Below are 56591 nucleotides of genomic sequence, written 5' to 3'. Positions count from 1 at the left end.
AGTTACTAAATGAAATGAATCAGTTAGGATTACTTTCAAAAGAAGGAAATGTTCTTGAAATTCCTAATCAACTATATAATGATAAGGAGGAAGAATAATGCCAAGAAAAAAGAGTAAACAATCAGCTAGTGGTGACTTTGACTCAGCTTTTGACGACGATTTAGATGACATTCAGACCCCTGTAGATAGTCTTGGTGAAGACTTTATAGAGCCTAGTACTAATGTCCCTGCAGAAAAACCATTAAATATTTCTACAAAAAATGACATTTCTAACAAATTTGGTTTAAAAAAAAATAGCAACCTTTCTGGTACTGAACTAGTCCCAAGAACATATAAAGTTGAAAGAACAACAGTAGATAGATTAGAAAGCCTTGTATATAAAGATTCAAGAAGAAATAAAAAAATTCCTGGAACTAAAGGATTTATCTCAGATTTTATTGAGAATGCGATTTGGCAACATCTTTTCCAATTAGGTTTAGCTACTGAAGATGAGGTCAATTCACACCTTAAAGATTACAGTAAATATCCTTTAAATTTGAATTTAGAAGATGAACAAGACTAAGAATTTAATTATTCTTAGTTTTTTTAATCTTCTATTAAACACTATTACTTGCATATTACTTTAAAGTAATCCGCAAGTAATATCCAATTCTAATATCATCGATTGCTCGCATCATATATTACCTTTGTATTTCTTTTAGTCATATTATATATTACTATATTCAAAACCTTGGTATAGCTTACTTTCGAAAAAAATATATTAGCCATATAATGTATTACCTATATATTACTTTTAGCAATATATTATATTGTATGTATGTTAAATAAATTTTATTTAGTCATACAATATATTACCTATATATTTCTTTCTACGTATAAAAAATCTTACTAATGGTAATAATTAATTTAGAAACAAGATATTCCACTTATTAAGGCAATTTTATAGATAATAAGAATCTAAAAATCCACACCCATTGCCTAAAACAAGTGGTTATACTCCAAGCCATTTTCATTCTTAAAATTACTTAGTACTTTATTTCTAAGACCAGTTCCTTATCATTAGCTATACCTAAGCTGTTTGTTTATTACATAAGTCATACTCGCATTCCTAATCATCATTAAAATACGTCTTAATATTTTTTTGTTCTAATACCACTATCCATAATCCAACTTTTCTTAATAGTAATTCTAGTGTATGCTTCTATTTATTAATAGACGTTTGACAAATAGAAAGTCACCCTAACTTTATTAGCATTAAAGCAGATTTACTTTCTATTATCTTAAGTCATATTATCTATTACTTTTATATTACTATCTTAAACTGCGTTGGTACTACTTTCTTACAAAGATAATATAGTAGAAATATAATATATTACCTTTATATTTCTTTTAGTCATGTACTAGATTTATATGTATTTTAAATCTATTTTCTTTAGTGGTATAATCTATTACTTTTATATTACTATATTAAAATTCATTGGTATTACTTGCTTACAAAGGTGATATAGTAGAAATATAATATATTATCTTTATATTTCTTTTAGTCATACACTAAGTTTATGTGTATTTTAAATCTATTTTCTTTAGTGGTATAATATATTACTATATTAAAATGCGTTGGTATTAATTGCTTACAAAGGTGGTATAGTAGAAATATAATATATTACCTTTATATTTCTTTTAGTCATACACTAGATTTATATGTATTTTAAATCTATTTTCTTTAGTCATGCTATCTATTACTTTTATATTACTATCCTAAAATATAATGTTATCACTTACTTCTGATGATAAGCTATTAGCCATAAAATATATTATCTTTGCACTTCTTTTAATTAAATGACGTATGGTAACATTTAAAAGAGAAAATATTATTATTCAACTTGATATTTATGTATTAGTGGAGGGGGAACAATGTTCAAAATCCCTTCCTGAAGACCCAATAAAGTCAGGAAAGGATTAACTTCAAATTTACTTAAATCTCACCTAACTACTAAAATCATACACTAGAAATTAAGTAATTAACATTTAGCAAAAGGACAGCAATTGTTATTCAATACTATTCATACTATCTCGCTGCTCATCGTCAATAATGTGTATATATAAGGCTGTTGCTGAAAGAGAACTTTGTCCTAACTGATTACTAACTGTCATTTGATTTTTTGTTACCTGGTAAAGCTTAGTAGCAAGAGTATGTCGCATTTTATGAGGTGTAACACGAGTTTTAAATTTAGTTGAATATTTAGCTACCATTTTTTCTATTGTATCTGTCTCAATTCGTTTAGCAGTTTTTTTGTAAGTAGTTAAAAATAATGCTTTCTCATTTTTTTCTGGAGCATATCTCTGTGTACGTACAGTTAAATAATTATCTAAATAGACCATAGCAAATGGTGCAATAATTACTGAATCTTTTTTTCCACCTTTTCGAATAACAGAAACTGTATTAGTGGCCAAATTTAAATCATTGATATTGATGTTTGCTGCTTCAGAAACTCGTAATCCAGTACCTAAAATAAGAGCATTAATCGCTAAGTCACGTTCAAGTGATTTTTTGTAGTAGGGGAGTTGCTTAAGGCTAATGGATTTAGGATAATCATATTCAATAAAGTTTAAATAGCCCATAGATTCATCACCCAGAAATAGTTTCTCTTTAATAGCCGCAGCTCTGCTAGAAAATGTCTCATTTGTCTTTACTGATTTAACTTTTAACATTACATTACGATCAAAATAAGAATTTCCATCTTCTTTTTCTGTTTCTGTAGTTAAATAGTTGAAAAGAGAGGAGAGGCTGGCCATCGTTCTTTTTACAGTATTGTAAGAAAGAGCTTCATTAGTATCAGAACTATTTAATTTTTGTCTAGAGAGAAGAGAAGACTTAAATAATTCAACATCTTCTTTTTTTAAATTCTCTAAAGCAGAGAGAGGGACTAAAGAAATTTTTTCTTCTTTAACAATAGCTTCCGATAGAAGCCAATTAAAAAATCTACGATACTCTTTTAAATATTCATATAATGTTGCTAAAGAGTAGGGGACACTTAGCTTTGCATAATAATATTCCTCAACATACCAGGGGAGGGTGACAAGCTCATTATTTATTAGTTCTTGTAATTTTTCTTTTCTCAATACGATTACCTCCAATTTATAGGGAAGGGAACTGATGTTCCTAATTAGATAATAGCATATAAAGCTATTTTTATCAACAAAAAATCGTTTATAACTATTTTTTTGATTGTAATTCTATATCATGACTATTGACGGCTTGGATCCTACTAATTTTAAAATACATGTTACTGTAAGTAAATTAAACCATATAAATTAGAAATGAAAACAATTGAAATGTTATCCATTTAGACGTACAATGGACACACAAGTAGAAGGGGAGGGTTTATAATGACCGCAATTAAAGAAAAATCTAGAATCTTTATTCGTGCAGAAACTAAATTAAAAGACAAGGCCACTAAAGAGCTCTCTAGTAAGCAGTTAGATTTAACCACAACTTTTGATTTATTTTTAGACAAAGTTGTCAAACAAAATAAATTCCCTTTTGAAATTACAAATGAAACTGCAGAAGAAAAAAATCTAGCAAATATTCGTTTAAATGTCATTGAAGGTTTGTCAGATGCAGAGGCGAACAGAGGTATCGGCGCAAGCACGTACCTGCAACAACTACAAACTAAAAAAGCCGAATTAATAAATAAGTAAGTATACAATCATCCTCACCAAATAAATACGAAACTTAATTGAATATAACTCTATTATATTATTTGGTATTTCCGAAATGGAAAAAATGTTAATGTTTTAACTATCTACAACAGATTAAAAAATACTACAGAAGTTTAATTGCAGAATAAAGTAGACAGTTTTTTGATATCATAATTCAATAAGATGCCTGAAAATAAAAACCCTTAATTTAACGTTTTATACGTATAATATACTTCCAATGTGTATTAATTAGTGGTAAAATAAAGTTAGATAAAAATAAGAGAGGATGAACGATACTATGACCACACTAGAAAAAAAACCAATTAATGTTAAAGTAAATAGCGAACTTAAAACTGAAGCAGAAAAGCTATTTAATGAATTAGGTTTGACAATGACAAGTGCTATTACTGTATTTTTACAACAGTCAGTATCAAACCAAGCAATCCCTTTTCAAATAAAAAAACCTAATGCGGAAACCCTTAAAGCTATTAAAGATATTGAAGATGGAAATTTAGAGGGTGGATTTAGCTCTGTGAAAGATTTGTTGGAGGATTTAAATGCTTGATATCTATTACACATCAAAATTTAAAAAAGACTATAAAAAAATAATTAAGCAAGGGAAAAAAACTTCAGAGTTAGAAAAAGTTTTAGATTACTTGCAACAACAAAAGAAATTACCAGAAAAATACAAGGATCACTTGTTAACTGGAAATTACACGGGTTTACGAGAATGTCATATTAATCCTGATTGGTTACTAATATATAAAATCGATCAAGAGAAATTAATCCTAGCTTTAGCTAGGACAGGATCTCATAGCGAGTTGTTTTAATTAAGATCAAAAATTTTATGAGTAGATAAAGTCATTTGTTCAGATATCTCAACTTTTCGCTTTATTTTTCCGAATAAATTTTTAATCTTAAAGTCTAAATAAAAAAAGAAATGCTGAGTTAGAAGCATTTCCTTTTTTATTGTAGAGCATACCGTAACTTTGGGTGAATGCGCTGTGTTGCAATGTATTATGTTCAACTTTCAGGAAAACTAATATTTTTATGAAAGTTGAATAAGGCTAACAACTGAATAGCTGTTAGCCTCTTTTAATTTGTATATTCAACAGAATACTCTATCATTTTCTAATTACCCCATCTATAATTTCCAAATTCTTTTACCATTTCTTTTTCAGTTACAACATTGCCTTCCTCGAAATCTTTAAAACTTTCTTCAATTAGATTTCTATCATGTAATTTTTGTGTTTCTGATAAGTCTAATTGAATGATGCTTCCATTTTCTTTATACGTTAATGATTCGTCAACTGTTATTCCGTTATCTTTAGGTAAAATGACTCCAAGAGAATTCCCGATACGTATAACTTTTGTTTTTTTATGAATTCCACCTCATTTCCATTTAAAACTTTACTCTAAATAATAAAAAAATTGACATTGGACTCAAACTCATTTAATTACATATCTTCATTATATTATTTATCTCTTAACTCAATAAGTTTATTTACATTGCTAACTATTAACTCAAAGTATTCTTTTTGATGATCAGTAAACTCAGGTGATTTTCTACTTTGATAGATCAGAATTTCTTCACTATCATTGAAAACTCCGTAAGGACGATTTTCTTTTAATATTGCCTTTTCAAAAAAACTTTTTCTTTTTGGAAACTGTGTATACTCAATAATTCTGTTTAAACTCAAAGTATCATTTTCTAATTCTAAAATATTACTAATCTCATTCAACAATTTTTCCCGTTTTTGCATAATTTATTCAACCTCTCAACAGTTATTTTTCTAACTTAATTATACCTTTTTCTTTCAACAAGTTAAAGGAAGTAAATAATGCCATAACACTTGATTAAGTTCTTATTTTTTTATTACTACTCTAATACAACTTCTTTATATAGAAGCCAAGTTATCTAAATTGATAATATTAAGATTTTGCGATAACTCCCTAATTGCAAATCCATTATGCTTAAAATATGATTAACTCATAATTTTTATCTCATTTTAAATAAAAAATAAAAGAATCAACTTATGTGCCGACATAGGTTGATTCTTTTATTTGTTTCTATCGTTATATATTTGTACTTATAAGATTAACATGATATCTTAATAATTACAATACCACAGAATTAAAGGTCTTCTGTATTGTATTCCGTATATCCTTCATAATAGTAACTAACATCGATACCTTTCATATATATTTCTCGGTTATCAATAAATTTAGTCAGGGCATTAGTCAGAAGATATCGTATTTCCAAATCGTTAACCGGACTACGCTCCATAGCTGATAAATAATATTCTTTATTGATTAAATTCCAATCAATAACTTTTTTCACTTCTTTTTTTAAAATTAAATCTAACCATATTCTAGTGCTGCGTCCATTACCTTCTCTAAAAGGATGCGCTACATTCATTTCCACATATTTTGCTACAATCTCTTCAATTGTTTGTTGCGGCATCTGATCAATAAACTTTAATGAAGCCTCTAAGTACATAACTGGAGCAAATCTAAAATTACCTTTAGAAATATTAACGGTTCGAATTTCACCTGCAAAATCATAAATATCTGAAAATAGGTATCTATGAATATCAGATAAACCTTTATACGTACCAACCTCTAATGTATGAATATCGCCTGAATCATATAATTTCTTAGCATTAGCTTTACTAATTTTTTCTTCAGCCCTTGCTAACTTTACTTGATCAGTAATCCCTAGTTTATTATTTAGCATATTTCCCCTCCGTAATACTTACCTAAGCAGCAAAGCAAAAAAATGAAATATAGGCCAGGTTGTAAAATCAAAAAAGTATATAAACTACTCATTTACTTTTTTTGTCAATTCATGTATAGTATTTAAAACCGTATCAAGAATGTCATTTGGTATTTTCTCAAGATACTTTAAAGGCCTTACTCTATAATCAATCGTCATTAATTGTTCTACAAATAGTTGACCACTAGTTTTTGTTCGATCATCCAATACTACATGAGTAGGATAATTCCATTTTCCATTACTAATAGGAACAACCCAAGTAAAAGGAGATGTTTTTGATAGTAAATTTGCACTAACAACTAATGCAGGGCGTTGATCTTTTTGTTCGTGTCCTAATGAGGGGTCAAAATTTACTAGAATAATATCTCCTTGCTTAGGTATATATTTTCCTACCATTCTTCTCCAACTCTCCCCATACTTAACCAAGCACTGTCTTCTACAGTTGGTTCATAAAATCCACCATCATAATTTTCAAACATCTCTTCTAAAGTTTTAGTTTGTCTTCTTTTTTTTATAATAATTTGATCCGCATCTGCTACAATTTCAATTTCTTCAGAATCATGAAATCCAGCAACTGCTAAAAGTTCTTTTGATAGACGAACAGCACTACCATTCCCCCATGTTTTAACACTAGCATCAACAACATAGCTCATAAGAACACCTTCCTTCTAAAATAAGTATACACGAAAGTAGATACATTGTAAAGTAGATACTTTCGTGTATACTTATACTTAATAATTATTTATGACTAAATTTTAGAAACGTATTTTGATGCATTTATGACCAATAATCCATATGAATAGTTTCAAATGACCTTAAAAAGCTCCTCACAACATTCAACTATCACTATATTTTAAAATTATCTTTGATTTCTCCTTGAACAATGAACTTATTAACTTCTGATGTATTCATTAAAGACTGATAATATTGGATTTAAAAGCCTAATTTAAAATCAGCCAAACTTTCACCAATTTCTTGATCTGTGATACCTAAATATCGTTTTGTAATCTTTTCGCTAGAATGATTAAAAATAATCATTAAGGTTCCAATATCTTTTGTCTTCATATAATAATTATAACCAAATGTTTTTCTCATCGTATGTGTGGCCAAGTCTGATCTCTCTAATTGGATACCTACATTTTGAAATACACGGTATAATCCATTTACAGTTAAGTGACTATTCCCCACATGTGAAGGAAACAAATAATCCTCTTCAGTTAAATTCATTTCTTCAATATACGTTTTAATTAATGGCTGTAAATTTTCTAAATGTAGTGTTTGAGTTTTCCCCGTTTTTTTCTCAATAATTTTTGGTGTAAGTGAATATGAAATATCTTTCACTTTTCGACAAACAATATCTGAAGCACGTAATCCAACATTGATTCCAAATAAAAAGAGAAAAACATTTCTTTTAGAATATTTTGTTCGTCTAAGAACAAAAAGTACATCGTCAATATCTGATTTTGTTCGAAGTGGTTGCACATTATAAGACAAAAAATCATTCCCTTCCGGAATTTTTAACTGCACTATTTCCTTTCTATTGTACCATATTCATGCGGTTAGTTATACAAAATTCAGAAACCCTTTATTTGAAACAAAGTAACCGCACTATTTTATCTAAAATAGTGCCCTTGTTTTATTTTTAATTTTCTCCTCAGTTTCATGTTGTTATTTATAAAACATGAAATTATCTTTGCAACACATAGTTTTTTATACTATAATAAATAAAAGGAGTGTTTAAAATGTTGCTAACAAAATCAAGAATGCAAGGTAGTTCTGTAGTGATAACACTACCACCTCATAATGGTAAAAAACCAGAGTCAAATAAAGAATATTTAGTTGTCTATTCTTCAGACGGCACTATTCTTTTAGTTCCTAAATTATCTGACCCTTTTGAAGGCGGAGATGAAGGAGAGTTTTATGAATTGGATGATTGGGAAGATATTTCACCTGAAGGGAGAGAATTAATCTAATGTCAGAAAAAGAAAAATATATTCCTAACAAAGGAGATATTGTTTGGGTTGATTTTGATTCCTCATCAGAACAAAAAAATCAAAAACGTCGATCTGGTTTGGTTGTTTCTCGTTATGATTTTAACAGAAAGACACGATTTGTAATTATTTGTCCGATTACCTCTACAATAAAAGACCTACCCACTAGATACACACTCCCAACTGAAATGGATATTAATGGACAGGTCCTCATTTCTCAATTAAAATCACTGGATTTCAATTCTCGGAATTTAGTACTTGCGGATTATTTACCATTACAAGATATGGCAAAAATAGATCAAATTATTGACTATATATTTTAGTTTTTCTATTCTTAATAACTAGCATCTATCCTGAATAATTCATAGATCTAATTTTTTTGGGAAAATAACGTTTATACATCGATTTGAGTTGAATTTTCTTTTTTCAACCGGTTTGTACTTGCGAAAACAGATTTCCTTTTGTTTTTTTAACGAAGATAGGGAATCTGGAGCTGTTTTTGGGCGCACGAATCCCTTAGTGATTCCATGTCTTTTTAAAAGCTGATTGCTATTTTACGCTTGCCAACTGAGTTGCTGGATTTTATCCAGTAACTGATAAAACAAGTCTTGATAGACATGATAGGAGCTCATCCGTAAAAGCAATCTTCGGCCACTGTGGACTAATTTACCCGACACCTTGAACAGGCGGAGCCGCAATGTGTCGACTTGGAATGTCGCTTCCTTTTCAGGTAGACAGATGGTCTTCATGAAGTTGACCAGGTTGTAAGCCAACAGGCTTACCATCATCCGCGCATGATTTTCCAAGAAGCTTGAGCTATCCGTCTTGTCGAAATAGAACCCATTTTTCGCTTCCTTGATGAAGTTCTCCATGGTGCCACGTTTATGGTAAATCTGGAAGATGGTTTTCGCGGATAATTCCTCGTGAAAATTAGTGACCACGTACTCGTGACTGAACACCAGCTGATTCGCTTCCCGAGTCGATTTGATACAGATTCGACGTTTTTGGGGCCAGCTATTGGCTTGATAGAACGCGGAATAGTGGTGGACTTCCCTTTCATCCCAGGAATGGTTGTCCCCAACCAGGACATAGGATTCCGCTAGTTTTTCCACGACTTTATTTGATTTCAGGCGGATGACATAGAAACTTCCGTTGGATTCACATGTATCATAGACCTCGGGCGTCGCAAAGCCGCTGTCTCCCCGGACCAAAATATCAGTGCAGGGAAGGACTTGACAGTAATGTGCGAGCATCGGTGCCAGAAAATCTTTTACACCTTTTGACGTATACACATTGCCAGAACGAAGTTCTGCTTTCAGAAAGTCTCCCGTGAGGCCATCGAAGGCCACCAACGGATGATAGCCCTGTGTGCCGTAATGGGCATTGTACTCAGTCTTTTCTTGGTTCCCGAACGTATCCGAATGTGTGGAATCTAAATCGATGATCATTTGGGTATTGTTCCGTTCCATGCGGACCTTGTCCAGCATGGCTTGGTTCAGTTCCTGAAACTGTGCAATGTTCTCCTCGCTGATCCGGTCCCAGAAGCGGGATAGTGAGGCCTGGGAGGCGATGGCTTCCTTATCCAAAACCAACCGAAAAATGGGATCTTCCTTCAAGAGATTGGCGGATGAATCCGCGGAATATCCGGCAATCAACTGGAAGAGCAGCTGTTCGAGCAGGGAGATGTTGTCATGAGTCCAATAAATACGGTCCTCATTGAAGTGGAGGAATTGCTTCGCGAACGAATAAAATCCAAGCGAATCCATGAATTCCTTCACCAAGATGAGACCGGCATCCGACGAAAGATTACCACCGGTGTTTGACACCACCATTTTAGAGTTGAATTTTACGTGTTTTTCCTGTAATGTAGCCATTGAGAGAACCCCTTTCTTGGTTTAGTTTAGTCACTTTAACCATAGCAGATTGGGGTTCTTTTTGTACACCCAAAGGGTGCGGAAAAAGAAAAGAAGAACCGCGCGTTAATAGGCTTTTAATAGAGTATCAGAAATTCTATGAATTATTCAGGTTCTAATTGATTCTATAAGCACTTTACTTAGCGATACATAAAAATTGTGCTATAATACAGTTGTAGTCTTAAAGGATATTATGGTCACTAAGTTACACATATAAATTTTTATGGAGGTGTTGTAATATGGCAAATTTTTACGGAAATGATCCTTTTTTCAACAATGATATGGATGATGTTTTCAATCAATTATTTCGGCGCATGGATAATCAAAATTCGGAGCGTGCACGGTATTTAGTTAATGGACAATCGTTGACACCGGATGAGTTTACTCAATACCGAGCAACTGGTAAGCTACCCCAAAATAATAAAACAATAGAAGTATCTAAAGATGGTAAACAGGCTGTTAAAAAAGGAGGGATTTTAGAAAAGTTAGGGACTAATTTGACGGAACAGGCTCGTGATGGATTACTAGATCCAGTGATTGGACGTGAGAAGGAGATTCAAGAAACTGCAGAAATTTTGTGTCGTAGAACGAAAAATAATGCAATCTTAGTTGGTGATGCCGGTGTAGGTAAAACTGCAGTCGTCGAAGGTCTGGCACAAGCAATTGTGGCTGGTAAAGTTCCAGAAACGATTCAAGATAAAGAAATCTATTCGATTGATTTATCGTCTTTGGAAGCAGGAACTCAATATCGCGGTTCTTTTGAAGAAAATATTAAACAGCTGGTAGAGGAAGTTAAAGCAGCTGGTAATATTATTCTATTCTTCGATGAAATTCATCAGATTCTCGGCACGGGTGCCACTGGTGGTGAAGATGGTGGCAAAGGATTGGCTGATATCATTAAACCTGCTTTGTCACGTGGCGAGTTGAGTGTAATCGGGGCTACGACTCAAGATGAATATCGCAATACTATTTTGAAAAATGCGGCTTTGGCACGGCGATTCAATGATGTTGTGATTAATGAACCGACGGCCGCTGACACTTTACGTATATTACAAGGTATTAAAGAGCTGTACGAAAAACATCATCATGTTGTATTACCAGATGATGTTTTGAAGGCGGCTGTGGATTATTCAATCCAATATATACCACAACGCACTTTGCCAGATAAAGCTATCGATTTGATCGACATGACTGCGGCTCATTTAGCGGCTAAAAATTCGCAAACTGATGTTGAGACATTGGATCAACGCCTTAAAAAATTAGAGGCAGCTAAGGAGGCCGCCATTAAATCGGAGGACTTTACAAAAGCCGCTGATATCAAGAAGTCGATCGAGGAAACCAAGCAAAAAATTAAAGAAACGGATCAAAAAGAAAAAATCACTGCCACGATTGATGATGTGGCACAATCGGTTGAACGTTTAACTGGTATACCAGTTTCTGATATGGGCGCTAATGATATTGAGCGCTTGAAAAATCTTGATAAGCGTCTGAAAAGTAAGGTAATCGGTCAAGATGAAGCGGTTGAAATGGTAGCAAAAGCAATTCGGCGTAACCGTGCGGGCTTTTCAGAGGGTGATCAGCCGATTGGAAGTTTTCTGTTTGTGGGCCCAACTGGCGTAGGAAAGACTGAATTAGCTAAGCAATTAGCCTTAGATATGTTTGGAAATGAAAATGCGATTATTCGGCTAGATATGAGTGAATATGCTGATCGTACAGCTGTGTCGAAATTAATTGGTACCTCGGCTGGATACGTAGGCTATGATGATAATGCTAATACTCTAACTGAACAGGTTCGGCGTAATCCATATTCCATTGTATTATTAGATGAAATCGAAAAGGCTCATCCACAAGTATTAACGTTACTGTTACAAGTGATGGATGATGGGCGCTTAACGGATGGACAAGGCAATGTCATTAATTTCAAAAATACGATTATTATTGCTACTTCTAATGCTGGCTTTGGTAATGAAGCATTAAGTGGTGACAAGCAACGAGATCAGTCATTAATGGATAAGTTAGCACCATTTTTCCGCCCAGAATTTCTGAACCGTTTTAATGGAATCGTGGAATTTTCACATCTGACTAAGCAAGACTTAAGTCAAATTGTCGATTTGATGTTGGCGGATGTACAAAAAACTTTAGCCAAAAAATCCATCAAACTTGAGGTAACTAAAGCGGCCAAAGATTGGCTGATGGAACAAGGCTATGATGAAGCAATGGGTGCGCGGCCGTTACGGCGAGTAATTGAACAACAAATTCGTGATAAGGTAACGGATTTCTACCTTGACCACTTAGATGTCAAAAACTTGAAGGCTGATTTAGTGGATGCTGAGATTGTGATATCGGCAGCTTAGCTTAAATCAGTGTTCATAAATAACTTTATGTAAGAGGAGATTTATTAGGAAGGAGATTGCTTGATAGATCTCCTTTTTTGGCTCTTCGACATTTAGTGTTGGTAGAGAAAGATACAACTGAAAATTTAGTCATAACCAGTTAGGCAGAGTGCTTAACTGGTTTTTGTTGTGCGCCCAGCATGGGCGATAACTTGGTGTTGACAGTCCAGGGGCTTAGTATCCCTAAGCGAAATGGTAGAGTCTGCTTACGCAAGATATTGAACCGCCGTATACGGATCCGTACGTACGGTGGTGTGAGAGGTCGGAGCCGTGAGGCTCCTCCTACTCGATTTACTTAGAAGATCAAGCCTTGAATGAGATAAATTCTTGCTCGAAAGTTGTGGAAATTTCGATAGCCGTAGGCTACTCGTTTTATCACTTTTATCTTGTTGTTTGTTCCTTCTAATGCACCATTACTATACCTGGTTTTTAAAGCATATTGAATCCCTAATTTGTATTTATTTAAAAACGTCAGCTTCTTACAAAACCATTGTGGGAGGCGTTGGTCTAAGCTGTTGATCGTATCGAAAAAGCTTTGGCTGTCCTTGTGTTTAAAGTGATAGAGGAGGAGCTGACAAGTCTCGTAAGCTCATGTTAATTGCTCGTCATAACTCATGAGTATTGACTACAGTTTTCAGTTCCAGTAAAATCAAGGGATACAAGTGTGTCATAACTTATATTCAAAAGTGAGGGTGAAAAAAGATGAAATATGGCTACGCACGGGTGAGTACCCGCCAACAAGATCTAGAAGGACAGCTACGTCAACTCGAAGAGGAACGCTGCGACCGAGTCTACTTCGAGAAAATTACCGGAACAAAAAGTGATCGTCCCGAGTTCCAAAAACTCCTTCAGGAAATTGAGACAGGAGATACGTTGGTTGTGACGAAACTGGATCGCTTCGCTCGCAGCACGCAAGATGCATTGAACACGATCAAGCTCTTATTTGAGAAGGGCGTGCGGATCAACGTGCTGAATTTAGGAATTATCGAAAACACGTCCACTGGAAGATTAATCTTCACGATTTTCAGCGCTTTTGCGGATTTTGAACGCGATTTGATTGTGGAACGTACGCAGGAAGGGAAAGAGCTGGCTAAACAGAAACCTGATTTCAGGGAAGGGCGACCAAAGAAATTTAATCAGCAACAAATCAATCTGGCCATGAATCTATTGAAGAATCATTCCTATAAAGAGGTAGAGAAAATGACCGGTATCAGCAAGAGCACCCTGACTCGTAACAAAAGAATAATGCAATTAAGTGCTGAGGGTTAGAGATAGTCTGAAAATCGTATTATGATAGTGAGCAAGAGAAAGGGTACTGCCCGAAGTTACCTCCACAGGATGGAAGCTGCACCAAGGTACTCCAAAAAAAGGTTCCAACCACCACAATTGGTGATTGGAACCTTTTTTCACTCATTTCAGCTAGGAATGCCCCAGCCTAATCAAGAAAATTGTAACAAAACAATTAACGAATCGCCATTTTAGTGAAACGTCTCATACCCAACCAGCCCATTGCGAGTGTGAATAGAATAATTCCCGTCAAACTAAACCATAGCGGCATAGCAGTAGTGGTTTCCATCATAGTGTATCTCAAGGCTTCATTGATATATACCAGAGGATTAAATAAAACGAGCCCCTTGATTATGGGAAGAGGAGTTAAGGATTGCCAACTGAAGAAAACTGCTCCTGTAAAGATGATTGGCATAAGAAACCCAGGGAACATAGCGGCAATCTGCATGGGCTTCACAATCGTACCAACCAGTAGACCCAAAGAAGCAGATGCAACGGAACTCAAGGCCAAGATAAGGATCAGCAGTAAAATATCTAAACTGGACATGGAGAAATTGAGATAGCTACCCATAAACATCAGTGAGATGGGCAGAACGAGCAATCCACCAATCCAGGACTCAATGATTCCGACAACCATTTTCGACCAAGCCGTCACTCTGATATCGACTGGCGCCTGCAGCCGATCTTCAATTTCCCGAGAATTGTTAAAGTCCATGGACAACGGGATTGCTGTACCGTGGATTCCCGTGACTAGAAGGCTCATGCCAACCATCCCAGGAAACATATTGTTTGGGAAATCTTCCGTTAAAACACCGATGCGCGGCAAAATAAATCCATAGGTGAGAATGAGGATAAAGGGCAACATGGCTACCCGAAAAATGAACTCCGCCCAGTTCCGCCATTGGACCAGTATATCCCGTTTCACCATCGTCCAAAATACGGAATTAGTTGATATTTGCATTTGTCCCATTGTTTTTCTCCCCTTCCTTATTATCCGTCAAACTGATGTAAATATCCTCTAAGCTCGTAGAACTTAACTGAATATTTTCTAAAGTAACATTGTGCTTATCGACCAAATTGATGATTTTGTTCAATGCTTGTTTGTGGTCTTCAGGATAGATTGTTAAAGATTTCTGGTCATTTTTAACAACTTGTCTAATGGCAGAATCATTTTGAAGAAATTGCTCGAACCCAGAAGGAATTTGATCAAGGGTCAAGTATATAATATTAGCGGTTGGGACCAATTCCCTTAGTTCTTCAATCGTTCCTATTGCCTTAATTTTACCAGCATTGTAAATGGCAACTCGATCAGAAAAGCGTTGAGGCTCTTCCATATAGTGAGTTGTCAAAAAAACTGTTGTATGATTCTTCTTATTAAGAGTCAATACGTGCTTCCAAAGAATTTCTCGATAGGCGGGATCCAATCCTGTCGTTGGTTCATCTAGAAAGAGAAGTTTAGGCCGATGCATAATCGCTCGGGCAATTTTGAGACGCTGTGCCATCCCACCCGAAAAACTTTTTACATAATCATCTTTCCAGTCGGATAGTCCAAAGTCTTCCAAAAGAGAATGGGCGCGCTCTTCTGCTTCCGCTGTTCCCATCCCGAAGTATTTCCCATGAAACACCAGGTTTTCGAGAGCCGTCAGCCCCCGATCCAAATTATTATGTTGGGCCACAATCCCAATTTTCTGCCTCGCAAGAGCGGGATTTTCCCGGATATCCTGTCCTTCTATTTTTATCATTCCACCTGATGGGGAAAGTTGGGTGGTGATCATATTGATAGTTGTACTTTTCCCAGCCCCATTTGGACCCAAAAAGCTGAAAATTTCACCAGCTCTGAGATCAAAAGAGATGCCATCCACCGCCGTGTGCGCGGATCCATCTGCTTTCGTAAAAATTTTTTTAAGACTTTGAACCTCCAATATTGGTACCATCCTCTTCACTCCTTTTTTTCGTTTACATTTGTAATCAGTGTAATTAGTTTACATCTTTAAACGTATGTTGTCAATAATTTATAATCGTGTCTTGGGATTTAAGCAGCATTTAAACAGCATACTAAAATAGAATTTATCTCACTTTGGTAATCAGAAAATCTAATCAAGCGGTTAAAAGAAAGGTACGGAAATACAGTAGTACGCCAACTATACGGTGAATATAGTCCATTAGTGCGAGAAATAGCGCCACTAAATGCGGAAAGAGAAAGCAACCGATACGATTGCGGTGGCTACGTTCTTATTTTTCTAAAATGTTATTAATGAAGTATAACCATAAGCTCGCATTCAAACATCCATATAAATGATTTGTAATTTTTTAAGTGTGTCACAACTTTATTATGCATAATTAATTGAACATCGATTTTGCAATGGGTTTATGGACACGTATTTCAGATCATTTAGAGAGAAAATATACCAAAAAAGGAGTGTCCAGAAATGAACCATTTTCTGGACACTGCTATTCCTTTTTCCAACACGCGTAAAATTTATACTAAAAAATCTACGAGCAGTCTTGCTACCTTCATAATAGACACATGTCTATTATCGATAAATCAATATTTTTTAAAGATCCATTACTTTTCCTTTTTATCTTTACTTTACATTTCAAAAAAGTAAAGTAAAGATAAAAAGGAGAGCCACATGTATTTAGCTGTCTTTTTCCTTACTGTATTTTTTCAAATTCTGTTTCTTCTAAAAATTTAATATCAATCAAACCGTCCAAGCTTTGTGCTTCATAGTAGAGCTTTTTAGGGAGGAATCTACGGTCAATATGAGTGACTCGATAAGGATTTTCTATTAGGTAATCTCCTTCCTCTGTATAGATACGAATAAAATCATTTACTTTTGCTTTTTCCTTCATTTTTTTCTTTCCCCTTTCGTTTTGTGTCGGCCCAGCGGGAGCGAAAAGCTGAATTTTTTCCGTTTTGTTGGCCAGCCAGTCACCTCGAGGCATTAAAGGGAATCCAGAAAAAAGAGTCCCTTGCCGCTTCAGCGGGTAGGGACTCTTTAGCCAAAAAATTTTTCGGACGGGACCGGAACAGCGTGGAGAGGACGGAGGAAAAACTTTTTGCGATTCTTGATTCGCTTTTCTGTTCCCGGATAGCAGCATGTGGGACCGCAGGGAGGGCTCCCGCCTGTCGATTGCCGTGGAACAGTCCGAAGAGGTAAAGCCCTGATCCGGCCGCGCCGGATTGCCTAGGGCATATGGCGACACAAAACGAAAAAAGATCTCCATAAACGGATTTCTAGAAAGTAGTTTTTAATTTTTAACGACACAATAACGCCTAATCAAACATTCCCAGATTGCTATAGTCGTCCTCAATACTGAAGTAAAAAAATGAATTGGGGTGTTCATCATGACCGAGAAACGTGAAATTTTGAAGAACATGATAAGGCGAACTATACTCGACCATTTTTACCAAAACCTCTCTATCATAACCAACAGTTTTCCCGATTTCTCCTACATTAAGCTGAGTGAAGATGCTACTGGGCACAAAATCCAGTATTCTGTCTTTTTTTTTATCTTTACTTTACTTTAAAATATGGTAAAGTAAAGATAAATGAGAGGGGGAGTCACATGTTAAACGTCTCTGAAGTACTCACCATTCTTGAAAAAGAAGGCCTTACGAGTTCTAGACAAGTGGTCTTGCGATGGATTCGTCAAGGGGACTTGCCAGCTGTACAAGAATCCAGAAAAACAGGCTATCAGATAGAACAATCAGACCTCGATGAATTTATTGCAAAGAAGAAGGAAGCAGCTGCAAGCACCGAATCCGTAGAACAGACAACCTCCGACTATCGAGCAGGCTACCAGGCAGCCATAAAAGATCTGTTGGAGAAAGCTATGGTGAGTGGGTCAGGAGACCTTTTTCTTTTCAGGAAAAATGCCAGTATCCCGATCCATTTAGCTGATTTCAAGGAAATGGCTGCAAGAAATTTCAGCACCGGTAAGAACAATCCCTTTTACCAAACTGCGATCAAGAATCTCTTTCACCCCTTCGGACGGAAGACACCGGAGAACGTCATCTATGTCTATCCTTTGGGGGATTATTATAAACTGGCCAATCTGATCGTCAGTAAAGAAGAATTGTCTGATTTCATGAAAGAGATGGATTTGGAAGGTGCCAGCCTTTCCGATGTTTTCGTACGCCTTTATCTTTACTATCTGACTTCAGGTAAAGTAAAGTAAGAAATATTTCAGTCGATTCAGACAAATAGCTGTTTTTGAGACTCTTTTTCCTGCTATTTAGACAAAACAAATCCGAAATAACGCATTTTGAGGCGATTTCAGATTTGATTTGCCGGTAAGCCATCATTTAGAAATGAAAGGGTGATTTCATGATTGATTATCGTTACCAAACATTCCTGGTTTTAGCGGATTCCTTAGACTATGCAAAGGTTGAGGAAGATCTGTGCCTATCAAAACAAGCGATTACGCAGCATATCCACTATCTCGAAACTGATCTGGAAGTTAAATTATTCCAGAATCAGGGCGGGAATTTAGTGCTGACTAAAAAGGGGCAATTACTGAAAAACCGTTTGGTTATCATCAATGAGCACATTGATGATTTATTACACCAACTAGCAAATTAATAACCGTACTACGAAAAAGGAACGTTTGTTCTTGATTTATTTCCTTGTTTTTGATAAGATAAAGACACTCGAGAAAAGGCTTTCAAAACCAAAGAAGCCTTAGATTATCAAATAAAAATTGGTGTGATTCCTGATATTCTACCCTCTTTCTTCTGTAAATAGAGCAAAGTGAGGTGATAAGATTATGGGAGAGAAAAACTGTAAAAAAATTCCTCGTAAAGTAAGCGAAGCCGGAAAAGACTTGGCTACTAGTAATAATAAAAAAACAAAAAGTCAGGCAGGAGCGATTCTATCTGACCATAAACAACGCTATCATTAACACAAAAAGAGGCTTAGGCCTCTTTTTGTGTTAACGGGACACTAAGGGAATTTTTTTATCAATGCTCATTAAATTTTGAGTCTGTATTATTTTCGAAATCCACCATAATTCTATACTTATACGTTATAATTAAATATAATTGTACAATTTGAAGAGTATTTCTTATTTTAAAAATCGAATGGAATCGAGGGGGAAATATGTACACGGACAATTACACAGAGCTACTTATTAAGGACAAGACTGCAGAGACCGACGTCGAGCGCAAAGCTTTACTTCTTATCTTCTCAACTGACGACTTATTCAGAAAAGTGACGCACTTTTATGACTTTAAAGAACACTCTATTAAACCGGAATCCCTGGAAAACGACGAGGTGGACTTAAGCAGCAGTTCACGCAAATTAGTTATGGCGGCGTTTAACTTATACAACGGACACTACAACGCCGATATATGTGATAGCTTCGCTGGTCTTGACGACGAAAACTTTGACTTACTAATACAAGCCATAAAACTTCGATTCAATAAGGACGAATAGAACAAAAATCATCTTATAGACTTATTTAAGCCTATATAAAAAATACCGTAATTCCTATCCCTTCTTCATCTTCAATTGCATTATAAAATGTTTCCATCAAGAATTTTAAATTGATTGATAGAAAAAAACCAAGAAAAAGATTTATCTTCCTCTTGGGTACTAAATAGAATTATTTAATTTTTATAATTTTCACTTGTTCGAATAATGCTTCGAAATTATCTACATTAATATATCCCGTTTTTTCTTCTTGTGTGTTAAGCATACCAGTAACCATCCCAGTTTTTATAACAACTTCAGGGGTTTCATTTTTATATAAAGAGTATGCCAAACCAGCGATCGTTGAATCTCCAGAACCAACTGGGTTTTTTACATCAATTGTTGGAATCTCGACACGGTAGTAATTATTTTTATTCTTAACTAAAGCACCATCTGCTCCTAAAGTTACAACAATCCATTCAATGCCATCGAATTTTTCATCTTCTAAAGCTTCAACCAGTGTTGGTTCTGACTTAATTTCTTTTCCAATTAAGTCCGCGATCTCAGTTTCGTTTGGTTTGATTAGAAAGGGTTTGTAGTCACTTTCGATACTCCTTTTCAAAGTGGCACCTGAAGTATCTAACAAAACTCTTGCATTAGCCAGAGTTGCTTTTTCAGTTAATACTGAATAAAAATCGTGATGAATACCTTTAGGCAAGCTGCCTGAAATGGTCACATAGTTCGCATCTGATAATATTTTTTCGAAGTTTGCTATATAGTTAGCTTGTTCTTCTTTTGATACTTGGGGGCCTGATTCTAACATTTCAGTTTGTTGGCCTTCGTGTAAAATGGCAATACAGCTTCTCGTTTCCCCAGCTATTTTTGAAAAATTATGGTGAATGTCGTCTTTATCAAGTTGCTCTGTTAAGTAATTTCCATAATGTCCACCGATGACACCTGTCGCTGTAATGGGCGCTCCTAGTTGAGCCAATACTCTTGATACATTTAACCTGTATTCCCGGATAGTCGTAACTAGGTCGGATAAAACCTTGATATAAAAGCATTTCTCCCTAGTTATGCGTTTAACACATAACTAGGTGAATCGAACCTCAAAATACTGTCCAAACCTTGATTTGACGGGTTTTGCATTTGTTCCTAGTTAGGTGTCTCCGGGAATCCAGGATTTAAGCCTTTTCCACCAGCCGTTTTTGAAACCTTGCTGAGACGATTCACAGTATCGATGTTTAGTTGTTCCAATGGGTAGGACACATCAATCGATGGATTCATTGTTACAGTTAAAATCATTTTAAAACTCCTATACTATAAAAATGTTGTGTTATTGAAATTTAGTAGTGTATTTTTATTTGCACCCATTTCAATACCACATTTCAGAGGTATTTCGCTCACCTATACTCTTTTCGTTTGGAAATGTTATTATTGTTTTCACATTGGTCTTTTTAAAATTTATCTAGTACAAAATCCATGGCTTTTTTTGGATCGTTTGTTAGCGATATATATTCTTGACCTTTTGTTTTTATTAGTTTAATGCCGAGTTTATCCGTATCTTTCTTTATGGTTTCATAATTTGATGCAACTTGAGGCGCTAAAATAACCAAATCATAATCCTTTAATATATCATTATGGGATCCATAACTACCCGCAGTAGCTTCTAAGGGGGCATCATATTTTTCTGAAGCCTTGTTTAAAGCATTGCTTAATAGCCCACTGGTTCCTCCGCCTGCACAAAGTACTAGTACGTGTTTCTTATCATCTAAAACAATATTAGTCGTAGGCACTACATCATCCGAAATCTCAGGGGTATTGGGTACCGTATTTTCCTCTTGTACATCTATCGCTTTGTTTTCATCTTTGTTGGTTTCAGCGGCTAGTTCGTCTTCATACACTTGATTATCATATACTTTAAAGAAAGGAAAATAAATCAGTGCATCCACTACAATCAAAACTAACGCTAATACAAAAGAAAGTGGATGAAAACCGGCAGCAATCGGAATACCAATTGGTCCTGGTATTGTCCATGGTAAAACGAACATAAAAGCTGTCATTCCAAGGACCTCAACAAATATTTTGAATATCCAAATATTTATTATCGGTGCTAAAATAAATGGAATAAAGAACACAGGATTAAGTACTATTGGTGCTCCAAATAAAATAGGTTCATTAACTGCAAATGTACTTGGAATAAATGTTGCTTTTCCTACAGCTTTGTTTCTTTTAGATTTGGAAAAAAACATAAATAAATACGGAACTACAAAAGTCGCTCCCGTTCCTCCTAATGTCATGACAAAAGCTCTTGCTGGATCAGTTAATAATTTTGTGGCTCTTCCTCCTGCTAAATACGTTTGAATATTTATATCAATATTTAAATATTCTACAGCAGATGTTGCTGGTCTCACTATAGATGGACCATGAATACCAATAAACCAGAAGAAAGACATAGCTCCTGCTATAATCGCTAATCCTAGATACCCATCAGAAGCAGTGAATAATGGTTGGAAAATACCAATAAGCCATTCTGCAAAACTTGTTCCAAAGGTAGATCTGATTACAAAATCCACTAACAATGTGACGGAAATTGTCGCGGCAAAAGGTGCTATATCTGCAAATGCTTGAGATATGTTGGGTGGAACCTCTTCCGGCATAGTTATAATTATTTCTCTTGTTACAAAAAATTTATAAATGTGTACTGTTAGTATAGCTGCTACGAATGAAGTTATTAATCCAGAAGTACCCATAAATTTCGTTGCAAAACCATTTTCTATTTGATCTACTGATAATATTAAAAAACCTGATATAGCTCCCATGGAAATGGAAGTACTATTTAATTTATGTTTATTAGGTAAGTCTCCATTGAAAGAATCGGTTAAAGCTTTTGATGTATTACTCGCTACGAGCAAACCGGCAATCCCCATTGTGTAACTATAAGGTTTCATTATCCATGCTTTAGTCGCTTCACTCCAATGATAACCAAATACTTCTGGAAGATTCGCAACTAACATAAATAAACTGGAAAATAATATTACAGGCATTGCTGCTGTAAAACCATCTTTAATAGCTCTTAAATATTTATTTCTAGATAATTTTTCAAAAAAAGGTTGTGCTTTTTCTATTTGTGCTATTAAACTATTCATAATTGTTCATCCTCACTATGAATGATTTCTTTATTAAATAAATAATCCCCATTTGATTCTATAACTTTACGATACCAATCAAAACTCTTCTTTTTATACCGTTTCATGGTTCCCGTCATATCATCATAATAATCAACAAAAATAAACCCCCATCGTTTTTCCATTTTTCCAGTTGATCCACTAACAAAGTCCATTACAGCCCAATTAGTATACGCAATAACCTCTGCACCATCACCAATAGCTTTATTCAACTCTAATAGATAGTCACGTAAACTGTCGATTCTATAATCGTCAATAACCGTTAACTCTCCATTTTCATCTTCTTCTGGTTCCTCAATCTTAGAAAAACCATTTTCAACAATCATTTGTGGTAAGTGATAACGATCGTGAACGATATTTAGAATATGTCTTAATCCAATCGGATCAATTTTCCATCCCCATTCGTTTTCTTCAAGTTCTGGATTTCGTAAACCACTGATAACATTAACGTCTTTATCTGAAATATCTTCATAATCGTGTCTAGCTACTCCACTGTTGTAATAGCTATAAGCTACAAAGTCTACTGTGTGATCTTTAATGAGTTGTAGCTCTTCTTTTGTAATATCTAATTGTAAATTCTTTTCTTTTACTTCTTTAATTTTATAGTCAGGATATTCTCCAAAAGCATGAACATCCGTAAAGAATAACATCTCACGCGTCTCGAAAAAGGCTTGTAGAGCATCTTCAGGTTTAGGCGTTAATGGATAAATCGGTCCAATCGTTGTCGTACAACCTAACTGCAATTCAGGATTAATTTCTTTAGCAATCTTAATTGCTTCTGAATTCGCTACAAATCTATTATGAAATACCTGGAAATGAAGCGATTCATCCATTGTACTCGGATCTTGAGTTACTCCTGCTGAGAAAAGAGGCATCTTATCAGATATATTCACCTCATTAAAGGTCAACCAATATTTAACTTTATGGTGATACCTCTCAATAATCGTACGAACATATTTTTTGTAGTATTCAATGACCTTTTTATTCGCAAAGCCATTGTAATGATCCGCTAAATAGAGAGGTATTTCTCCAGAATGAGTAATTGTTACGATTGGCTCAATTCCGTAAGATAATAATTCATCGAATAAATCATCATAAAATTGCAAACCTGCTTCGTTCGGCTCTTCTTCAATTCCATTTGGATAGATTCTAGTCCATGCAATCGATGTACGAAATGCCTTCAATCCTAACTCTGCAAAAAGAGCAACATCTTCTTTATATCTGTCATAAAACTCTATTGCTCGATGCTTCAAATTTCCTGGTTCCGGATGCTTTGTACGCCCTTGTCTTGTACCATTAGGCACTACATCAGCAACTGCCGGTCCTTTACCATCTCTATCCCATGCTCCTTCAAAATGATATGCTGCTGCCGCACTTCCAAAAAGAAAACCATCCGGGAAATTATTCCGTTCAACCATTTTACATTCTCCTTTATTTTAAAATGTTATTAGAAAAACTATGGATTATTTAAGGTTTATAGATATCCATTAAAAACTCTAAGATATCTTTTAACAAAATTGTCGTCATTAAATGATCTTGACCGTGTACAAAGATGAATCCCAATTCAACTTCTTCTCCGCCTGCTTCTTTTGCTAACAATTGAGTTTGGCTATTATGGGCTAAGTTTAGACTAGCATTTCCTTCTTCAATTAATTGTTTGACTTCTTCTTTACTTTCTCCATTTTTAACTTTTTGAATTGCTTCTATGAAATTTGATCTTGCTTCTCCTGAATACGCGACAATTTCAAAACCAATCCTTGCTACTTGTTCTTTGTCTATTATATACATCTCCCCACATCTATTCGTTTTGTTTGTTTAATGTTCGTTACAAACGATATAAACCGTTTTCATATGTTTGTCAAGGCTAAACATCTATTTAACATAATTACTTTAAACAGTTGACATCCTTGCCTCATAGTTGTATCCTGGATTCCCGGAGACACCTAACTAGGAACAAATGCAAAACCCGTCAAATCAAGGTTTGGACAGTATTTTGAGGTTCGATTCACCTAGTTATGTGTTAAACGCATAACTAGGGAGAAATGCTTTTATATCAAGGTTTTATCCGACCTAGTTACGACTATCCGGGAATACAGGTTGTATTATAACCTCAAACAGCTTATGTTCGATTCAAACATTTAATTGTTTGTTTATCACTGTAAAGTCGATTGGAGGTACAGGAATGATTAAAGAGCGTCGTCACAGAATGATTTTGCAACTATTAGATGAAAAAAATGCCGTGAAAGTTTCCGATTTAGTCGAAACACGGGCGTTTGACACTTACGAATCGAAAAAGCATCCGGAAAGCCCGAGAGGGCTTATTTTTTTTGCCAAATTTATCGGTTGTATTTTGCGTGACTTAGCGTGATTTGTTATAATGAAAATAAAAAGGGGCTGTTCTTATGCGGTTGAAAGTTTCAAAATCTAAAAACGCTGCCTCCTTCTACGTTACCAAAACCATCTATGAGAACGGAAAGGAACGAACCATCACGGTAGAGAAGCTCGGCACTGAAAAGGAACTCCGTGAAAAACTGGATGGGCAAGATCCTTATGCATGGGCAAAAACGTATGTGTCGGAGCTTACTGCGAAGGAAAAAGAAAACCAGCGAGAAATCCTCGCTCCCTTATCCCCTATCAAACAAATCGAAAAAAATCATCCTTGTCTATTCAATGGTGGCTACCTGTTCCTCCAGGATATTTATTATGATTTAAAGTTAGACAAGATTTGCCAAACAATCAGCGACCGGCACAAGTTCAGCTTTGATCTAAATAGCATCCTCTCCTATCTGATTTACGGCCGAATCATTTATCCCGCTTCCAAGAGGGCTACTCATGAACTATCCCAAAAATTTCTGGAGCGACCCTCTTTTGAACTGCAGCATGTATATCGAGCGCTGGAAGTGCTGGCAAAGGAATTCGATTGGATTCAGGCCCAACTCTATAAAAATAGTCTGGCTATTCTTCCTCGGAATACGCGCGTCCTCTTCTACGACTGTACAAATTTCTTTTTCGAAATCGAACAGGAGGAGGGGTTAAAACAATACGGCTTGTCGAAGGAGCATCGGCCCAATCCGATTGTGCAAATGGGGCTTTTCATGGATGGAAACGGCATGCCACTGGCATTCTCAATTCAGAAGGGGAATACGAACGAGCAGACAACCTTGAAACCCTTGGAGAAGAAGATCCTTTCAGATTTTGAATTATCTCAATTCATAGTTTGTACAGACGCAGGATTGGCATCGACAGCTAACCGCAAGTATAACAATCTAGGAAACCGAGGCTTCATAACTGTTCAATCCGTCAAAAAACTGAAAGCCCATCTGAAGGATTGGGCGTTGGACCCGAAAGGTTGGCGGCTAGCTGGCCAATACGAATCCCCTGAAGATGGCTATGATGTGAGGAAACTTTCTTATGATTCGAAAGAAGACCGGAACAAGAACTTTTATAAAGAGCGATGGATCAATGAAGATGGTCTAGAACAAAGACTGATTGTCACTTATTCTCTGAAATACCGCATTTATCAGGAGCAGATTCGCAATCGTCAGGTGGAGCGCGCACAGAAATTAATTGATACCGCTCCTCAAAAATTCAAGAAAGCCAACCAGAACGACTACAAACGGTTTATCGAGCAACTCCCCTACACCTCTGATGGTGAGAAAGCAGAAAAGGTTGCTTTCTCCTTAAATCAAGATGTAATCAATAAAGAAGCTCGGTATGATGGCTTTTACGCTGTATGTACGAATCTAGCAAGTTCCGCTGAGGAAATTATAGCCATTAACCACAGGCGTTGGGAAATCGAGGAAAGCTTTCGCATCATGAAAAGTGAACTGAGGTCCAGACCCGTCTATCTGAGTCGTGACGATCGCATTATTGCTCATTTTATGACTTGTTTCATCTCACTTATGGTAGTGAGGGTGTTGGAGAAAAAAATGGGAGAAAAGTTTACTTGCCAAGAGACCATCACAAAACTAAGGGAAATGAACTTCATGGAACTCCGTGGCGAGGGATTCATTCCGGCCTATACTAGAACAGATTTCACAGATTCCCTACACGAAGCCTTTGGCTTCCGAACAGACTATCAGATTCTACCTACAAAAAAAATGAAAAAAATTTTTAAAATGACCAAAACCACGAAAAAGGTACGCACTTTTTAACAAAATAAAAAAGCCGGAAAAGCTGTAATAGCAGCATTTTCTCGGCTTTTTTCCTTCTACAAGTGTCAAAGACAGGAATATAAACCGTTTTCATATGTTTGTCAAGGCTAAACATCTATTTAACATAATTACTTTAAACAGTTGACATCCTTGCCTCATAGTTGTATCCTGGATTCCCGGAGACACCTAACTAGGAACAAATGCAAAACCCGTCAAATCAAGGTTTGGACAGTATTTTGAGGTTCGATTCAAACATTTAATTGTTTGTTTATCACTGTAAAGTCGATTGGAGGTACAGGAATGATTAAAGAGCGTCGTCACAGAATGATTTTGCAACTATTAGATGAAAAAAATGCCGTGAAAGTTTCCGATTTAGTCGAAACACTCAACGTAACAGATATGACTATTCGAAGAGATTTACAAGAACTAGAGGACGAGAACCTTCTTATAAGGACACACGGAGGGGCTCGTAAAACTGAAAATCAAACTTTACCATTTCTAGAGTTGAGTCATCAAACAAAAAGAGAAATTAATCCGGATGAAAAGAATGAAATCGCTCAATTGATCGCCTCAAATATCCATGATAACGAAACAGTATTTCTAGGATCGGGTTCTACAATTGAATTGGTTTATGATTATCTAGCTTTAAATCATGCGAAAATTATTACAAATTCAATATACGTCTTTGACAAGTTCAAATACGATGAAAGATACGAATTGATATTAACGGGTGGAGCCTATCGCTCTAAAACAGGCTCATTCACCGGCACAATAGCAAATGATTTTATTTCTACTATTAATGTAGAAAAATCATTTATAGGGGTTAATGCTTTAAATGAGTATTCTCTATACAATGCAAATGAAGATGAGGGTGTTATCCAGCGTTCCATTTTAAAGAACTCTCGTAAAAAATATGTCATTGCAGACTTTGAAAAATTCGACAAAATGGATTTTTATCAATTTTACGACTTAAGAGATATCGATTATTTAATTACAGATAGTAAAGTGCCTCAAGAGACGAAAGACAAATATTCCAAGTGGGTACAAATAATTAATTAAAAACGCTTAATTGCAATATCAAATGCATAAAAAATTTATTAAACACTATGCTATCGGCATATGCTCTTCTATACAGTCCGTATCTGGAATCCTATTAAGATAGGATTCTTTTTAATTTCAAATTTAAAAAGGGAGTGAATCGCATGATAAAAGGAAGAAAGTTATTGTGGGCTATGAGCAGTATGATGTTTCTCAGTGCTTGTACACCAACAGAAGCAGTAACAGAAGAAATAATGGCGTCCAGGTCGATCGAATCTAGCGTTGCAGTCGCTTCCGTGGCTACCGATACGAAAGAAAGTAAAGAAACCGAGGAATTTCCTTCAGAATCAACCGATTCCTCAACGTATTCTGAAAGTGTCGAACCCCAATTAACTGTATCTCATGATGGCTATGCATTAATCGAAGTCTATGGAGGGGAATTGTCAGGATATCGTGCAGCAAACGTTGTCGTTGATATCGGGTTTGGTGACAGGGAATATTGGGCCTATACAAATGAATATGGACAATTGGTTCGGGTTGTTGCAGCAGAAATTATTTTGCAAGATAATGCCACTGAACCAGTCAATTCTGAAGGACGCTATTATGATGATGAAGCAAAAGTGCCGGGGACAGAGAACGCAAATCTCGACGAAGGACATGTCATTGCCGATTCCTTAGGAGGTGTGGCTAATGCCTATAATATTACGCCACAAGACAGTGTGCTGAATCGTCACGGGGACCAGGCTTATATGGAACGAAACATTGTACAAGCAGGTGGTGCCACTAATTTTGAGGCGATCATTACCTACCCAAACACGACTACCCACATTCCAATTTCTTATAAATACACGTATACAATTAATGGGTACCAAGTAGTAGATGAATTCCAAAATGTTAACCCAGATGAATACAATGCAGCACAAGGGCTAACAGGAGAGGCTAGCTCACCTCCTGACAGTTCCGGAATAGCAGCCGCTGCGCCCACCGAAACTGCCGGAGGAGGCGTATCTGCTGTAGATACGAACGGAAATGGGCAAGGCACAATCCAAGAAGCGAAAAACGCGGGTTACGCCATGCCGATTTATAGTAATCATTGGTTATATCCGCATATGGATGACCGAGATGGGGATGGACAAGTCGGGGAATAATTTAAAAATATTCAAAATGGTTATATTAAAACTGTATTCTTAACAACCTGCATTCCCGAAACACCTAACTATGATTTAACAAAAAAAAGCTGAAACCATTGATATTAATAGGTTTTAAACACTCTCGCCATTACATAAACCTAGTTATGTGTTATACTATACATAACTAGGAGGCGGCAGAATGGCTATTATAAACCAGTTTGATAAACGAAGTGGCATTACCTATGTTTACGAATCCATATCCTATTGGGATAAGGAAAAGAAACAACCCCGGGCGAAACGCACACTGATCGGTAAGCGTGATTCTAATACAGGAGAAATCATTCCGACCGATGGTCGTGGCAGAAAACACAAGGAGGATCCGGAAGCTGCTAACTCAAGGAAACAAGGAAACCAGGACCGGTACCTATCGAAATAGCTAGCCGCAGGTTTTACGGTACCACATATCTACTGGATGAGATTGGTAAAAAACTGGGTCTAACAGAAGATCTTAAGCAATGCTTTCCCGCTAGCTACAAACAAATCCAATCCATTGCTTACTATATGATTCTTGAATCTGAATCCCCGCTTTTTCGTTTTGAAAAATGGAGCACACTTCATAAGCATCCCTATGATAAAAATATTTCTTCACAGCGCAGCAGTGAACTTTTTTCAGATATTTCTGAAGAAGAAAGAACAAAGTTCTTTATGCTTCAGGAGAAACGACGCTCCGGAGATGAATACTGGGCTTATGATACTACCTCAGTGTCCAGTTATTCCCAAACGCTTCGCCAAGCTCAATATGACAAAAACAAGGAAGACGATAGACTGCCTCAGATTAACTTGGCACTCGTATTCGGTGAAAAATCCGGTCTTCCTTTCTATTATCGAAAGCTAGCCGGCAACATTCCGGATGTGCGGACTGTTCAAAATCTTCTAGCGGATTTTGCAGTTCTCGGCTTTGATAAAGTGAAACTGGTCATGGACCGTGGATTTTATAGCGAGGCGAATGTCAACGGCCTTCTTAAGGAGCACTTGAAATTCATTGTTGCGATTCAGACAAGCAATTGCTTTGCACGCAAAGCAATCGATACCGTTTATGACAACTTCCGTTCTTTCGAGAACTTCGATGAGCAGCATGAATTGTATTCCAAGACTGTCCTTTCAGAATGGGAATATAAGCAAGAACGCCCCTACAAGAAGGATGTTCTCACAGATAAAAAGCGGGTTTATTTACACATTTACTTCAACATCGATAAGTTTGCTGAAGATGAAACCAACTTCGATCGTAAACTTATGGCTATGCGGAAGGAGATTCTGAGTGGCAAACGTGTTGCGAAACATGAGCGATTCTACAAGCAGTATTTCCAAATTAAAGAAACTCCGATTCGTGGCTTACAGGTTACTGTTATAGAAGATGCAGTGAAGGCGACAAAACGTTATTATGGCTACTTCACTTTGATATCCAACGAAAAGATGGATGCCATGGCCGCACTGGAATTATACAGAAACAAAGATCTCATCGAGAAAGCCTTTGGTAATATTAAAGACCGCTTAAATCTTCGCCGCCTATTGGTGTCATCTGAGAAAAGCCTTGACGGAAAACTCTTCGTTGCATTTGTCGCGCTCATATATTTATCTTATCTCAAAAAACACATGCATGAAGCAGAACTTTATCAAAACTATACGATTCAGTCTGCCTTGGATAAACTTGATATTATAGAATGTTTTGAGTATCCAGGCTACGACCTTAGGGTCGGTGAGGTTCTTACAAAGCAAAAACAAATTTACGAAGCACTAGGCATCACCCCGCCTGCATAGTTATGTGTTGGCGGGAATCCAGGTTGCAACGGAGATGAAGGTTCGTTGAAGGGTTGAAACCCGTGGTACCGGACAATACGACAAAAAAACAAGAGAGGTATATTTTCATATAGCTCTCTTGTTTTATATTTATGAATAAACGTACTATTCGATTATCTGAGTTTCTGCCAACTTCTTATACCAGTATGCACTTTTCTTCGGATAACGTTCCTGTGTTTCAAAATCCACATAGAATAATCCATAGCGTTTCTCATAGCCATTTGACCATGAGAAAACATCCATCAATGACCATATGAAATAACCTTTCACGTTCACACCTGCTGTTATTGCATCTGAAATGATCTCTAAATGCTTTTTAACATAATCGATACGTGCATCATCCTTGACTGTACCATCTACGAATTCATCTTTATAACCTAAGCCATTTTCAGTAACATAGATTTTTTTATAATTAGGATAATCATTTTTGACCCGCATCATTTGATCATATAAGCCTTGTGGATAGATCATCCAGTCCCAATCAGTTCGTGGAACATCTACGTCAAACTCTCTTTTTCCGACACCTTTTAGCTGATATTTAGATCCGCCTTTAGCTCCGGTTGAATTATGCGTAATTTCTGATTCACCATCAAAGGCACGCATCCAATCGCTCATGTAATAATTAATACCTAGAAAATCATTTAAATCCTTAGCTGCTTCAAGCATTTCAAAATCTTCTTCACGAAGGTCTAACTTGCCACCATTTACGGAGAGAATATGATTGACACCCTCCATCGTTTTTTGAGAGTACCTACCCAAGTAAGTGGCATCAAGAATAAATTTATTGTGAATAATGTCTTCCAATTCTGCTGCTCGAACATCACCTGGATTAGATGGATCATAAGGGTACTTTGTTGGAAGTGCATGAACGACACCAATTTCTCCTGAATATCCATTATCCTTATAAAGCTTGACAGCTCTTGCATGTGCAAGCATCATATTATGATGGGATTGGAATAATTTTTCAAAATCATACTTAATCCCTGGTGGGAATTTACCCACTAAGTACTGACCATCACCTATCGGGCCTATTTCGTTGAACGTAGTCCAATAGTTAACTTCTGAAAATTCTTTAAAACAGAATTCAGCGTAATTAACAAAATAGTCAATGTTTTTACGATTTAAGAAGTCTCCATCTGAATGCAACACTTCAGGAGTATCAAAATGATGCAGCGTGACAAAAGGTTCTACATGACGTTTATGACATTCTGAAAAGAGATTATGATAGTATTCAACGCCTTTAGGATTTACTTCACCAAAACCAGTCGGAAAAATACGTGACCATGCTATGGAAATTCGAATGCCATTTACACCAAATTTTTCACTAAGTTCCAGATCCACAGGATAACGATGATAAAAATCACTGGCTGGCTCTGCTGTATACCAATAGTTTTCTTCAAGATAAGTATCCCAAGCTACACGGCCTTTGCCATCTGTTTGCGTCGCCCCTTCAGCTTGATAGGCTGCTGTTGCGCCGCCGAAAATAAAATCTTTTGGTAACTTCTTCATATTATAACCTCCCGTCTAGTCTTCGAATTGTTCTTGAACAAATGCAAGAGCCCCTTGGCCATCACGGGTCAATTTAATGTATTGACCTCCTTGCGTTTTAGCAAGTTTAACGCCCAATCTATCAGTATCCTGTTTGATATCTTCGTAATTCGAAGCCACTTGAGGTGCTAGAATGACTAAATCATAGTCTTTCAAGATATCCATGTGAGCACCATAGCTGCCTGCTGCTGCTTTTACAGGAGCCCCATATTCAGCCGCAGCTTTATTTAAAGCATTAGCAAGAAGGCCACTTGTTCCACCGCCGGCACAAAGGACAAGAACATTTTTAGCTTCTATTATTTTATTTTCAAAAACTTTCGGATCATTCTCGTTCGCATCAACACTTGCAAGGACCGCTTTGGCTTTTTTAGTGTCAAAGCTGCCTTCAACTTTTTCTTTCAAACTATCCGTAGATGATACACCAGCTTTTTCTTCTTCAAGAATTTGTGCATCGTAGACTTTAAAGAATGGGTAGTAAATCACTACGTCCACTACAATCAATGTAAGAGCAAGAACAAGTGACATCAGCCCGAATCCTGTTCCGATAACGATCCCTAAAGGACCTGGTGTTGTCCAAGGCAAATTCACGCTAAAGCTGTTCATCCCAAGAACATCAACGAAGAATTTGAAAATCCAGACGTTGGCAATCGGTGCAAAAATAAAAGGCACAAAAAATACTGGATTTAAAACGATAGGTGCTCCAAATAAGATGGGTTCATTAACCCCAAAGAAAGTTGGTACAACTGACGCTCTGCCGATCGCCTTATTCCGTTTTGATTTTGATAACCACATGAACATGAACGGAACAACCAGCGTTGCACCTGTACCACCCATTGTAACGATAAACATCTGTGTTCCGGATGTCAGAATCTTATCTGCATGCTGTCCAGCTTGTAAAAGTTGGAAATTTGTTTCAATATTCGCATAAGTAATCGCTGCAATAGCAGGTTCAACGATAGATGGCCCATGTATACCGACAAACCAGAATAGTGCATAGGCACCAAATATGATTGTAATACCCAAGTAACCATCAGCCGCTGTGAACAGGGGCTCGAATAACTTAATGATAGACTCAGCCACATTCGTGCCCATAATGTTCCTGGTCACTATATCCAAACCATAAAGAACGACTATCACTAAGGTAAAAGGAATAATATCTTTAAATACTTGTGAAATGTTTGGTGGTACTTCTTCCGGCATCCGGATTGTCACATTATTTTTCACAGTGATATTATAGATGTTCACAGTAATGAACGCTGCAAGAAACGCTGTCAATAGTCCTTTTGTTCCTAAGAATCCGTTTGCAAATCCACCGCCCTCAACTGCATCCGCAGCAAGGAGTAAGAAACCGGATATGGAAGCCAGCATAGTGGAAAGGAAGTTAATTTGATTGGTGCTTTCCAGCTTTCTGTTGAAGGAATCCGTTAAAGACTTCGCAGTTGTGCCGGCAACCAAAACGCCTAAAATCCCCATTGTATATCCGTATGGTTTCATAATCAAAGCTTCAGTCGATGCACTCCATGAGAAACCGAAGATATTAGGAACATAGGCAATCAATAGGAAAATACTTGAAAACAGAACAACAGGCATCGCTGAGATAAAGCCATCACGTATTGCGCGTAGATAGATATTACGGGATACTTTCTCAAAAAAAGGTTTAGCTTTTTCAATTTGTGTAATCAATGCATTCATCATAATTAGTTGCTCTCTCTTTTATACAATTCAATCAAATGTTTCATCAAATCTCTAAGCAGCAATGTTGTCATCAAGTGATCCTGTCCATGCATCATCGTAACGCTGTATTCAATATCATCACCTGAAGCTTCCATAGTAAGCAAACTTGTCTGAGCTTTATGAGCCTCTTTGATGCTGGTATTTGCTTCTTCGCATAATGCTTCGGCTTTATCATAATCACCTTTTTCCGCTGCTTTTAAAGCCTCCAAAAGGTATGATCGCGCTTCACCTGCATAGGCAACAATTTCAAACCCTAATAAAGTAGCTTCTTCCCTGTTCATTACATTCCCTCCAATTTGTTCAGATTTTTTCTGTCCAAGATGTTGCTGTCGTTTCAAGAACTTTGTTTAGTGTATCGATATTATTAAAGCCAGTCGTGCGCAACCATTCACGCGCAGCTTGCTCACCTTCTTTGATATAAACTGGAACTACACCCGCCCATGTTGCACGACCACATAAGACACCATTAAATTTAGCACCCGCATCGTGAGCAAAACGAAGTGTTTCTTGGAACAATTCCGCACTAACGCCTGCACTTAAATAAATATATGGAAGATGTGATGCTGCTTCTTGTTCTTTAAAAAAGTTAGCTGCTTCTTCTTTAGTATAAACAACTTCTCCATCTGAATATCCTTCTACATAATTCATATTCACTGGAACTTCAACTTTTAGAACGTCTACATTGTATCTATCATCTGAGAATACTTTCATTGCTTCGATAACTTTTCTTGGTTTAATTTTAGCGAACTCTGTGCTACTGTTATCCGTAACATTCTCATCATATGTTAAAATCTCCAGGAAGAATGGAATATCTTCAGCCACACATTCCGAACCTATACGCTCCATATATGCTAGTTTTTGAGTATTAATATAATCTGAAGAATCAACATCATAGTAAAGAAGGAATTTAACAGCATCTGCGCCTCTTTCTTTAATACGTTTAACTGACCATTCAACTAGGCAATCTGGTAATCGTCCTTCTGTATTTGCATCGTATCCAGTTTTTTCATATGCTAGCAGAAGACCTGAATTCTTATCACGAGCATCAGCAGCAGGCAAGCCATATTCAGGATCCAGAAGAATAGATGATGAATATTTTGTTAGTTCTTCTGAGACAAGCGTTTTCAATTTTTCCATATCCCCAACAGTTGGCTCTTCCGTTTGATGTGCAGCCATCATTTTTTTCAAAGCACCACGTTGATCAAATGCCAATGCTGAAATGATGCCTTTATCATCGCTTAAACGTTTTAAATATTCTTTTTTATTTTCGGTGTTTATCATTTTTTATACCTCTTCTACTTTTATTTTATCATATAACTTCTCAAAATTATCTAAGTTTACATGTCCAGTAAGTTTCTCTTGGGCATTCAGCATGCCCAACGTATTTGCTTTCTTCAGTAAGGAATCATCCGCTTCATCATTTACCAAGGCTGATACAATTCCGGCCACAGTTGAATCACCTGAGCCCACAGGATTTACGACAGAAATTTTAGGGATCGTCACTTGATAGAAAGTGTTTTGGTGTTTGGCGAAGGCACCTTTAGAACCGAGTGATACGACAATCCATTCGATACCTGTAAAAATATCTTGGGACAGTGCTGCTTTTAAGCTATCAACATCATCGGTAATCTCTTTGTTCAATATCTGTGATAATTCTTCTGTATTTGGCTTAATGACGGTTGGCTTACCGCTGCCTCTTAACACCTCAAGCATAGCCTCTCCTGAGCAATCAAGCACGACTGGCTTGTTATGCCTATTGCAAATTCCAATCATTTGAGAATAGTAAGTTGACGCAATTCCTTTCGGCAAACTACCTGAAATAGCGACTGCTTTGACTTGCGTTAGTAGTTGCTCGAAATGATTTAGAAATCCTTCTGCCTCAGCTTCTGTGATCACAGGTCCTTGCTCCAAAACCTCAGTTTGATGTCCATCATGGAGGATCGCAATACAGTTTCTTGTGTCGCCAGTAATTTTGTAGAATGAATGTTTAATATCAGTCTTATCAAGTTCATTTTCAATAAACTCACCCAATTTACCTCCAATTAAACCGCTCGCAACAACCGCTTCATTTAATTGCGATAAAACTCTAGTCACATTCAAACCTTTACCACCAGGTGTTTTGTATGTCTCTTCAACACGATTAACGGAATCGAGATGGAAATCTTTTATTTGGTAAGCAATATCGACTGAAGGATTCATAGTTATCGATAAAATCATCTTGCTTCTCCCCTAGTCATGATATTCACCGTTATCCCATTTCACTAAAAATTCATCAAAGAAATGAGGATCCATTTGATCTTTATTTACGCTTTCAACATGAGCTATTTTTGCAATTAATTCTTTATTTTCTTCTGTCTCTTGATACTCTGCATTGATAAAAGCCTCGATGATGTCACACATAAGTAGCTCACCTGTTATTTTCCCACCGAAACCAATCACATTTGCATTCAATTCTTTTTTAGCATACAGCGCTGTAGTCATGTCACGAACAAGAGCAGATCGAACTCCCGGTACTTTATTAACTGCATTGTTAATACCAACACCCGTTCCGCAAATACAAACACCTAAATCTGCTTCCCCGCTTGCTACAGCCTCCCCCACTTTTTTCCCAAAGATAGGATAGTGAGTACGATAAAAATCATATGTTCCAAAATCAAGAACTTCATGACCCAGCGATTTCAAAAAACTTGATACTTCCATTTTTGTGTCCGTTACAATGTGGTCACAACCAATAGCAATTTTCATTTTCATCTACCTTTCTTTAATTAACCCATTTTATTTAGCATATCAACGCGAATTTGATGTCTTCCACCTTCGTATTTTCCTGTAACGAATCCTTTTACGATATTTTTTGCAAGCGTAACCCCTACTATTTCACTCCCCATCGTAATCATTCGGGCATTATTGTGTCCCCTAGTCATATAAGCAGAGCGCTCATCTGAAACTTGAGCTGCAATCATACCTGTGATTTTTGTTGCTACCATAAAACTACCTGCGCCATAAGCGTCAATTACAATACCTAAGTTGTCGTCATCTTTTTTAACTTCTCGTGCTACTGCTAATGTGGTTTCAATGAAATCACTAGCTGAATTTCCACTAACATCGACTACCTCATAATTATTTTCCACAAGATAGTTTTTAATAATTGATTTCAATTCCTTACCCGCTAAATCTGCACCCAATATAATAGCCATATTAATTTCTCCTTACTAAAAATATTTTAATGAACTTACGAAGACAGTTTGGAAATTTGCAAATCATTTTTCGGGAAGCGTTTTTATTTCCTCATGCCCCTATTATAAACAGAACAAAACATATAATCAATCTTTTTTGTTCTTTTTTTTGTTTTATTTTTCTTTTTGATTCTCTATTCGTTCCTTTTTGTTTGCCGGCATGATAAAAAAGCTGTTTTTATTAGTGTTTCGCATCAAAACATTTCAATTGTAAATTTCAGGATTTTTTCCCTGCTTTTTTGCAAACAAATCATGCCATCTTTCTCTTCTAGTGATCCGATTTCACCCGCAATATCAGGTAATCCGTAGAATGGCTCGATACAAACAAACGGAGCATCTATTGTTTCTTTTGTCCATAGGCATAGGTAGGGGAAATCAGTCATATGCACGCTAACGCCATGCTTGCCTTTTGATGACGTCAATGTGACGGTCTCAATGTCTGCTTCATCAATGATGATAAGACCCTCACGAAATACTTCATGGCTCATTGGTAATGCCCCATTTTTCATTGCTGCGAATGGTTTTTTGCCACCCTTTCGGAATGGCGCTGGACCAATTTCGAAAAATTCCACATTTTTTTGGGGATTTATTGTGATTGTGTAGTCTTCATACGTCCCTTCACCATTCATCGGCACGTTAAAGCCTGGATGGCCCCCTACTGAGAACGGCATCATTTCTTCAGAATGATTTTCCACCTTATATGCTGTTTCCAATTTATTGTCCGTTAATGTGTAAGTAACCGAGTATACAAACTCATATGGATAAATCGCCTTCGTTTCTTTGTTTGCTCTTAAAGTGAAGGTTGCTTTTGTATCCGTTTTTTCCGTCACTTCTAATTCTGATATCTTTACAAAACCATGTTGTGGTAATTCATATGTTTTACTATTTTTTATGTGTTTATGTTCGTTCAAACGACCGATGATGGGAAATAAATTTGGTGCATGGCTAGACCAAACATTAGGATCTCCACCCCACAGATAATCAAAGCCTTCTTTTTTATTGTATATTTTTTGAAGTTCTGCTCCTTTTGTAGCTATCTCTACTAAAAGGTATTCATTTTCTAATAGGACCATTATGTCCCCTCCAATAATATTATTTTCACCTATTGCATACTATTCATATCTTGAAAAAAAGGAGCGGTATACGATTCGAACTATCTCCTGACCGAACACTGGTGCTAGCCACCGAAATTTCTGGAAATGGGAGACTTCTTTCGGAAAAACGTCAAAATAACTGATCAATCGTGATAGAATCCTTCAGACCATTTCTTCATTTCTTCATCGAATAAATGTTCGTTTATTTCAGTATTTGTTTCTTTTTCAGGTGCAATAGCATTAATTTTTTCAATTAATTTTTTATTTTCAGGTGTTTCAACATACTCGGTATGAATAAAAGCGTCTATAATTTCAAAAATCAAGTTCTTCCCAACAATCATGCCACCAAAACCAATTACATTTGCGTTCAATTCTTTTTTCGCATAAACTGCACTAGTCACATCTCTCACTAATGCAGCTCTAGCACCTAGTACTTTATCTGCTGCAGTTGTTATCCCAACACCTGTGCCGCAAAGCGTGATTCCCAAATCAGCTTTTTTTGATACAACGGCTTCCGCTACTTTTTTCCCAAAAATCGGATAATGTGTACGGGTAAAATCATATGTCCCAACGTCAATTACTTCGTGCCCTTGTTGTTTCAAGTAATCTGATACCGCAATCTTTACATCCGTGACAATGTGGTCACAACCTAATGAAATAATCATTTTTGTTCCTCCATTTTCCATATTATATATTTGGTTATCACAACATTTTATTTAACATATCAACTCGGACCTGATGCCTGCCAGCTGCGTAATCAGCATGGATATAATATTTAACTAAGTTAACAACTAAATCTTTTCCCACTATACCTGAACCAATAGTAATCGCTTTTGCGCCATTGTGTTCGCGGGTCATTTTTGATGAATTTTCATCCGTGACGTTTGCGGCAATCATTCCTTTGATTTTATTTGCTGCCATATAAGAACCTACACCAAATTGATCAATTATAATGCCTGTCCTACCTTCGTCCTTTAAGACTGCTTCCGAAACTGCAAGAGCGGCATCAACAAAATCTTCAGCTGGAGTTTCAGACAAATCGACCACTTCAAAACCCTCTTCTTTGATAACTTTCTTCAACAATTCTTTTAATTCAAATCCGGCATTATCTGCACCCAATACAATACTCATTTTTCTTCCCCTCCATTTTCTGATCGATAACCTGATAATTAGTACATTGATTCTTTACACGCACTAATTTACCATCACAAACTAACATTGTCAAACATTTTTGGACATATATTATTCAACCAAATTTCTATCTTCCTTTTTATCTATTTGACATACGTTTTCAATGGTGATAAGTTATAATTAACAGTATTAACGAAATAAATCGGAACAATTTCGAACATAACAAAGCAAAGGAGATAGCCCCGTGTTAAAACAACAACGTTTAAATATTATTCAAGAGTTATTGTCACAGAAGGAAATTGTTCAGGTGTCTGATTTAACAAACATCCTAAATGTTACAGAAATGACAGTAAGACGAGATTTAAAAACTTTGGAGGATGCAGGCAAACTTCTACGGATCCACGGTGGAGCAAAACCTGTGGACAATTCATTCAACAAAGAACTGTCTAATATTGAGAAGCAAGAAATCATGATAGAAGAAAAAAAATATATTTCAAAAAAAATTGCAAATTTAATTAAAAGTGGCGACACAATATTTTTAGGTCCCAGTACAACAATCGAGAATGTGTACGGTTACATGGAAGACTTTCCAACAAGGATCATTACTAATTCAATCCATGTCTTTAATAAATTTAACAACTCCAACAAATATGATTTGATTCTAATAGGCGGTAGCTATAGATACCGAACAGGAGCTTTTGTTGGGAGTATCGCCAATCAAGCGCTGTCTAAGATGAGAATTTCAAAAGCTTTTATCGGAACAAACGGAATAAGCAGGAATGAAATATATACTGCAAATGAAGAAGAAGGCACTACTCAAGAAATTGTGTTGAACAATGCCAGGGAAAAATATATTGTCGCCGACTCAAGCAAAATAGACAAAGAGGATTTTTATAAGTTTTACAATCTCGATGAAATAACAGCCTTGATTACAGACGAAAAAATAACGGATAAAGAAAAAAAAGACATTGAAAAATATACTAGAATTATTTGCTAACCTGACCGTTTCCTTACAACCTTTATAAATTGAACTTGGATATGATGGACTTCCCAATCTCTGTACGATATTAGCTTGAGTATGTTTGATTCACTAATAACTTGATTGAAATAAAAAAAATCCAAATTTCCTCCTGATATAAGTCTTTCGTTTTCCAATCCAATATATCCCCTCAGTTGAAAGTAGATTAGATAACAAAAACAACGATTTTTCGCGGATCGTTGTTTTTTAGCTCCTTTCATCAAATTGTACATGAAGGTTTCCTTCAAACAGCTTCGTTGACCGCTTTCATTACCCGAAAGATGTTTGCATATTTCGGGTAATGAAAGCCCGAAATGCACAAAAAACTTTAAGTTCGCTTCGCGAACAAATCCATGACAGAAAATAAGTTGCCGCTTATAATTTAATCGAAGGTAACACAAATTCAACCTCTTTAACGGAGTTTTGCCGAACCCGTACAAAAAACTGAATGATTTCATCTTGTTGAGAAAAACCGAATATACCTATGAGTATGGAAACAAAATTACAGATCTATTTCGATGAAATCCGTTATCTTCTCATTTTTTTATAGGAGGGATTTCCATGGAAGTTATGGTTGAAACCTGTTGTGGTATCGATGTGCATCAAAAATCCATTGTTTGTTGTATCCTTGACGGCCCGTTAGACACGAACAAACCAAAAAAGCAGCCTCGTACCTTTGGTACAACAACAAAGAAACTACGAGAAGCATTGACGTGGATTCAATCTCAGAACGTAACGCATGTTTTTTTCGAAAGTACTGGGCAATATTGGATTCCCATATTTAATATTTTTTATGACAGTAATCTAACGTTGATACTGGCGAATCCGCAACACATTAAAAATCTTCCTGGCCGGAAGACGGATATGAATGATGCGGAATGGATTGCCCAACTTGGTAGATGTGGTCTGATCCAGCCATCCTACATCCCTTGCGAAGAAGTTCAACAATTGCGGCTTCTGACAAGACGTCGGAAAGCCTATACCGAACGCATCACCCAATGCAAAAATGAAATTCATAATATTTTACAACCTGAATTCCCGGAATTTATAACGAGGGAAGGGCAACGCCTAACGCCTCGTATAATTCCTTCTGCTTCGTCGTAACCTCTCCCAACACGCGACCGTGCCCGGGGGCCTCAAATAATTCAATCATGTCCAGTTCGTCCAGTACACCTTGAAGGGTCCATTGGTTAAATAGCTCGGCATCCTGCATCTTCTTTTTCACGTAGGATAAGTAGATTAAGGCGATGAATTCCACAAAAAGCTTCCCATTCAGGGACAATTCGGATGAAACTTGCATTCTTCTGAAGTTGAGGCGCTCTTTTAAATTGCCGAAGGCTTTTTCAACAACATCCTTGCTGCGATAAAGAGACAACGCTTCAAACGGATCATTGACCTCATTAGAAAGCAAGGCGAAGTAACCATAATTTCTAACCGCATTGCGCATCGCCTCTTCTTTAGGCGTGATTTTCTTCCCTCGTTTAGGTGTCTCAGTAACTTCGAAGTACTTATCATAATCTTTCATACGATAATCTTTTAGTGTATTTTCCTTCAGATCTTGGTGAAGGGCTGTCAGATAGTCGTTCATGTCTACCTGATCTTTAATCGCTTTTTCAGGATTGTAGAACAGATGCAGATACGCGCGCTTTTCCAATTTTATCACATCACCTTTATACGGACGTTCCTGTTCGTATTCCCAGTTTATTGTGCGACATACACCGTAGGTGGTGAACTGTGTTTCGAAGTTTGACCAAAGTTTCAAGTTCTCACGTTCCGCTTCCAACACACCCTTGACATATTTGAGTTTGAGTTGCACTCCTATCACGAATTTCTGGTGGTGTTTATACAAGGCGTTGATATTATCCTTGCTGTAAAAACCTCGATCAAATATCACGTTGACCTTTTTGTAGCCCATTACATCAAATTCCTTCATGAGTTGCCGAACCGTTTTAACATCGGTGATATTTCCGGAGAGCTTGCGGTAATAAAAGGGCAGTCCGGATTGCGCCCCAAACAAGAGTGCCAAGTTGATTTGTGGCAAGCGGTCGTGTTCCTTGTTTCGTCCCTTCTTCACTTGCGATAAGACCTCTGAGTAACTCGATATCGACGTAGTGTCAAATGCCCAATACTCCTTTTCCATCCGGCGGTTGCCTTGTTTCTGAAAGAAGGCCATCCGGCCTTCCTCATCGATTGCTTGGAATAGGTCGCTGCTTCGTTGTGAAGGAATATCCTGGCAATACGGGTGATGATGCAGTTTTTGCCAATGGGAAAAACGACTCAAGGCGTTATTCTCTTCGAGAATCAAGTAATAGGCGATCGACAGAATTTGCTTATAATGCTCCGGGAAGATGGCCTTAAGGTCCGCGTATACGCCTGTCTGCTTGCCAATTTGATCGAGCAGATAACCTGCCCCATAGAAGATTCTTCGGACTTGTGTCATTGGAATCGGCCCTGGCTTAACTTCCGATGAAGTCGGGGCCGGTTTCTTTTTGTACGAACGTGTTGGGACGATTTCACCTGTAACCGGATCGACTTTTCCAATCAGTGTCCTCTTAGCGCGTGATTGTTGCTTTTCCTTATCCCAGTAGGGTTCATTCTGATAGGCATAAGTAATGCCCGTTTTCTTGTTTGTCTGAAAAATAACTGCCATATCAACACTCCTCGTTATACATTATATTATATAACGAGTTATAAGTCTACAAAAAAACCGCTATATATCAATCGTTATAGCGGTTTTTCGAGTGATTATCGTTACACAATTCGGGAATGCAGGTTTAATGCAATTGTACATGCAAGTAGTTTAACAAAAGGCGGTACTGCCATTCAGAGAAGTCGTATGGTAGGCGGACATAAAGGATAGTGATAATATGACAACAATACAAGAAATAATTCAGGATTATAAGGAGAACAAAATACCATTAAGTGAGTTACAAGAAACTATCTGGGGATTATCAGAAAGCTCATTAGAAATGATTTCAGAAGAATCCATACATTATTATATAAATTTAATAGAACCAAGGATATGAACAAAATATACAACCGTAATGAAAATGTATGTTGGTTATCCATTAAAAAAGATAAAAAAATCAAAGACAATATATTGTAATATGATGGTATAATAATACAAAATCTTATTTACTATGAGTGTTTTAGGAGATGTTTATAGTGTTCGATGTATTAAAAGAAATGATATATAACAATTATAATGCGAATACCTTGCAAGACCATATAGATTCTTTACATACAATACTAGATAACAATGTAGAAAAAATGACTATTTCAGAAGTAGAATATGAAGTACTAAATGAACTGATTGGTGATTTAAATAATATCAATTAGTATATTGGCAGATCGGTAAGTGTAAATAACAAAAGATATGTAGGTAAAAAACATGTATATGCCTATCCAATTAGCTTTATTGATTTTTTATCTTATTTAAAACAATTTGTAAAAGAACCATTTACTGTTTTAGCAGTAAACGGTTCTTTTTCCCTAATTACAATAAGTGATATAAAAAAATGATTTGAATATTAAAAGCGTACTTTTAATACAACAAAGAAAAGGGAGGTACAAAATGAAAACAGTAAAAGAGATAGAGGGGAAAAAATCAGTACAATTAATAAAAGAAGTGGTGAGAGTAAAACAAACTGTTGTAGAAAGACCAGTTGAATACAATACAATGATTACTAGTACTACGATAGCTAAACAAATAGGAATTGACGAAATAGGAGACGAAGCTCAAGAAGTGTTACTTTTAGTTGCACTAAATACTAAAAATAAAATCAATGCTATTCACAAAGTGTTTAGTGGATCACTAGATAGCAGCATAGCGCACCCAAGAGAAATATTCAGAAGTGCTTTGTTGAATAATGCAGCAAGAATACTGATTTATCATAATCACCCTAGTGGAAATACTGATCCATCAATTGAAGATTATGAGCTTACAGATAGATTTTTTGCAGCAGGAGAATTGCTAGGAATAGAAGTGTTAGATCATATTATAGTTGCTGGAAATGATGCAATATCTTTTAGAGAAAACACTTTATAAAATAAAAAAACAAAAGAGTAGTAAGAACTATGGGTTGGGCGTTATAACTCACTGGAAAACTTATTCTGCAACTTGATAATTTTTTTAATGTTTAATTTTTTAGTTTAGCTATATAATTAAGAATAAGTAGTAGAAGAAATAAAATTAATAGGTTCAGAACAAAAAAAGAAAAAATCCTATCCAGAAAAAATAAAAAATAAAAAAAACTAGTGACTTTAAATATTTTTTATGTAGGTCAATAAAATAAGTAACAACTTATAAGAAAGCAGGGATGAAAATGACTCAGACAGACTTAGATTTAATTGCAGAGTCTTATCAAAAAGCTTTATTTTTACCTAAAAGAAGAAAAAATGAAACGTTAGTTTCGTTGATGAATCAGCTTGAACATAGGTATTCCACATTCATTATTAATCCTATTGGAGAAGATCTAGAACGAGAAGAAGTACGGTTATACAAGGAAATCAGTAATGCGCGTGACTTTTCATAATTATATAACTGGTGGTAATCCAAGTAGCTCCGTCACAACATGAGCGACGGAGCTACTTGGTTTAATGGGTGATTATGTTAAGTAAATGTTAAAATAGGATTTAAAATACTTGCTTTTTAGATAATGATAAGATAGAATTAGATTGTAATAAATATTATTAAATAATTAGTATAAAAACGGAGGGATTAGGATAATGAGTATTGATTTTAAAGATCATGGCAAAAAACCTTATGTAGTCAATATTGAAGAGGCTACTGTGCAAAACGATAATTATCGGACAACAATATGGACAGGAGAAAAATTACAAGTAACGGTAATGACTATTCAACCGAACGATGATATTGGTTTAGAAGTGCATAAAGGAATCGATCAATTTATTCGTATCGAAGAAGGGCAAGGATTATGCCTTATGGGACCGTCCGAAGACAACTTGAATTTTGAACAATCCGTTTCTGAAGATGAGGCAGTTTTTGTTCCAGCAGATATGTGGCATAATATCAAAAACACTGGAGATACTCCCTTAAAGTTATATACCATTTATGCTGGACCTGATCATATTGAAGGAACCGTTCATCCAACCCATGAAGATGCAAAAAATGATCCAAACGAACATTAAAAAAAATTACTGAAAAAATAATGATTTAAGCCCAAAAATTTGAGTTCTACTTTTATTTTTGGGTTCTTTTTTATTTTTTTGAAATAAACCTACATATGAACGATTTGAGGAGGTAAATATATGGAGGCACCATTATTAAAAACAACAAATTTAGAATTCGAGGTAGATGGTAAAACTATTTTAAAAGGTATCACTCTAACTATTGAAAAAGGAGATTTTTTAACGATTACAGGTCCATCTGGTAGTGGTAAAAGTACATTATTAAAAATTATTGCCTCAATGTTATCGCCCACCGAAGGCAAATTATGTTATCAAAATAAACCAGTTGAAGAATATGAACCGACTGATTACCGAAAAGAAGTATCCTACTGTTTTCAAACGGCGACTCTTTTTGGAGAAACAGTAAAAGATAATTTAACGTTTCCTTATGATATTAGAAATCAGCCTTTTAATGAAAAAAAGGCCTTATCTGCTTTAAAAAGCGTTGGTTTAGGAAAAGAGTACCTAACTAAATCAGTCCATGCATTATCTGGCGGTGAAAAGCAAAGAGTAGCGTTAATTCGTAATATATTGTTTATGCCTAAGGTTCTATTGCTAGATGAAGTGACAAGCGCATTGGATGAAGAAAATCAGACTATTATTCGTTCCTTGATCCGTAATCTAAATCAAGAGCAAGGCATTACGATAGTATGGGTCACACATAATACAGTAGAGATTCAATCTTCAAATCGTATTGTCCACTTAGTTAATGGAGAAATGGAGGAACCTAAATGAACTTAGCTATTAATAATGCATCTTTATTATTTGCAACAGCTTTGGTTGGAATAGCACTTATTGTTGTTTATAAAGAAAAATTAGGATTAGGTAAAGATATTTTAATCGGTGTGGTTCGAGCAGTTATTCAATTAGTTGCAGTTGGTTTTTTGTTGGGCTACGTTTTTAATTTAAATAATATTATTGTGACATTAGCACTTGTTTTAGTCATTATTTTTAACGCCTCTTTTAATGCTGGTAAGAAAAGCAATGGCATATCAAATGCATTTAAAATATCGTTTATTGCTATATTAACAGCAACTAGTTTGACTTTAGTAGTGCTCCTTCTATCGGGAGCTGTTTTATTCATTCCTTCGCAGGTGATTCCAATATCAGGAATGATTGCTAGTAATTCAATGATTGCGATTGGAATTTGTTATCGAAACTTAAATGCAAAATTTAAAGACCAACGTCAACAAGTATTAGAAAAGTTAGCTCTAGGAGCAAATTTAAAACAAGCCTCTATTACAATCGTACGTGACAGTATTCGCTCAGGTATGTTGCCTACCATAGAGTCTGCAAAAACAATAGGAATCGTTAGTTTACCCGGAATGATGTCAGGATTAATGTTTGCTGGTGTAGATCCAACACATGCAATAAAGTACCAGATTATGGTTACCTTTATGTTGCTTTCTACAACAAGTATTGCATCTGTTATGGCTAGTTACATGGCATACAAAGAATTTTATACCGAAAGCAAACAATTAAAGAATTAAAAGCTCCTTTTTTCTAGAGAAGTTTGTTATTGAAAAGTTTATTTTTTTATAAAAAATAGAGTAAGAAAAGGAGGAAATTAAGATTGATTCCTAGATCCCCGTTTTCTCACTCTGTTTTAGTATCAACTTGTCTTTTATTTAATTACATTGAGGCTACACTTTTTTCTCCTTTTGCAATAAACGTAGCCCGTTCAAGATAACCAAAATTGTTGAACCTTCATGAAAGACAACTCCTACTGGTAAATCTAGATAGCCTAAAAGATTCAAAAAAATCAGTATGACAATGACGCTGATTGAAAAAATAATATTTTGCTTAATGATACGGTTTAATCGACTACTTAGTTTATAACTATAAAGTAGTTTTGCTAAATCATTTTTTACGATTACCACATCAGCTGATTCTATTGCCACGGATGAGCCGCTACCCATAGCGATACCAATATCAGCATTTGCTAATGCTGGTGCGTCATTGATTCCATCTCCAACCATGCCGACTACCTTTTTATTTCGTTGGCTTTTTAAAATATAATTGATTTTATCTTCTGGAAGACAGTTTGCTACATAATCATTTACTTTGACTTCTTTGGCTACTTTCGCAGCTACTCTTTCGTTGTCACCCGTTAATAGAACAACTTGAATACCTTCTTTTTGAAAACCCGATACCGCTTCTATTGCTTCATAACGTACTTGGTCGGAAAGAGATACGTAACCAACAATTCCATTGTCTTTTACCACAATAATAGTTGTATTTTCCTCGGCTATTTTATCAAGATAATGATTTTTATCGAGGTAACCGTTAAAAGCACTGGGTTTTCCTATTGTGATTGCTCCTTTTTTAACACCGGATCCAGCTATTTCCTCCACAGGTTCTGAAGTATCAATGTCTTTAAAGGTTCTATCTTTGAAAGCTGCAACAATCGCGTTGGCTATAGGATGGTTAGATTGTTGTTCCATATAAACTACTTCATTAAGAACATCATCTGGAACTTCGTAATCTAATACTGTGAAATCGCCAAGTGTTAATGTCCCTGTTTTATCACTATACAAAATATCCATAGTGTTCAAAGATTCCATCGCTGCCCCACCTTTAACTAGTACCCCATTTTTTGCCCCATTGCTTATGGCACTGAGAGTTGCTGGTGTAGCAGAAGCGACCAAAGCACATGGGCTAGCAACGGTTAGTAAAACCATTCCCCGGTAAAAGGCTTCTTGAAAGCTAAATCCATTAATAGTATAGAGGGTAACAATAAAAATGGGTACTATAATTAAAACAGCAATTACATATTTTGTTTCAAATCGATCAATAATTTTTGAGATTTTTGAGGGTCTTTTTTGTGCTTCTTCCACCATGCGAATAATATTTGAAAAAACAGTTTGATCACTCGTTTTATTCACTTTAAGATGAAATGCATTCCCTTCATTGAAAGTCCCAGAAAAGACTTCATCTCCGTTTTCCTTTTCAACAGGTAATGATTCTCCAGTAAGACTTGCTTCATTGATTTGTGTTTTCCGATCCGTATACCCATCGATAGGTATTTGAACTCCTTTTGAAATTACTACGGTATCACCAACTTTTAAGGTGTTAGTAGGCACCTCAACAACTTCACCATTCTCTTTAAATAATTGAGCTACAGCTGGAACATGGGACATTAATTCAGAAATAGCACTTTTTGATTTATTAGTAGCATATGATTCTAGAGCTTCTGATCCCGCAAAAATTAGTAATAGTATAGCTCCTTCTGATTCATAACTGATTAAGCATGCACCTAAAGCCGCTAAAATCATAAGCAAATCAACATTTGGAGCTTTAGAATGAATTGTTTCTACAAGGGCTTTTTTTGCTGAAAAGAAGCCTAAAAAGAAAATGGCAAAGTAAAAAGAAAATTGACTATAGAAGCCTCCTAATGAATTCAAAACAAAACCACTAAGCGTAAAAAAAATTCCAATCATTAAAAATTGACCTGAACGTGTGTTACTTAAAAATTTCAACATTTCCCTCTTCCTTTCTATAAACAATATCAATCTAGTAGCTAGATTTCCCCTCCTTAATAAAAAATAAAAACAAAAAAAGGCACACCTATAGGACAGTATTACTGTCCCACAGGTGTGCCTTTTTGGCACTACTCTGCTATCACACATCGGTGATCCGGCTGCATGTACCTCGAAGAGGTCCACCGCCTGTTCAGATTTAAATAGCTCTCATTCTAAAACATAAGCAAGAAGAGCAAGTTAAATTAGATTTATACATACAAATAATATCATTTGTAGAATAGTATATCAACAAAAAAATATAAGAGGAGTATTTAAAATTGAATTTTTATAGAATTAGTAAAAATATACCTAAAAGAATATTAAAAACCTAATCTGAAATTAAATAAGGTCTCGCTGATTTCATCTTCATTGATTCCAATATAACGTTTCGTAATCTTCTCGTTGCTATGGCCAACTATTTCCATGAGTGTAGCCACGTCTTTGGTTTTCTTATAGTAATGATAACCGAACGTCTTGCGCAACGTGTGCGTGCCGATATCGTCTCGATCCAATAGGTCGCCCACCTTTTGAAACATCTGGTACACCGTGTTGACCTTTAAATGGCCACCGGTGGTGCTAGGAAACAAATAATCCTCTGGCTTCAAGTCTTTGGTGTAGTCTTGGATCAACTCCTGCAGGCTGCTTAAATATAAAATACGTGTTTTCCCGGTCTTTTGTTCCACAATGCGTGGATTCTTCGAGGTAATCACGTCTTTTTTCTTTAGTTTCACGATATCGGACATGCGTAAACCGCTATTAATACCGATCAAAAACAGAAAAACATCGCGTTTGGCGTTCTTATTGCGGCGCAAACAAAATAAAAAGTCGTTGATTTCTTGCTGCGTTCTTAAAGGTTGGACGTTATATGTCATTGAAAATGGCTCTCCTTTCAAAAAACGATACATGATTTCATTCAGTATACCACGAAATCATGTATCGGAGGGGCTTAGAAAAAAAGAACCCTATAGAGATAGTATTCTGGATACATGATTTTATACAATTTCATGTATCTGGACTAATAAACTAATGTAATTTTACAACGAAACAATAGAGCTTAAACAATAGAGCTTAAACAATAGTGAATAACCATATAGATAATAAAGCAATAATTCCTGCTACTAAACAAAAAACAAGTACTATTAATCTTTTATCTTGCTTATCCTTTCGTTTGTTTCTTTTTTTTCTTACAGCTTCAATGTCTTTATTTTCCATGAAAGCTATGATTTCTTTATATGTTTGGACATCTTCCGATTTTTTGATTTTCTCAACTTTTATCGCTCCATACATTCCTACTAACCATAGAATAAATGGGGGAAGAAAAAACCAATAACCCGGTAGTAATAAAGAAGGACCAATTGATAACATAGCCAACACAATAAAAACAATCATTACCTTAGTATATTTGTCCATTTCTGAATGAGATACCCAATCTTTCATTGTTTCTACATCTCCTTTTACTAACTCATCTAAAGAAACATCAAAAAGAGCGCTAAGTAATAATAAGTTATGAATATCAGGATAACTATGTCCATTTTCCCAGTTTGAAATGGTTTGTCGTGAGACAAATAGTTTTTCCGATAATTCTTCTTGAGAGAGTGCCAATGTAGCTCTATATTTTTTTATTTGTTTACTTAGATTCATATTATCTGCTCCTTCTAACAATAGGATAATTTAAGTGGAAGAAATATACTATCAAATGTCTTTATAATCAGGAAATTTCGAGTGTCAAAATGTTTTTACAAACAATAAATACGTACTTGAAAACCACTAGTATTACTTATTCAAGGAACTTATGTTGTATTTTATACTAAAAAATAACCTTATTCGAATAAGGTTCAAGATATATATTTCTATCTAATTTCATGTATGAAAAAACGAAAAGGAAGTGTCTCTATTGTTTGCCTACCAACCATTCTACCCTATGATGCTAGCTCTAGTTTATATAGGAGTAACTTATTTCTTAGTTAGACATGAAAATAAGTATATCACCTACGGAATTACTATTTTCTCGTGTCTTTTGAATTTCTCATTTCTTTATCTCTGGCTTGATAAAATAATTTTTTTGATGACCTCTGCAGGTGAAGGATTCCAACGATTTATGGAGTTTAGTCAATTCGTTGATGTTTCATACTTTATCTTGCTTGTTCCTCTTCTGCTTCTTTTTGCGTGGTATGGCATCAAGAAAATAGTCCAGCAAGATCAATATCTCGGGTTAAAAATAGTCTTTATCTCTTTTTACATCGTTGCACTAGTTGGACTATTAGTATTAGGACAACTTGTATTTAGCTTATTATATTATGGTTTTGCTCCTTAAGATACATAAAATAAACTTAATAGTAACCTTGATTCAACAACATCCTATATACACGACTTTATGCAATTTCATGTATTAAGATGATTTAGAAAACCGACAGTACGCCATACATTAAGAAAAACTCAATAAGAGCTCCTACTATCGCCAAGCTAGATTTTTCTAAGTTCATTCTCTTCCTGTTTTGTGTTTTCGGATCATTTCTTACTTCTCTATTGTCCATATAATCTAAGATTTTTTTATAGGTTTTTAGATTTTCTTTATCTTGGATCTTTTGAAGTTTAATAGCAGCATTGACCATGATTACTATAAAAGTAACTGGCAAAATCAAAGAAAAATCGCCCCAGTATTTAAATAAGGATGCAGTAATGAGGGTTAAAACAAATGATCCTATAATAACCAACATTAATTGATTCATCTTAGCAATAGTTACTTCTCTTTTCATCTTATCGTCATCTCCTTTAATCAATTCGTCTAAGGAGATATTAAAATAATTGCTTAAAAGTAACAGACTTTGTAGATTTGGATAACTTTTAGGTGTATACTTAATTTAGATAAAGTAACTTTAAAAGTTACTTTTTAAAGAAGGTGAATAATTTTGAGTGAATTTACGATTGCAGTACATGGGTTGGTCTATTTAGGTCATAACAATTCAATTTTTACCAGTGAAGCATTAGCTGAGAACATTTGTACGAATCCAGTTCGTGTTCGCAGAGTTCTGGCAAAATGCCGAAAAAAAGGATTAGTTCAAACAAAAAAAGGTGTGCATGGCGGATACTTTCTAACCGATAATTTAGAAGCTATCACTTTAAAAAATGTTTATGAGGCGATAAAGATCCCAATTATCCAAAATACTTGGCATTCAGGTTATATCAATGAACAATGTATGATTTCGTCTGGTATGTCAGAAGCTATGGATGATCTTTATGATGAGCTGAATAAAGATGCAGTAGCAAAACTAGCAACTATTACATTAAAAGATATGGAAGTAAAATTATATGCAATACAAAATGAGAGGGGCACTAAAATATGAATGAGTACACTACAGACGTAGCCATTATTGGATTTGGTAAAGCAGGAAAAACATTAGCAGGTGCTTTAGCTAAAAAAGGAAAAACCGTCACTGTGATTGAAAAATCAGCTAAAATGTATGGTGGAACTTGTATTAATGTGGGATGCTTACCGACTAAATCGTTGACACATAGTGCAAAAATTATTGATCAATTATCAGAATTTGGCATTGAGCGAAATCCTGAGATTAACAACCAGTTTTTCAAACAAGCCATGGACTATAAAACTGAATTAGTAACCAAATTAAATAAAAAAAACTACCATAAAATTGCTGATTTAGATAACGTAACAGTCTTAGACGGTTTTGCTCACTTCAAAGATGACCATACTTTGTTAGTGGATACAGATACAGAAACGCTACAAGTTACGGCTGCTAATATCATTATTGGAACTGGATCTACGGCTGTTATTCCAGATTTTGAAAACAAGCAAAACAGTCCACACATCCACACAAGTGAAGAAATTTTAGAGCTAACAAATCTGCCAAAAAAACTAGGTATTATCGGAGCTGGTCCAATTGGATTAGAATTCGCTTCTTATTTTGCTGAATTTGGTTCTGAAGTAACCGTTTATCAATTCAATGACTCATTATTGCCACGTGAAGATAAGGATGACGCAGCAGCTATTTTGGAAAGATTAGAAGAATTAGGGGTAACTATTGAATTTAACGCTCAAGCTAAACGTGTTCAAGATACGGATAATGGTGTACGTTTAACATTTGAACAAAACGGCGAAGAAAAATCTGCTGAATTAAATGAAATTTTAGTTGCTACTGGCCGTATTCCTAACACAAATAAATTAGATATTGAAAAGGCTGGCGTGGCGCTCGGCGCTCGTGGAGAAATCAAGGTAAACAAGCACTTGCAATCTTCTGTTGAACACATTTGGGCAGTGGGCGACGTTAAAGGTGGACCACAATTCACTTATATTTCTTTGGATGACTACCGTATTGTTTTGCCTCAATTGCTAGGAGAAGAATCCAACTATAATTTAGAAACGCGTCGTGTTTATCCTACAGCAACATTTGTGGATCCAACATTTGCACGGGTAGGCTTTAATGAAAAAGAAGCAACTGAAGCTGGTAAAAATTATAAAGTTGCTAAGATGCCCGTTGCTGCTGTTCCTAAAGCTCAAGTATTGCGTGAAACAAGCGGCTTTTTGAAAATATTAGTTGATCCAGAGACTGACCTTATATTAGGCGCAAGCTTCTTCAGCTACGAAGCTCACGAAATGATCAACTTAATTGCATTAGCAATTAATGAAAATATTTCATATAAGAGTTTACGAGACGGTATTTATACTCACCCTACAATGAGTGAATCCATGAATGATTTACTTGAAATGATTTAACTTAAATTTAACCACAAAAGAGGCTGGGACAAAATAAAATGGACCTTATAGAGATCTATTTTTCAGAGTCCACTCTATAGGAGTCATTTTACACTATTCACCTCCTATTCATTATTACTTATAACAGATAAGAGGTGAATATCATGCCCTCACTAGACGTTTATGTACCAATTAATAACTCTATTTTAGTACTTGTTGAAGAAATAAAAGAGTGTCTATAAAATCGTATAAACTAATTTATATAAGAGATTCCGGAAAACATCGTGTGCGATATAAAAATAAATTCTATCAAATATAGAACTTACCCAAATCTTTAAGCCCATCATAGCGTAAGTTTCATATCTAAAAAGAGAAGATTGGATTTATTGAGTAAATTAATCATGCAAATATAACATTACCGTTACTATATCGCCACCGCTTTTCCCTATCGCGTCTCTAATTTCCTTATTGATTGAGATGATCTTATCTTCATCTTTCCTTGGAGCCAAATAAATGTTTTTCACTTCAAAATCGTCAATTGTACCAGATACTTTTAAATGTCCCCATCTCCCTTTATTATCAGCTGTTCCTGGTAGTCTAAGGTGATAAGTCCATGATCCAAATCCCTCTTTGTAATGTAATTTGAGTTTCTGATTGTCAATTATTTTTATCATTTAAATAGCCCCATTTCTCATTCACTTTATCTATAGTTATGATACATGAAACTATCTAATATCGTGTATTTTAAAATAATGATCGTCTAAAAAAACACATATTATATTATATTAATTATTCTTTAAGAATACACTTAAAATAAGGATTTCTCTTGATCCATAGTTAGTTTATTGCTTAATATATACTTGTAGGTATTTTAAAATACAAAAGAACGGAGGATCTTTTATGATGACTCATTTTTTTGATTCATTCTGGTGGATGTTTTCAGGAGTTTTTATTACTGCAAGTATTTTAATTACTTTAAATTTAATAAAAGTGATTAGTTTTAGAAAAGAACTTTCCTTAAAGTTTAAAATAGTAGATTTAATCGTTCCAATAAGTTTATTAGTGCTATTGATTTTTGCTAATTTCTTTTCAGGCGTTTTATATGATCAATTTAATCTAGCTACAGATAATATGCTACTTATACTAACTTTTTATTCAGGTATCATATTTTTAATTCAAGTTTATTATACGTTTAAGAAAGAAAAACAAAAAAGTGTTTAGAAACGCAATTTCTAATTAAAGCAACACAACAAGACATTATTGAAGATGCTGTTATTTTCTTAAGTACTCAATATAAATAATAGCAAAAAGGACTCTACCGCTGTTTAAGCGATAGGGTCCTTTTGAGCATTAACTATTAATAGCCTTCATTGCTAAATTTAAATTTTCACTGTCAACATTACTTTATATTTTCATTTTTTTGAACAATTACTTTTACTTTCACTAATAATTCATCTATCAATTTCTCTGGAACAGTCTCCACATAACTATATTTTCTTGCATTGTAATCAATGGTTACTAATTGATCTAACAAAACTTTTCCTGAAGATTTCGTACCTTGTAATGGCACATATAAAGGATAGTTGCGTTCTGTGTTTGATATTGGAGCAAAGACCGCTATATTAGCATAGTCACTGACACCATGATAGCTTAAACAAATATAGGGTCTGTATCCTTGTTGTTCATGTCCTTGTTTAGGATCTAAATTTATCTTAACAATATCGCCTTGTTTTACCATTTCTCATTTCCTATAGGAGAAAAACTTTGTAGTTCTGTTGTAAATGTTTCTTTGTTGTAGTCTTTGAAAAGTTCTTCAAAAGTTACTTCTTTTTCGGCTTTGGTTAATACAATCGAATGATTAATAACTTCTACATTTAAGTCATCATCTTTTTCTGCTTCCAATGCTTCTAATAGGCTTTTGGGTAAACGGATTGCCTGACTGTTTCCCCACTGTTTAACTGGTAGTTGAATCATTAGAATCCCTTCCTCTCTTTTGTCCATTGTAGCAGAAAGTATCTACTTTGTATATACACGTTATTCAATAAGAGTAAGAAATTAATTCTATTAAATTAAAATTTATATAAGCAGATTTTCATAATAGAAGCTGGCTAATCAATATAAAAAGTATAATTGTTAAAAATGTAATAAAGTGAATAATATAATTGTAGCCTATTACACAACAAGGTACAATTATAGGTGTTATAAAAAAGGGATATTGAAAAATTATGATACAAATAGGCTTTTCGGACCAAGTAAAAAAAGATATTAATGTTAAACCATCTAAAAATAAACATCAGAAATCAGAGGAAAACATTACTACCGCAGTTAGAATTAGCACACAATATTATGAAGTATTAAGAGAAAGAGCTTTTCTTGAAAAGACCTCTGTCCGTCAATTAGTTGACGATAGACTAGCAGAGAAATTAGATTAAAAAACTGTAACAATAAGATATGTGAGAATGTATTATTTACTTTAAAGCTTGTATAACAAGGAACCACAATTTTTGTGGTTCCTTGTTATACAAGCTTTTTTTTTCACTTATTTGATAAGAACTATTTCTTTTATAC

At 35.5% G+C, this 56591-nt stretch carries 64 protein-coding genes, 2 pseudogenes and 1 riboswitch (1 of these 67 running past the window's edge); of the genes and pseudogenes, 31 read left to right on the top strand and 35 right to left on the bottom strand.

Annotation, left to right across the window (positions count from 1 at the left end):
• On the top strand, positions 1-98 hold the end of the coding sequence (locus tag MHI00_RS16840) for a ParA family protein (protein WP_034558399.1). 865 nt of this gene lie to the left of the window's left edge; the window shows 98 of its 963 coding nt (coding positions 866-963); its start codon lies off the left edge, out of view; it ends in the stop codon at positions 96-98.
• Positions 98-562 (top strand): hypothetical protein, encoded by a 465-nt coding sequence (locus MHI00_RS16835; RefSeq protein ID WP_034558401.1) that lies wholly within the window; start codon positions 98-100, stop codon positions 560-562. The genes MHI00_RS16840 and MHI00_RS16835 overlap by 1 nt, the downstream gene beginning before the upstream one ends.
• 1487 nt (positions 563-2049) lie before the next feature.
• Here MHI00_RS16835 and xerS read toward each other — a convergent pair.
• The gene (gene xerS / locus MHI00_RS16830) at positions 2050-3123 is read right to left on the bottom strand and encodes a tyrosine recombinase XerS (protein WP_056995100.1); all 1074 of its coding nucleotides are present in this window, start codon (positions 3121-3123) and stop codon (positions 2050-2052) included.
• Between the two features lie 267 nt (positions 3124-3390).
• Between xerS and relB the strand changes: the two genes are divergently transcribed.
• The 3 genes from relB (at position 3391) to MHI00_RS16815 (ending at position 4532) form a co-directional block, all read left to right on the top strand.
• Entirely contained in the window at positions 3391-3702 is a 312-nt protein-coding gene (relB, locus tag MHI00_RS16825) for a type II toxin-antitoxin system RelB/ParD family antitoxin (RefSeq protein ID WP_034558221.1), read from the top strand.
• A 298-nt stretch (positions 3703-4000) separates the two neighbouring features.
• On the top strand, positions 4001-4267 hold the full coding sequence (locus MHI00_RS16820; RefSeq protein WP_034558223.1) for a type II toxin-antitoxin system RelB/DinJ family antitoxin: 267 nt from the start codon (positions 4001-4003) through the stop codon (positions 4265-4267).
• A complete protein-coding gene (locus tag MHI00_RS16815; protein ID WP_056995099.1) occupies positions 4260-4532 on the top strand; it encodes a type II toxin-antitoxin system YafQ family toxin in 273 nt (90 codons plus the stop codon). The genes MHI00_RS16820 and MHI00_RS16815 overlap by 8 nt, the downstream gene beginning before the upstream one ends.
• A gap of 301 nt (positions 4533-4833) precedes the next feature.
• Here the strand turns inward: MHI00_RS16815 and MHI00_RS16810 are convergent, their stop codons facing one another.
• The 6 genes from MHI00_RS16810 to MHI00_RS16785 form a co-directional block, all read right to left on the bottom strand.
• On the bottom strand, positions 4834-5088 hold the full coding sequence (locus tag MHI00_RS16810) for an AbrB/MazE/SpoVT family DNA-binding domain-containing protein (protein ID WP_080732592.1): 255 nt from the start codon (positions 5086-5088) through the stop codon (positions 4834-4836).
• Positions 5089-5177: 89 nt separating this feature from the next.
• Positions 5178-5465, bottom strand: coding sequence for a hypothetical protein (locus tag MHI00_RS16805; RefSeq protein ID WP_034558228.1), 288 nt, complete (start codon positions 5463-5465; stop codon positions 5178-5180).
• Between the two features lie 371 nt (positions 5466-5836).
• Positions 5837-6439, bottom strand: coding sequence for a protein adenylyltransferase Fic (gene fic / locus MHI00_RS16800; protein ID WP_034558230.1), 603 nt, complete (start codon positions 6437-6439; stop codon positions 5837-5839).
• Between the two features lie 84 nt (positions 6440-6523).
• Entirely contained in the window at positions 6524-6874 is a 351-nt protein-coding gene (locus tag MHI00_RS16795; RefSeq protein WP_034558232.1) for a type II toxin-antitoxin system PemK/MazF family toxin, read from the bottom strand.
• Entirely contained in the window at positions 6868-7131 is a 264-nt protein-coding gene (locus tag MHI00_RS16790; RefSeq protein ID WP_051926839.1) for an AbrB/MazE/SpoVT family DNA-binding domain-containing protein, read from the bottom strand. Before MHI00_RS16790 ends, MHI00_RS16795 begins: the two co-directional genes overlap by 7 nt.
• Before the next feature lie 280 nt (positions 7132-7411).
• On the bottom strand, positions 7412-7972 hold the full coding sequence (locus MHI00_RS16785; protein WP_034558409.1) for a tyrosine-type recombinase/integrase: 561 nt from the start codon (positions 7970-7972) through the stop codon (positions 7412-7414).
• A 248-nt stretch (positions 7973-8220) separates the two neighbouring features.
• Here MHI00_RS16785 and mazE point away from each other — a divergent pair, with 248 nt between their 5' ends.
• Both mazE and MHI00_RS16775 read left to right on the top strand, forming a co-directional pair.
• On the top strand, positions 8221-8451 hold the full coding sequence (gene mazE, locus MHI00_RS16780; RefSeq protein ID WP_034558234.1) for a type II toxin-antitoxin system PemI/MazE family antitoxin: 231 nt from the start codon (positions 8221-8223) through the stop codon (positions 8449-8451).
• Positions 8451-8792, top strand: a complete 342-nt coding sequence (locus MHI00_RS16775) for a type II toxin-antitoxin system PemK/MazF family toxin (RefSeq protein ID WP_034558236.1) — start codon at positions 8451-8453, stop codon at positions 8790-8792. The genes mazE and MHI00_RS16775 overlap by 1 nt, the downstream gene beginning before the upstream one ends.
• A gap of 231 nt (positions 8793-9023) precedes the next feature.
• Here MHI00_RS16775 and MHI00_RS16770 read toward each other — a convergent pair whose 3' ends face one another.
• Positions 9024-10343 carry an IS1380 family transposase gene (locus tag MHI00_RS16770; protein WP_015076361.1) on the bottom strand — a complete coding sequence of 440 codons (1320 nt, stop codon included), beginning with the start codon at positions 10341-10343 and terminating at the stop codon, positions 9024-9026.
• 278 nt (positions 10344-10621) lie between these two features.
• On the opposite strand from MHI00_RS16770, the gene clpL reads away from it, so the two are divergent.
• On the top strand, positions 10622-12736 hold the full coding sequence (gene clpL / locus MHI00_RS16765) for an ATP-dependent protease ClpL (RefSeq protein WP_035067042.1): 2115 nt from the start codon (positions 10622-10624) through the stop codon (positions 12734-12736).
• 334 nt (positions 12737-13070) lie between these two features.
• On the opposite strand, the pseudogene MHI00_RS16760 reads toward clpL, so the two are convergent.
• A pseudogene (locus MHI00_RS16760) lies at positions 13071-13394 on the bottom strand (transposase); the annotation flags it as partial.
• A gap of 83 nt (positions 13395-13477) precedes the next feature.
• Here MHI00_RS16760 and MHI00_RS16755 point away from each other — a divergent pair.
• The gene (locus tag MHI00_RS16755) at positions 13478-14044 is read left to right on the top strand and encodes a recombinase family protein (protein WP_035067045.1); all 567 of its coding nucleotides are present in this window, start codon (positions 13478-13480) and stop codon (positions 14042-14044) included.
• 193 nt (positions 14045-14237) lie between these two features.
• Here the strand turns inward: MHI00_RS16755 and MHI00_RS16750 are convergent, their stop codons facing one another.
• The 3 genes from MHI00_RS16750 to MHI00_RS16740 form a co-directional block, all read right to left on the bottom strand.
• The gene (locus MHI00_RS16750) at positions 14238-15032 is read right to left on the bottom strand and encodes an ABC transporter permease (protein ID WP_035067047.1); all 795 of its coding nucleotides are present in this window, start codon (positions 15030-15032) and stop codon (positions 14238-14240) included.
• Positions 15007-15996, bottom strand: a complete 990-nt coding sequence (locus tag MHI00_RS16745) for an ABC transporter ATP-binding protein (protein ID WP_035067049.1) — start codon at positions 15994-15996, stop codon at positions 15007-15009. Before MHI00_RS16745 ends, MHI00_RS16750 begins: the two co-directional genes overlap by 26 nt.
• 721 nt (positions 15997-16717) lie before the next feature.
• The gene (locus MHI00_RS16740; RefSeq protein WP_157463886.1) at positions 16718-17008 is read right to left on the bottom strand and encodes a hypothetical protein; all 291 of its coding nucleotides are present in this window, start codon (positions 17006-17008) and stop codon (positions 16718-16720) included.
• A gap of 624 nt (positions 17009-17632) precedes the next feature.
• Between MHI00_RS16740 and MHI00_RS16735 the strand changes: the two genes are divergently transcribed.
• The 4 genes from MHI00_RS16735 to MHI00_RS17755 all read left to right on the top strand — a co-directional run bounded on the left by MHI00_RS16735 (position 17633) and on the right by MHI00_RS17755 (position 19500).
• Positions 17633-18244, top strand: coding sequence for a helix-turn-helix domain-containing protein (locus MHI00_RS16735; RefSeq protein WP_035067055.1), 612 nt, complete (start codon positions 17633-17635; stop codon positions 18242-18244).
• A 149-nt stretch (positions 18245-18393) separates the two neighbouring features.
• Complete coding sequence (locus MHI00_RS16730; RefSeq protein ID WP_035067058.1) at positions 18394-18648, top strand: helix-turn-helix domain-containing protein; 255 nt, start codon at positions 18394-18396, stop codon at positions 18646-18648.
• Between the two features lie 184 nt (positions 18649-18832).
• Complete coding sequence (locus tag MHI00_RS16725; RefSeq protein ID WP_257613397.1) at positions 18833-18967, top strand: hypothetical protein; 135 nt, start codon at positions 18833-18835, stop codon at positions 18965-18967.
• Positions 18968-19164: 197 nt separating this feature from the next.
• Positions 19165-19500, top strand: coding sequence for a DUF6075 family protein (locus tag MHI00_RS17755; protein WP_051926841.1), 336 nt, complete (start codon positions 19165-19167; stop codon positions 19498-19500).
• Between the two features lie 169 nt (positions 19501-19669).
• Here MHI00_RS17755 and MHI00_RS16720 read toward each other — a convergent pair whose 3' ends face one another.
• The 5 genes and pseudogenes from MHI00_RS16720 to MHI00_RS16700 all read right to left on the bottom strand — a co-directional run bounded on the left by MHI00_RS16720 (position 19670) and on the right by MHI00_RS16700 (position 24443).
• Positions 19670-20500 carry a hexose kinase gene (locus MHI00_RS16720; RefSeq protein WP_255256403.1) on the bottom strand — a complete coding sequence of 277 codons (831 nt, stop codon included), beginning with the start codon at positions 20498-20500 and terminating at the stop codon, positions 19670-19672.
• 164 nt (positions 20501-20664) lie between these two features.
• Positions 20665-20781 (bottom strand): annotated as a pseudogene (locus tag MHI00_RS16715) (tagatose-6-phosphate kinase); the annotation flags it as partial.
• 152 nt (positions 20782-20933) lie between these two features.
• On the bottom strand, positions 20934-22625 hold the full coding sequence (locus MHI00_RS16710; protein WP_176455261.1) for a PTS lactose transporter subunit IIBC: 1692 nt from the start codon (positions 22623-22625) through the stop codon (positions 20934-20936).
• Positions 22622-24082, bottom strand: coding sequence for a glycoside hydrolase family 1 protein (locus MHI00_RS16705; RefSeq protein WP_010051933.1), 1461 nt, complete (start codon positions 24080-24082; stop codon positions 22622-22624). The genes MHI00_RS16710 and MHI00_RS16705 overlap by 4 nt, the downstream gene beginning before the upstream one ends.
• A 49-nt stretch (positions 24083-24131) precedes the next feature.
• A complete protein-coding gene (locus tag MHI00_RS16700) occupies positions 24132-24443 on the bottom strand; it encodes a PTS lactose/cellobiose transporter subunit IIA (RefSeq protein WP_029451375.1) in 312 nt (103 codons plus the stop codon).
• Positions 24444-24846: 403 nt separating this feature from the next.
• Between MHI00_RS16700 and MHI00_RS16695 the strand changes: the two genes are divergently transcribed.
• The 6 genes from MHI00_RS16695 (at position 24847) to MHI00_RS16670 (ending at position 30804) form a co-directional block, all read left to right on the top strand.
• Entirely contained in the window at positions 24847-25032 is a 186-nt protein-coding gene (locus tag MHI00_RS16695) for a hypothetical protein (protein ID WP_341115375.1), read from the top strand.
• 34 nt (positions 25033-25066) lie between these two features.
• Entirely contained in the window at positions 25067-26818 is a 1752-nt protein-coding gene (locus MHI00_RS16690; protein WP_010051926.1) for an IS1634 family transposase, read from the top strand.
• 300 nt (positions 26819-27118) lie between these two features.
• Complete coding sequence (locus tag MHI00_RS16685) at positions 27119-27877, top strand: DeoR/GlpR family DNA-binding transcription regulator (RefSeq protein ID WP_010051925.1); 759 nt, start codon at positions 27119-27121, stop codon at positions 27875-27877.
• A gap of 143 nt (positions 27878-28020) precedes the next feature.
• Complete coding sequence (locus MHI00_RS16680) at positions 28021-29004, top strand: DNA/RNA non-specific endonuclease (protein WP_010051924.1); 984 nt, start codon at positions 28021-28023, stop codon at positions 29002-29004.
• Positions 29005-29185: 181 nt separating this feature from the next.
• A complete protein-coding gene (locus MHI00_RS16675; RefSeq protein ID WP_233638330.1) occupies positions 29186-29422 on the top strand; it encodes a hypothetical protein in 237 nt (78 codons plus the stop codon).
• On the top strand, positions 29413-30804 hold the full coding sequence (locus MHI00_RS16670) for an IS1634 family transposase (RefSeq protein WP_422678735.1): 1392 nt from the start codon (positions 29413-29415) through the stop codon (positions 30802-30804). The genes MHI00_RS16675 and MHI00_RS16670 overlap by 10 nt, the downstream gene beginning before the upstream one ends.
• 144 nt (positions 30805-30948) lie before the next feature.
• Here MHI00_RS16670 and lacG read toward each other — a convergent pair whose 3' ends face one another.
• From lacG to lacA (MHI00_RS16620), 10 genes are all read right to left on the bottom strand, one after another.
• Positions 30949-32352 carry a 6-phospho-beta-galactosidase gene (gene lacG, locus MHI00_RS16665; protein ID WP_341115372.1) on the bottom strand — a complete coding sequence of 468 codons (1404 nt, stop codon included), beginning with the start codon at positions 32350-32352 and terminating at the stop codon, positions 30949-30951.
• Positions 32353-32367: 15 nt separating this feature from the next.
• Positions 32368-34083: a lactose-specific PTS transporter subunit EIIC gene (locus tag MHI00_RS16660; protein WP_010051922.1), complete on the bottom strand. Its 1716-nt coding sequence runs from the start codon at positions 34081-34083 to the stop codon at positions 32368-32370.
• Between the two features lie 5 nt (positions 34084-34088).
• The gene (locus tag MHI00_RS16655) at positions 34089-34406 is read right to left on the bottom strand and encodes a PTS lactose/cellobiose transporter subunit IIA (RefSeq protein WP_010051921.1); all 318 of its coding nucleotides are present in this window, start codon (positions 34404-34406) and stop codon (positions 34089-34091) included.
• A 19-nt stretch (positions 34407-34425) separates the two neighbouring features.
• Positions 34426-35406, bottom strand: a complete 981-nt coding sequence (gene lacD, locus MHI00_RS16650; protein WP_010051920.1) for a tagatose-bisphosphate aldolase — start codon at positions 35404-35406, stop codon at positions 34426-34428.
• A 3-nt stretch (positions 35407-35409) separates the two neighbouring features.
• Positions 35410-36342, bottom strand: coding sequence for a tagatose-6-phosphate kinase (lacC, locus tag MHI00_RS16645; RefSeq protein ID WP_010051918.1), 933 nt, complete (start codon positions 36340-36342; stop codon positions 35410-35412).
• Between the two features lie 12 nt (positions 36343-36354).
• A complete protein-coding gene (lacB, locus tag MHI00_RS16640; protein WP_010051917.1) occupies positions 36355-36870 on the bottom strand; it encodes a galactose-6-phosphate isomerase subunit LacB in 516 nt (171 codons plus the stop codon).
• Between the two features lie 20 nt (positions 36871-36890).
• Positions 36891-37319 carry a galactose-6-phosphate isomerase subunit LacA gene (gene lacA, locus MHI00_RS16635; RefSeq protein ID WP_010051916.1) on the bottom strand — a complete coding sequence of 143 codons (429 nt, stop codon included), beginning with the start codon at positions 37317-37319 and terminating at the stop codon, positions 36891-36893.
• A 233-nt stretch (positions 37320-37552) separates the two neighbouring features.
• Positions 37553-38431, bottom strand: a complete 879-nt coding sequence (locus tag MHI00_RS16630; RefSeq protein WP_010051915.1) for an aldose 1-epimerase family protein — start codon at positions 38429-38431, stop codon at positions 37553-37555.
• Between the two features lie 164 nt (positions 38432-38595).
• Positions 38596-39117 (bottom strand): galactose-6-phosphate isomerase subunit LacB, encoded by a 522-nt coding sequence (gene lacB, locus MHI00_RS16625; RefSeq protein WP_010051914.1) that lies wholly within the window; start codon positions 39115-39117, stop codon positions 38596-38598.
• Positions 39118-39154: 37 nt separating this feature from the next.
• Positions 39155-39583: a galactose-6-phosphate isomerase subunit LacA gene (gene lacA, locus MHI00_RS16620; protein ID WP_035067063.1), complete on the bottom strand. Its 429-nt coding sequence runs from the start codon at positions 39581-39583 to the stop codon at positions 39155-39157.
• A gap of 244 nt (positions 39584-39827) precedes the next feature.
• Between lacA (MHI00_RS16620) and MHI00_RS16615 the strand changes: the two genes are divergently transcribed.
• Together MHI00_RS16615 and MHI00_RS16610 are read left to right on the top strand one after the other, a co-directional pair.
• Positions 39828-40580 (top strand): DeoR/GlpR family DNA-binding transcription regulator, encoded by a 753-nt coding sequence (locus MHI00_RS16615; protein ID WP_010051912.1) that lies wholly within the window; start codon positions 39828-39830, stop codon positions 40578-40580.
• 582 nt (positions 40581-41162) lie between these two features.
• Positions 41163-41705, top strand: a complete 543-nt coding sequence (locus tag MHI00_RS16610) for an IS110 family transposase (RefSeq protein WP_010051911.1) — start codon at positions 41163-41165, stop codon at positions 41703-41705.
• Here MHI00_RS16610 and MHI00_RS16605 read toward each other — a convergent pair.
• A complete protein-coding gene (locus MHI00_RS16605; RefSeq protein ID WP_034558278.1) occupies positions 41647-43251 on the bottom strand; it encodes an IS1634 family transposase in 1605 nt (534 codons plus the stop codon). The genes MHI00_RS16610 and MHI00_RS16605 overlap by 59 nt on opposite strands.
• Positions 43252-43766: 515 nt before the next feature.
• Here MHI00_RS16605 and MHI00_RS16600 point away from each other — a divergent pair.
• The 6 genes from MHI00_RS16600 to MHI00_RS16575 all read left to right on the top strand — a co-directional run bounded on the left by MHI00_RS16600 (position 43767) and on the right by MHI00_RS16575 (position 47281).
• Positions 43767-43940 carry a hypothetical protein gene (locus MHI00_RS16600; RefSeq protein ID WP_155520245.1) on the top strand — a complete coding sequence of 58 codons (174 nt, stop codon included), beginning with the start codon at positions 43767-43769 and terminating at the stop codon, positions 43938-43940.
• 235 nt (positions 43941-44175) lie between these two features.
• Positions 44176-44649: a JAB domain-containing protein gene (locus MHI00_RS16595; RefSeq protein ID WP_051926833.1), complete on the top strand. Its 474-nt coding sequence runs from the start codon at positions 44176-44178 to the stop codon at positions 44647-44649.
• A 277-nt stretch (positions 44650-44926) separates the two neighbouring features.
• On the top strand, positions 44927-45136 hold the full coding sequence (locus MHI00_RS16590; protein ID WP_034558279.1) for a hypothetical protein: 210 nt from the start codon (positions 44927-44929) through the stop codon (positions 45134-45136).
• A 193-nt stretch (positions 45137-45329) separates the two neighbouring features.
• Positions 45330-45752, top strand: a complete 423-nt coding sequence (locus MHI00_RS16585; protein WP_034558281.1) for a cupin domain-containing protein — start codon at positions 45330-45332, stop codon at positions 45750-45752.
• A 120-nt stretch (positions 45753-45872) separates the two neighbouring features.
• Entirely contained in the window at positions 45873-46526 is a 654-nt protein-coding gene (locus tag MHI00_RS16580; RefSeq protein WP_034558286.1) for an ABC transporter ATP-binding protein, read from the top strand.
• Positions 46523-47281, top strand: a complete 759-nt coding sequence (locus MHI00_RS16575; protein ID WP_034558288.1) for an ABC transporter permease — start codon at positions 46523-46525, stop codon at positions 47279-47281. The genes MHI00_RS16580 and MHI00_RS16575 overlap by 4 nt, the downstream gene beginning before the upstream one ends.
• A gap of 153 nt (positions 47282-47434) precedes the next feature.
• On the opposite strand, the gene MHI00_RS16570 is transcribed toward MHI00_RS16575, so the two are convergent.
• The 4 genes from MHI00_RS16570 to MHI00_RS16555 all read right to left on the bottom strand — a co-directional run bounded on the left by MHI00_RS16570 (position 47435) and on the right by MHI00_RS16555 (position 52068).
• On the bottom strand, positions 47435-49273 hold the full coding sequence (locus tag MHI00_RS16570) for a heavy metal translocating P-type ATPase (protein WP_035067070.1): 1839 nt from the start codon (positions 49271-49273) through the stop codon (positions 47435-47437).
• A 99-nt stretch (positions 49274-49372) separates the two neighbouring features.
• Positions 49373-49477, bottom strand: a riboswitch (NiCo riboswitch).
• Between the two features lie 155 nt (positions 49478-49632).
• Positions 49633-50184: a tyrosine-type recombinase/integrase gene (locus MHI00_RS16565; protein WP_035067072.1), complete on the bottom strand. Its 552-nt coding sequence runs from the start codon at positions 50182-50184 to the stop codon at positions 49633-49635.
• Positions 50185-50380: 196 nt separating this feature from the next.
• Complete coding sequence (locus MHI00_RS16560) at positions 50381-50953, bottom strand: helix-turn-helix domain-containing protein (RefSeq protein ID WP_035033544.1); 573 nt, start codon at positions 50951-50953, stop codon at positions 50381-50383.
• Positions 50954-51711: 758 nt separating this feature from the next.
• Positions 51712-52068, bottom strand: a complete 357-nt coding sequence (locus MHI00_RS16555) for a hypothetical protein (protein WP_021150714.1) — start codon at positions 52066-52068, stop codon at positions 51712-51714.
• A 153-nt stretch (positions 52069-52221) separates the two neighbouring features.
• On the opposite strand from MHI00_RS16555, the gene MHI00_RS16550 reads away from it, so the two are divergent.
• Positions 52222-52656, top strand: coding sequence for an RrF2 family transcriptional regulator (locus MHI00_RS16550; RefSeq protein WP_005237713.1), 435 nt, complete (start codon positions 52222-52224; stop codon positions 52654-52656).
• Positions 52653-54044 carry a dihydrolipoyl dehydrogenase family protein gene (locus tag MHI00_RS16545; RefSeq protein ID WP_005237714.1) on the top strand — a complete coding sequence of 464 codons (1392 nt, stop codon included), beginning with the start codon at positions 52653-52655 and terminating at the stop codon, positions 54042-54044. The genes MHI00_RS16550 and MHI00_RS16545 overlap by 4 nt, the downstream gene beginning before the upstream one ends.
• A gap of 374 nt (positions 54045-54418) precedes the next feature.
• On the opposite strand, the gene MHI00_RS16540 is transcribed toward MHI00_RS16545, so the two are convergent.
• Positions 54419-54697 carry a DUF1905 domain-containing protein gene (locus MHI00_RS16540; RefSeq protein ID WP_005875075.1) on the bottom strand — a complete coding sequence of 93 codons (279 nt, stop codon included), beginning with the start codon at positions 54695-54697 and terminating at the stop codon, positions 54419-54421.
• 226 nt (positions 54698-54923) lie between these two features.
• On the opposite strand from MHI00_RS16540, the gene MHI00_RS16535 reads away from it, so the two are divergent.
• Positions 54924-55244, top strand: coding sequence for a hypothetical protein (locus tag MHI00_RS16535; RefSeq protein ID WP_035067086.1), 321 nt, complete (start codon positions 54924-54926; stop codon positions 55242-55244).
• A 178-nt stretch (positions 55245-55422) separates the two neighbouring features.
• Here MHI00_RS16535 and MHI00_RS16530 read toward each other — a convergent pair whose 3' ends face one another.
• On the bottom strand, positions 55423-55761 hold the full coding sequence (locus MHI00_RS16530; protein ID WP_035067089.1) for a type II toxin-antitoxin system PemK/MazF family toxin: 339 nt from the start codon (positions 55759-55761) through the stop codon (positions 55423-55425).
• Complete coding sequence (locus MHI00_RS16525; protein WP_051926844.1) at positions 55755-55997, bottom strand: AbrB/MazE/SpoVT family DNA-binding domain-containing protein; 243 nt, start codon at positions 55995-55997, stop codon at positions 55755-55757. The genes MHI00_RS16530 and MHI00_RS16525 overlap by 7 nt, the downstream gene beginning before the upstream one ends.
• A 251-nt stretch (positions 55998-56248) precedes the next feature.
• Here MHI00_RS16525 and MHI00_RS16520 point away from each other — a divergent pair, with 251 nt between their 5' ends.
• Positions 56249-56455 (top strand): hypothetical protein, encoded by a 207-nt coding sequence (locus MHI00_RS16520; protein ID WP_035067092.1) that lies wholly within the window; start codon positions 56249-56251, stop codon positions 56453-56455.
• Positions 56456-56591: the final 136 nt, after the last annotated feature.

Origin of the sequence: Carnobacterium sp. FSL E2-0243 (genome assembly GCF_038003605.1) — a bacterium.
GTDB classification, from domain to species: Bacteria; Bacillota; Bacilli; order Lactobacillales; family Carnobacteriaceae; genus Carnobacterium; species Carnobacterium maltaromaticum.
Note: the sequence above shows the minus strand (reverse complement) of the source record. Positions and strands in the feature narration are given on the sequence as shown.

What these genes read in the sequence shown, in the direction of transcription:
- MHI00_RS16555 (WP_021150714.1), bottom strand. Translation starts at nt 52,068, where the DNA reads ATGAAAAGAGAAGTAACTATTGCTAAGATGAATCAATTAATGTTGGTT.
- MHI00_RS16535 (WP_035067086.1), top strand. Translation starts at nt 54,924, where the DNA reads ATGATGACTCATTTTTTTGATTCATTCTGGTGGATGTTTTCAGGAGTT.
- MHI00_RS16540 (WP_005875075.1), bottom strand. Translation starts at nt 54,697, where the DNA reads ATGATAAAAATAATTGACAATCAGAAACTCAAATTACATTACAAAGAG.
- MHI00_RS17755 (WP_051926841.1), top strand. Translation starts at nt 19,165, where the DNA reads ATGTACACGGACAATTACACAGAGCTACTTATTAAGGACAAGACTGCA.
- MHI00_RS16605 (WP_034558278.1), bottom strand. Translation starts at nt 43,251, where the DNA reads ATGGCAGTTATTTTTCAGACAAACAAGAAAACGGGCATTACTTATGCC.
- MHI00_RS16695 (WP_341115375.1), top strand. Translation starts at nt 24,847, where the DNA reads ATGATTAAAGAGCGTCGTCACAGAATGATTTTGCAACTATTAGATGAA.
- MHI00_RS16820 (WP_034558223.1), top strand. Translation starts at nt 4,001, where the DNA reads ATGACCACACTAGAAAAAAAACCAATTAATGTTAAAGTAAATAGCGAA.
- MHI00_RS16680 (WP_010051924.1), top strand. Translation starts at nt 28,021, where the DNA reads ATGATAAAAGGAAGAAAGTTATTGTGGGCTATGAGCAGTATGATGTTT.
- MHI00_RS16660 (WP_010051922.1), bottom strand. Translation starts at nt 34,083, where the DNA reads ATGAATGCATTGATTACACAAATTGAAAAAGCTAAACCTTTTTTTGAG.
- MHI00_RS16560 (WP_035033544.1), bottom strand. Translation starts at nt 50,953, where the DNA reads ATGAATCTAAGTAAACAAATAAAAAAATATAGAGCTACATTGGCACTC.
- MHI00_RS16835 (WP_034558401.1), top strand. Translation starts at nt 98, where the DNA reads ATGCCAAGAAAAAAGAGTAAACAATCAGCTAGTGGTGACTTTGACTCA.
- MHI00_RS16630 (WP_010051915.1), bottom strand. Translation starts at nt 38,431, where the DNA reads ATGGTCCTATTAGAAAATGAATACCTTTTAGTAGAGATAGCTACAAAA.
- MHI00_RS16675 (WP_233638330.1), top strand. Translation starts at nt 29,186, where the DNA reads ATGGCTATTATAAACCAGTTTGATAAACGAAGTGGCATTACCTATGTT.
- MHI00_RS16520 (WP_035067092.1), top strand. Translation starts at nt 56,249, where the DNA reads ATGATACAAATAGGCTTTTCGGACCAAGTAAAAAAAGATATTAATGTT.
- MHI00_RS16580 (WP_034558286.1), top strand. Translation starts at nt 45,873, where the DNA reads ATGGAGGCACCATTATTAAAAACAACAAATTTAGAATTCGAGGTAGAT.
- MHI00_RS16655 (WP_010051921.1), bottom strand. Translation starts at nt 34,406, where the DNA reads ATGAACAGGGAAGAAGCTACTTTATTAGGGTTTGAAATTGTTGCCTAT.
- clpL (WP_035067042.1), top strand. Translation starts at nt 10,622, where the DNA reads ATGGCAAATTTTTACGGAAATGATCCTTTTTTCAACAATGATATGGAT.
- MHI00_RS16740 (WP_157463886.1), bottom strand. Translation starts at nt 17,008, where the DNA reads ATGCCTCGAGGTGACTGGCTGGCCAACAAAACGGAAAAAATTCAGCTT.
- MHI00_RS16750 (WP_035067047.1), bottom strand. Translation starts at nt 15,032, where the DNA reads ATGGGACAAATGCAAATATCAACTAATTCCGTATTTTGGACGATGGTG.
- MHI00_RS16570 (WP_035067070.1), bottom strand. Translation starts at nt 49,273, where the DNA reads ATGTTGAAATTTTTAAGTAACACACGTTCAGGTCAATTTTTAATGATT.
- MHI00_RS16690 (WP_010051926.1), top strand. Translation starts at nt 25,067, where the DNA reads ATGCGGTTGAAAGTTTCAAAATCTAAAAACGCTGCCTCCTTCTACGTT.
- MHI00_RS16735 (WP_035067055.1), top strand. Translation starts at nt 17,633, where the DNA reads ATGTTAAACGTCTCTGAAGTACTCACCATTCTTGAAAAAGAAGGCCTT.
- MHI00_RS16790 (WP_051926839.1), bottom strand. Translation starts at nt 7,131, where the DNA reads ATGAGCTATGTTGTTGATGCTAGTGTTAAAACATGGGGGAATGGTAGT.
- lacC (WP_010051918.1), bottom strand. Translation starts at nt 36,342, where the DNA reads ATGATTTTATCGATAACTATGAATCCTTCAGTCGATATTGCTTACCAA.
- MHI00_RS16545 (WP_005237714.1), top strand. Translation starts at nt 52,653, where the DNA reads ATGAATGAGTACACTACAGACGTAGCCATTATTGGATTTGGTAAAGCA.
- lacD (WP_010051920.1), bottom strand. Translation starts at nt 35,406, where the DNA reads ATGATAAACACCGAAAATAAAAAAGAATATTTAAAACGTTTAAGCGAT.
- MHI00_RS16575 (WP_034558288.1), top strand. Translation starts at nt 46,523, where the DNA reads ATGAACTTAGCTATTAATAATGCATCTTTATTATTTGCAACAGCTTTG.
- MHI00_RS16725 (WP_257613397.1), top strand. Translation starts at nt 18,833, where the DNA reads ATGGGAGAGAAAAACTGTAAAAAAATTCCTCGTAAAGTAAGCGAAGCC.
- MHI00_RS16685 (WP_010051925.1), top strand. Translation starts at nt 27,119, where the DNA reads ATGATTAAAGAGCGTCGTCACAGAATGATTTTGCAACTATTAGATGAA.
- MHI00_RS16710 (WP_176455261.1), bottom strand. Translation starts at nt 22,625, where the DNA reads ATGAATAGTTTAATAGCACAAATAGAAAAAGCACAACCTTTTTTTGAA.
- MHI00_RS16755 (WP_035067045.1), top strand. Translation starts at nt 13,478, where the DNA reads ATGAAATATGGCTACGCACGGGTGAGTACCCGCCAACAAGATCTAGAA.
- MHI00_RS16805 (WP_034558228.1), bottom strand. Translation starts at nt 5,465, where the DNA reads ATGCAAAAACGGGAAAAATTGTTGAATGAGATTAGTAATATTTTAGAA.
- fic (WP_034558230.1), bottom strand. Translation starts at nt 6,439, where the DNA reads ATGCTAAATAATAAACTAGGGATTACTGATCAAGTAAAGTTAGCAAGG.
- MHI00_RS16565 (WP_035067072.1), bottom strand. Translation starts at nt 50,184, where the DNA reads ATGACATATAACGTCCAACCTTTAAGAACGCAGCAAGAAATCAACGAC.
- lacB (WP_010051914.1), bottom strand. Translation starts at nt 39,117, where the DNA reads ATGATTATTTCATTAGGTTGTGACCACATTGTCACGGATGTAAAGATT.
- MHI00_RS16745 (WP_035067049.1), bottom strand. Translation starts at nt 15,996, where the DNA reads ATGGTACCAATATTGGAGGTTCAAAGTCTTAAAAAAATTTTTACGAAA.
- lacA (WP_035067063.1), bottom strand. Translation starts at nt 39,583, where the DNA reads ATGAGTATTGTATTGGGTGCAGATAATGCCGGATTTGAATTAAAAGAA.
- MHI00_RS16775 (WP_034558236.1), top strand. Translation starts at nt 8,451, where the DNA reads ATGTCAGAAAAAGAAAAATATATTCCTAACAAAGGAGATATTGTTTGG.
- MHI00_RS16770 (WP_015076361.1), bottom strand. Translation starts at nt 10,343, where the DNA reads ATGGCTACATTACAGGAAAAACACGTAAAATTCAACTCTAAAATGGTG.
- MHI00_RS16595 (WP_051926833.1), top strand. Translation starts at nt 44,176, where the DNA reads ATGAAAACAGTAAAAGAGATAGAGGGGAAAAAATCAGTACAATTAATA.
- MHI00_RS16525 (WP_051926844.1), bottom strand. Translation starts at nt 55,997, where the DNA reads ATGATTCAACTACCAGTTAAACAGTGGGGAAACAGTCAGGCAATCCGT.
- MHI00_RS16730 (WP_035067058.1), top strand. Translation starts at nt 18,394, where the DNA reads ATGATTGATTATCGTTACCAAACATTCCTGGTTTTAGCGGATTCCTTA.
- MHI00_RS16610 (WP_010051911.1), top strand. Translation starts at nt 41,163, where the DNA reads ATGGAAGTTATGGTTGAAACCTGTTGTGGTATCGATGTGCATCAAAAA.
- MHI00_RS16705 (WP_010051933.1), bottom strand. Translation starts at nt 24,082, where the DNA reads ATGGTTGAACGGAATAATTTCCCGGATGGTTTTCTTTTTGGAAGTGCG.
- lacA (WP_010051916.1), bottom strand. Translation starts at nt 37,319, where the DNA reads ATGGCTATTATATTGGGTGCAGATTTAGCGGGTAAGGAATTGAAATCA.
- lacG (WP_341115372.1), bottom strand. Translation starts at nt 32,352, where the DNA reads ATGAAGAAGTTACCAAAAGATTTTATTTTCGGCGGCGCAACAGCAGCC.
- mazE (WP_034558234.1), top strand. Translation starts at nt 8,221, where the DNA reads ATGTTGCTAACAAAATCAAGAATGCAAGGTAGTTCTGTAGTGATAACA.
- MHI00_RS16795 (WP_034558232.1), bottom strand. Translation starts at nt 6,874, where the DNA reads ATGGTAGGAAAATATATACCTAAGCAAGGAGATATTATTCTAGTAAAT.
- MHI00_RS16590 (WP_034558279.1), top strand. Translation starts at nt 44,927, where the DNA reads ATGACTCAGACAGACTTAGATTTAATTGCAGAGTCTTATCAAAAAGCT.
- MHI00_RS16530 (WP_035067089.1), bottom strand. Translation starts at nt 55,761, where the DNA reads ATGGTAAAACAAGGCGATATTGTTAAGATAAATTTAGATCCTAAACAA.
- MHI00_RS16585 (WP_034558281.1), top strand. Translation starts at nt 45,330, where the DNA reads ATGAGTATTGATTTTAAAGATCATGGCAAAAAACCTTATGTAGTCAAT.
- relB (WP_034558221.1), top strand. Translation starts at nt 3,391, where the DNA reads ATGACCGCAATTAAAGAAAAATCTAGAATCTTTATTCGTGCAGAAACT.
- lacB (WP_010051917.1), bottom strand. Translation starts at nt 36,870, where the DNA reads ATGAAAATTGCTATTGGTTGTGACCACATTGTAACGGACACAAAAATG.
- MHI00_RS16815 (WP_056995099.1), top strand. Translation starts at nt 4,260, where the DNA reads ATGCTTGATATCTATTACACATCAAAATTTAAAAAAGACTATAAAAAA.